This window comes from Lacticaseibacillus huelsenbergensis (assembly GCF_029726355.1).
Classification (GTDB): Bacteria; Bacillota; Bacilli; order Lactobacillales; family Lactobacillaceae; genus Lacticaseibacillus; species Lacticaseibacillus casei.
Genome location: NZ_CP120687.1, coordinates 2,133,844 through 2,191,514 on the forward strand (window position 1 = coordinate 2,133,844; position 57,671 = coordinate 2,191,514).

Annotated in this window: 51 protein-coding genes and 1 tRNA gene (2 of these 52 only partly in view); 49 read left to right on the forward strand and 3 right to left on the reverse strand. The window is 48.6% G+C overall.

What is annotated here, in order from left to right; all coding sequences use genetic code 11:
- The 11 genes from trmL to rny form a co-directional block, all read left to right on the forward strand.
- Positions 1 to 142: the 3' end of a tRNA (uridine(34)/cytosine(34)/5-carboxymethylaminomethyluridine(34)-2'-O)-methyltransferase TrmL gene (gene trmL, locus LHUE1_RS09855; protein ID WP_049169083.1), read on the forward strand. It extends 368 nt beyond the left edge of the window; only the last 142 of its 510 coding nucleotides appear in the window; its start codon lies beyond the left edge, outside the window; its stop codon occupies positions 140 to 142.
- A gap of 22 nt (positions 143 to 164) precedes the next feature.
- A complete protein-coding gene (locus LHUE1_RS09860; RefSeq protein WP_010489470.1) occupies positions 165 to 572 on the forward strand; it encodes a DUF1149 family protein in 408 nt (135 codons plus the stop codon).
- A 104-nt stretch (positions 573 to 676) separates the two neighbouring features.
- Complete coding sequence (locus LHUE1_RS09865; protein ID WP_049169082.1) at positions 677 to 2,989, forward strand: FtsK/SpoIIIE family DNA translocase; 2,313 nt, start codon at positions 677 to 679, stop codon at positions 2,987 to 2,989.
- A gap of 8 nt (positions 2,990 to 2,997) precedes the next feature.
- Positions 2,998 to 4,260, forward strand: coding sequence for an EF-P 5-aminopentanol modification-associated protein YfmF (gene yfmF / locus LHUE1_RS09870; RefSeq protein WP_049169081.1), 1,263 nt, complete (start codon positions 2,998 to 3,000; stop codon positions 4,258 to 4,260).
- A complete protein-coding gene (gene yfmH / locus LHUE1_RS09875) occupies positions 4,257 to 5,552 on the forward strand; it encodes an EF-P 5-aminopentanol modification-associated protein YfmH (RefSeq protein ID WP_277848349.1) in 1,296 nt (431 codons plus the stop codon). Before yfmF ends, yfmH begins: the two co-directional genes overlap by 4 nt.
- Positions 5,549 to 6,277 carry an elongation factor P 5-aminopentanone reductase gene (ymfI, locus tag LHUE1_RS09880; RefSeq protein ID WP_049169079.1) on the forward strand — a complete coding sequence of 243 codons (729 nt, stop codon included), beginning with the start codon at positions 5,549 to 5,551 and terminating at the stop codon, positions 6,275 to 6,277. The genes yfmH and ymfI overlap by 4 nt, the downstream gene beginning before the upstream one ends.
- A gap of 86 nt (positions 6,278 to 6,363) precedes the next feature.
- Positions 6,364 to 7,302 (forward strand): helix-turn-helix domain-containing protein, encoded by a 939-nt coding sequence (locus LHUE1_RS09885; protein ID WP_049169078.1) that lies wholly within the window; start codon positions 6,364 to 6,366, stop codon positions 7,300 to 7,302.
- Positions 7,299 to 7,892, forward strand: coding sequence for a CDP-diacylglycerol--glycerol-3-phosphate 3-phosphatidyltransferase (gene pgsA / locus LHUE1_RS09890; RefSeq protein WP_025012513.1), 594 nt, complete (start codon positions 7,299 to 7,301; stop codon positions 7,890 to 7,892). The genes LHUE1_RS09885 and pgsA overlap by 4 nt, the downstream gene beginning before the upstream one ends.
- A 271-nt stretch (positions 7,893 to 8,163) precedes the next feature.
- Positions 8,164 to 9,405: a competence/damage-inducible protein A gene (locus tag LHUE1_RS09895; RefSeq protein ID WP_049169077.1), complete on the forward strand. Its 1,242-nt coding sequence runs from the start codon at positions 8,164 to 8,166 to the stop codon at positions 9,403 to 9,405.
- Between the two features lie 54 nt (positions 9,406 to 9,459).
- On the forward strand, positions 9,460 to 10,503 hold the full coding sequence (recA, locus tag LHUE1_RS09900) for a recombinase RecA (RefSeq protein WP_049169076.1): 1,044 nt from the start codon (positions 9,460 to 9,462) through the stop codon (positions 10,501 to 10,503).
- 601 nt (positions 10,504 to 11,104) lie between these two features.
- Positions 11,105 to 12,676, forward strand: a complete 1,572-nt coding sequence (gene rny, locus LHUE1_RS09905; protein ID WP_010489446.1) for a ribonuclease Y — start codon at positions 11,105 to 11,107, stop codon at positions 12,674 to 12,676.
- Between the two features lie 145 nt (positions 12,677 to 12,821).
- Here the strand turns inward: rny and LHUE1_RS09910 are convergent, their stop codons facing one another.
- A complete protein-coding gene (locus LHUE1_RS09910; RefSeq protein WP_049169075.1) occupies positions 12,822 to 13,475 on the reverse strand; it encodes a YigZ family protein in 654 nt (217 codons plus the stop codon).
- Between the two features lie 27 nt (positions 13,476 to 13,502).
- Here LHUE1_RS09910 and LHUE1_RS09915 point away from each other — a divergent pair, with 27 nt between their 5' ends.
- From LHUE1_RS09915 to ftsX, 7 genes are all read left to right on the forward strand, one after another.
- A complete protein-coding gene (locus tag LHUE1_RS09915; protein WP_049169074.1) occupies positions 13,503 to 14,765 on the forward strand; it encodes a DEAD/DEAH box helicase in 1,263 nt (420 codons plus the stop codon).
- A 157-nt stretch (positions 14,766 to 14,922) separates the two neighbouring features.
- On the forward strand, positions 14,923 to 15,441 hold the full coding sequence (locus LHUE1_RS09920; protein ID WP_025012517.1) for a ComF family protein: 519 nt from the start codon (positions 14,923 to 14,925) through the stop codon (positions 15,439 to 15,441).
- Positions 15,442 to 15,565: 124 nt separating this feature from the next.
- The gene (gene hpf, locus LHUE1_RS09925; protein ID WP_277848350.1) at positions 15,566 to 16,123 is read left to right on the forward strand and encodes a ribosome hibernation-promoting factor, HPF/YfiA family; all 558 of its coding nucleotides are present in this window, start codon (positions 15,566 to 15,568) and stop codon (positions 16,121 to 16,123) included.
- Between the two features lie 268 nt (positions 16,124 to 16,391).
- The gene (gene secA, locus LHUE1_RS09930) at positions 16,392 to 18,755 is read left to right on the forward strand and encodes a preprotein translocase subunit SecA (RefSeq protein ID WP_039638826.1); all 2,364 of its coding nucleotides are present in this window, start codon (positions 16,392 to 16,394) and stop codon (positions 18,753 to 18,755) included.
- A gap of 258 nt (positions 18,756 to 19,013) precedes the next feature.
- Positions 19,014 to 20,130 (forward strand): peptide chain release factor 2 gene (gene prfB, locus LHUE1_RS09935; RefSeq protein ID WP_107750272.1). Its coding sequence is split into 2 segments (ribosomal slippage): positions 19,014 to 19,085 and positions 19,087 to 20,130, totalling 1,116 coding nucleotides; the frame shifts between segments, so codons are not numbered across the junction.
- 77 nt (positions 20,131 to 20,207) lie between these two features.
- The gene (ftsE, locus tag LHUE1_RS09940) at positions 20,208 to 20,894 is read left to right on the forward strand and encodes a cell division ATP-binding protein FtsE (protein ID WP_025012520.1); all 687 of its coding nucleotides are present in this window, start codon (positions 20,208 to 20,210) and stop codon (positions 20,892 to 20,894) included.
- Positions 20,884 to 21,771, forward strand: a complete 888-nt coding sequence (gene ftsX / locus LHUE1_RS09945; RefSeq protein WP_049169073.1) for a permease-like cell division protein FtsX — start codon at positions 20,884 to 20,886, stop codon at positions 21,769 to 21,771. Before ftsE ends, ftsX begins: the two co-directional genes overlap by 11 nt.
- A gap of 145 nt (positions 21,772 to 21,916) precedes the next feature.
- Here ftsX and LHUE1_RS09950 read toward each other — a convergent pair whose 3' ends face one another.
- Together LHUE1_RS09950 and LHUE1_RS09955 are read right to left on the reverse strand one after the other, a co-directional pair.
- A complete protein-coding gene (locus LHUE1_RS09950) occupies positions 21,917 to 22,810 on the reverse strand; it encodes an IS3 family transposase (protein WP_049171184.1) in 894 nt (297 codons plus the stop codon).
- A complete protein-coding gene (locus tag LHUE1_RS09955) occupies positions 22,807 to 23,484 on the reverse strand; it encodes a helix-turn-helix domain-containing protein (RefSeq protein ID WP_213291479.1) in 678 nt (225 codons plus the stop codon). The genes LHUE1_RS09950 and LHUE1_RS09955 overlap by 4 nt, the downstream gene beginning before the upstream one ends.
- Positions 23,485 to 23,945: 461 nt before the next feature.
- Between LHUE1_RS09955 and LHUE1_RS09960 the strand changes: the two genes are divergently transcribed.
- The 31 genes from LHUE1_RS09960 to tpiA form a co-directional block, all read left to right on the forward strand.
- Positions 23,946 to 25,055, forward strand: a complete 1,110-nt coding sequence (locus LHUE1_RS09960) for a PDZ domain-containing protein (RefSeq protein WP_049171503.1) — start codon at positions 23,946 to 23,948, stop codon at positions 25,053 to 25,055.
- Positions 25,052 to 25,759, forward strand: a complete 708-nt coding sequence (locus tag LHUE1_RS09965; RefSeq protein ID WP_010489426.1) for a response regulator transcription factor — start codon at positions 25,052 to 25,054, stop codon at positions 25,757 to 25,759. Before LHUE1_RS09960 ends, LHUE1_RS09965 begins: the two co-directional genes overlap by 4 nt.
- Positions 25,752 to 27,419: a two-component system histidine kinase PnpS gene (pnpS, locus tag LHUE1_RS09970; RefSeq protein ID WP_049171497.1), complete on the forward strand. Its 1,668-nt coding sequence runs from the start codon at positions 25,752 to 25,754 to the stop codon at positions 27,417 to 27,419. The genes LHUE1_RS09965 and pnpS overlap by 8 nt, the downstream gene beginning before the upstream one ends.
- Before the next feature lie 90 nt (positions 27,420 to 27,509).
- Positions 27,510 to 28,376, forward strand: coding sequence for a phosphate ABC transporter substrate-binding protein PstS family protein (locus LHUE1_RS09975; protein WP_049171494.1), 867 nt, complete (start codon positions 27,510 to 27,512; stop codon positions 28,374 to 28,376).
- A gap of 147 nt (positions 28,377 to 28,523) precedes the next feature.
- The gene (gene pstC / locus LHUE1_RS09980) at positions 28,524 to 29,447 is read left to right on the forward strand and encodes a phosphate ABC transporter permease subunit PstC (protein ID WP_025012523.1); all 924 of its coding nucleotides are present in this window, start codon (positions 28,524 to 28,526) and stop codon (positions 29,445 to 29,447) included.
- On the forward strand, positions 29,444 to 30,328 hold the full coding sequence (gene pstA, locus LHUE1_RS09985; RefSeq protein ID WP_010489412.1) for a phosphate ABC transporter permease PstA: 885 nt from the start codon (positions 29,444 to 29,446) through the stop codon (positions 30,326 to 30,328). Before pstC ends, pstA begins: the two co-directional genes overlap by 4 nt.
- Positions 30,329 to 30,412: 84 nt before the next feature.
- A complete protein-coding gene (gene pstB, locus LHUE1_RS09990; protein WP_025012524.1) occupies positions 30,413 to 31,231 on the forward strand; it encodes a phosphate ABC transporter ATP-binding protein PstB in 819 nt (272 codons plus the stop codon).
- Between the two features lie 9 nt (positions 31,232 to 31,240).
- Positions 31,241 to 32,005 (forward strand): phosphate ABC transporter ATP-binding protein PstB, encoded by a 765-nt coding sequence (gene pstB, locus LHUE1_RS09995; protein WP_010489407.1) that lies wholly within the window; start codon positions 31,241 to 31,243, stop codon positions 32,003 to 32,005.
- 10 nt (positions 32,006 to 32,015) lie between these two features.
- The gene (gene phoU / locus LHUE1_RS10000; protein WP_010489405.1) at positions 32,016 to 32,693 is read left to right on the forward strand and encodes a phosphate signaling complex protein PhoU; all 678 of its coding nucleotides are present in this window, start codon (positions 32,016 to 32,018) and stop codon (positions 32,691 to 32,693) included.
- 569 nt (positions 32,694 to 33,262) lie between these two features.
- Positions 33,263 to 34,753 (forward strand): daptomycin-sensing surface protein LiaX, encoded by a 1,491-nt coding sequence (gene liaX / locus LHUE1_RS10005; RefSeq protein ID WP_049171491.1) that lies wholly within the window; start codon positions 33,263 to 33,265, stop codon positions 34,751 to 34,753.
- Between the two features lie 12 nt (positions 34,754 to 34,765).
- Positions 34,766 to 35,026, forward strand: a complete 261-nt coding sequence (locus LHUE1_RS10010; RefSeq protein WP_010489401.1) for a hypothetical protein — start codon at positions 34,766 to 34,768, stop codon at positions 35,024 to 35,026.
- A 2-nt stretch (positions 35,027 to 35,028) separates the two neighbouring features.
- The gene (locus LHUE1_RS10015; RefSeq protein ID WP_025012526.1) at positions 35,029 to 35,364 is read left to right on the forward strand and encodes a phage holin family protein; all 336 of its coding nucleotides are present in this window, start codon (positions 35,029 to 35,031) and stop codon (positions 35,362 to 35,364) included.
- A 203-nt stretch (positions 35,365 to 35,567) separates the two neighbouring features.
- Positions 35,568 to 36,527, forward strand: a complete 960-nt coding sequence (gene hprK / locus LHUE1_RS10020; RefSeq protein WP_049171488.1) for an HPr(Ser) kinase/phosphatase — start codon at positions 35,568 to 35,570, stop codon at positions 36,525 to 36,527.
- A 1-nt stretch (position 36,528) separates the two neighbouring features.
- Positions 36,529 to 37,356, forward strand: a complete 828-nt coding sequence (gene lgt / locus LHUE1_RS10025) for a prolipoprotein diacylglyceryl transferase (RefSeq protein ID WP_049171486.1) — start codon at positions 36,529 to 36,531, stop codon at positions 37,354 to 37,356.
- Positions 37,357 to 37,366: 10 nt separating this feature from the next.
- A complete protein-coding gene (locus LHUE1_RS10030) occupies positions 37,367 to 38,422 on the forward strand; it encodes an NAD(P)H-dependent glycerol-3-phosphate dehydrogenase (RefSeq protein WP_277848354.1) in 1,056 nt (351 codons plus the stop codon).
- A gap of 65 nt (positions 38,423 to 38,487) precedes the next feature.
- Positions 38,488 to 39,435 carry a thioredoxin-disulfide reductase gene (gene trxB, locus LHUE1_RS10035; protein ID WP_010489391.1) on the forward strand — a complete coding sequence of 316 codons (948 nt, stop codon included), beginning with the start codon at positions 38,488 to 38,490 and terminating at the stop codon, positions 39,433 to 39,435.
- 496 nt (positions 39,436 to 39,931) lie between these two features.
- The gene (locus LHUE1_RS10045) at positions 39,932 to 41,659 is read left to right on the forward strand and encodes a phospho-sugar mutase (RefSeq protein WP_049171479.1); all 1,728 of its coding nucleotides are present in this window, start codon (positions 39,932 to 39,934) and stop codon (positions 41,657 to 41,659) included.
- Positions 41,660 to 41,864: 205 nt separating this feature from the next.
- Complete coding sequence (locus LHUE1_RS10050) at positions 41,865 to 42,512, forward strand: YfbR-like 5'-deoxynucleotidase (RefSeq protein WP_010489378.1); 648 nt, start codon at positions 41,865 to 41,867, stop codon at positions 42,510 to 42,512.
- 172 nt (positions 42,513 to 42,684) lie between these two features.
- Positions 42,685 to 44,700 carry an excinuclease ABC subunit UvrB gene (gene uvrB, locus LHUE1_RS10055; RefSeq protein ID WP_049171476.1) on the forward strand — a complete coding sequence of 672 codons (2,016 nt, stop codon included), beginning with the start codon at positions 42,685 to 42,687 and terminating at the stop codon, positions 44,698 to 44,700.
- A 193-nt stretch (positions 44,701 to 44,893) separates the two neighbouring features.
- Complete coding sequence (uvrA, locus tag LHUE1_RS10060; protein ID WP_049171475.1) at positions 44,894 to 47,782, forward strand: excinuclease ABC subunit UvrA; 2,889 nt, start codon at positions 44,894 to 44,896, stop codon at positions 47,780 to 47,782.
- A 205-nt stretch (positions 47,783 to 47,987) separates the two neighbouring features.
- Positions 47,988 to 48,527, forward strand: a complete 540-nt coding sequence (locus tag LHUE1_RS10065; RefSeq protein WP_010489372.1) for an HdeD family acid-resistance protein — start codon at positions 47,988 to 47,990, stop codon at positions 48,525 to 48,527.
- A gap of 137 nt (positions 48,528 to 48,664) precedes the next feature.
- Entirely contained in the window at positions 48,665 to 49,552 is an 888-nt protein-coding gene (gene rapZ, locus LHUE1_RS10070) for an RNase adapter RapZ (protein ID WP_010489370.1), read from the forward strand.
- Positions 49,549 to 50,577, forward strand: a complete 1,029-nt coding sequence (locus LHUE1_RS10075) for a gluconeogenesis factor YvcK family protein (RefSeq protein ID WP_049171473.1) — start codon at positions 49,549 to 49,551, stop codon at positions 50,575 to 50,577. The genes rapZ and LHUE1_RS10075 overlap by 4 nt, the downstream gene beginning before the upstream one ends.
- A gap of 4 nt (positions 50,578 to 50,581) precedes the next feature.
- A complete protein-coding gene (whiA, locus tag LHUE1_RS10080) occupies positions 50,582 to 51,529 on the forward strand; it encodes a DNA-binding protein WhiA (protein ID WP_047105807.1) in 948 nt (315 codons plus the stop codon).
- 300 nt (positions 51,530 to 51,829) lie between these two features.
- Positions 51,830 to 52,285, forward strand: a complete 456-nt coding sequence (locus LHUE1_RS10085; RefSeq protein ID WP_010489365.1) for a MarR family winged helix-turn-helix transcriptional regulator — start codon at positions 51,830 to 51,832, stop codon at positions 52,283 to 52,285.
- Positions 52,286 to 52,402: 117 nt separating this feature from the next.
- Positions 52,403 to 52,993, forward strand: coding sequence for an ATP-dependent Clp endopeptidase proteolytic subunit ClpP (gene clpP, locus LHUE1_RS10090; RefSeq protein WP_005684526.1), 591 nt, complete (start codon positions 52,403 to 52,405; stop codon positions 52,991 to 52,993).
- A gap of 406 nt (positions 52,994 to 53,399) precedes the next feature.
- A tRNA-Arg gene (locus tag LHUE1_RS10095) sits at positions 53,400 to 53,471 on the forward strand.
- Between the two features lie 558 nt (positions 53,472 to 54,029).
- Complete coding sequence (locus tag LHUE1_RS10100; RefSeq protein ID WP_213291555.1) at positions 54,030 to 55,067, forward strand: sugar-binding transcriptional regulator; 1,038 nt, start codon at positions 54,030 to 54,032, stop codon at positions 55,065 to 55,067.
- 36 nt (positions 55,068 to 55,103) lie between these two features.
- Entirely contained in the window at positions 55,104 to 56,126 is a 1,023-nt protein-coding gene (gene gap / locus LHUE1_RS10105) for a type I glyceraldehyde-3-phosphate dehydrogenase (protein ID WP_025013036.1), read from the forward strand.
- Between the two features lie 180 nt (positions 56,127 to 56,306).
- On the forward strand, positions 56,307 to 57,497 hold the full coding sequence (locus tag LHUE1_RS10110; RefSeq protein WP_010489340.1) for a phosphoglycerate kinase: 1,191 nt from the start codon (positions 56,307 to 56,309) through the stop codon (positions 57,495 to 57,497).
- A 78-nt stretch (positions 57,498 to 57,575) separates the two neighbouring features.
- On the forward strand, positions 57,576 to 57,671 hold the 5' portion of the coding sequence (gene tpiA / locus LHUE1_RS10115; RefSeq protein ID WP_010489338.1) for a triose-phosphate isomerase. Its footprint extends 660 nt past the window's final position; only the first 96 of its 756 coding nucleotides appear in the window; the start codon lies at positions 57,576 to 57,578; the stop codon falls past the right edge of the window.

Below are 57,671 nucleotides of genomic sequence, written 5' to 3' on the forward strand. Positions count from 1 at the left end.
CTTGCGTATTCCAATGACGGAAAATGTCCGGGCACTTAACCTGTCGAACTGCGCGGCGCTGGTGGTTTATGAAGCGCTGCGTCAGCAACAGTTTGCCGGACTGGAAACCGTTCATACTTACCAACATGATAAACTGAAGTAACTTACCTTTAGGAGGCGCGAAGATGGAAGCAAAACGTTACCCAATTACCGTCGAATCATTTCATTATGATCTCGTTAAATCAGACACCCCGGCTAAGAATGATTTACAGGTTGCGATGCGGCAGATTCAGTGGTCTGATCCCAAAAGACAGGAAGAACTGAAAAAAGGCAATCTTTTTGAAATGATGATCCCGTTTGACGTTGTTCCTGATAATAGCGGTTTTGAAATCTCAGGGAAGATTACCCAGATCGTTCAGGTGATGGACTACTTTGGTGAAGCCAATGAATTGCCGCAAGAAGAACTGGGTAAGCTTAGCCGACCGTTAGTCGAAACAATTGAAACGTTAACTTATCAAGTGACAGCGGTCGCTTTGGATCAAGGAGTTAATCTGCAGTTCGGGGCCAGCGATGAACAACCCGGCCAGCATTAATGGCGGTTGATACTTAAAGAAGCAAAAAAGGCGGCTGCGTGGCTGCCTTTTTTAATTGCGGCTTCAGCTCGTGTATAATAGGCAGGAATGGAAGGAGTATCAACATGGCACAAAAACGCGGCGGGCGCAGAAGTCCGCGCAAAAAGCGACCGACTAAACAACAGCAGCACACCCTGAGTTGGGTTGGGGCGCTATTTGTGGTGTTCTCAAGCCTAGCGTTTTTCCGTTTGGGAATGGTTGGGACGGTGCTGGCGAATGTTTTTCGGTTAGTTGTCGGCGACAGTTTCCTTGTTGTGAGTGCCGCAACGATTGTGACCGGCATTTGGTTTCTTTTAGCTGACCGCCTACCTAAACTAGCCCGCCATGTGTGGGTAGGATTGGCGATTGTCCTCATTGCCGCGCTGGTTTTGTTGACGTCGATCACGATGGCGACCTTAAATGTTCACAGCCATTATCTTTTGACCACTTGGCGGCTGCTGCAAAATGATTTCGGCCTGATGACGACCGCTTCGCAAGTTGGTGGCGGTTTACTCGGAGCTAGCCTTTTCTCACTACTAGCGCCATTGTTGAGCAGTCTTGGTGCAACGATTCTGGCATGGTTTGGTGTTGTCGCTGGTGTGCTTGTATTTCTGGGAGTAGGTGCCAACCAGGTTTTTAACTGGTTGCAAGCATTGGGACAGGCTTGCAAGCGAGGGGTACTTCAAATTCATAGCAGCTTCGTTGATTTAAAGAAGGAACACGCCAAGAAAGCGGCAGCACGACCGACAACATCGGCGGTAAAGCCTAAACCAGCGGCAGTATCGACTGATACTCAAGCAGATCCGGCTTCGGAACGAGCGGATGACTTTACAATTAACGGGCCTGCGCCGGTACCGCCAGCACCACAGAGCGAGACACCGGCAAGGGTTACCCCGCCAAGTTCAACGGCTGCGCATGTTTCGGCGACAAGCCCAAAGCCCGCCGCTGTTCACGATCCAGAAATGCCGGCCGCGGATTATCAACTGCCGAGTTTAAACATGCTAACCGCGACGCCGCCAGTTGATCAAAGTGCTGAATACCAAGCGATCAAGACCAATCGAACCAAATTAAAAGACACATTTGAAAGCTTCGGTGTCAAGGTGGCTGTCAAAAGTGCCACGTTAGGTCCATCAATTACCCAATACGAGATTCAACCGGCTGTTGGCGTGAAGGTTTCCAAGATTGTGAATTTATCCGATGATCTGGCCTTGGCGCTTGCTGCTAAAGACATTCGGATTGAAGCACCGATTCCGGGAAAATCTCTGATTGGGATTGAAGTGCCGAATCAGCACATTGCGACCGTTGGCTTTAAAGAAGTCATGGCCGAAACACCAAAAGCACCGAACCATCCGTTGGTTTTGCCGCTTGGCCGCGATGTCAACGGTAAAGTCGTGACGTTTGATTTGACTAAAATGCCGCATTTATTGATTGCCGGGGCAACCGGTTCGGGTAAGTCGGTAATGATCAACGTCATTTTAACCAGCATTCTGATGCGCGCGAAGCCGACCGATGTCCGCTTAATGTTGATTGATCCTAAGCGGGTTGAACTGTCGGTTTATAATGGCGTACCGCATCTGTTGACGCCGGTGGTCACTGAAGCTAAAAAAGCGCCAAGTGCATTGAATAAAATTTTAACGGCCATGGACGAGCGATATCAACGATTTGCAGCGGCTGGTGTCCGTAATATGAAGGAATTTAATCAAAAAGTTGCCGCCGATCCGGCCAGCGGGCAGACAAAAATGCCCTACATCGTTGTCATTATCGATGAATTGAGTGATTTAATGATGGTCGCCGGTCATGAGATTGAAACGGCGATTGTCCGACTGGCCCAAATGGCGCGCGCCGCCGGGATTCATGTCATCATTGCGACCCAGCGTCCGTCGGTAGACGTGATCACCGGGCTGATGAAGGCCAACATTCCATCCCGGATTGCGTTTGCAACATCTAGCGGGATTGATTCGCGCACAATTTTGGATAGTAACGGCGCAGAGAAGCTGCTTGGCCGCGGTGACATGCTATTTTCGCCAATCGGGGCGTCAAAACCGTTGCGAATTCAAGGTGCCTTTATTCCATCGATTGATGTGGAGCGGGTCGTTAAGGCGATTACGGATCAGGTCTCACCGGCGTATGTTGAAAGCATGACACCCACGGAAAGTGTTGAAACCGAGCAGCAAGGTGATTCCGAAGACGAGTTATACGATGATGCCAAGGCGTTTGTCATTGCTCAGCAGAGTGCGTCGACATCTATGTTGCAACGGCGTTTTCGTATCGGCTATAATCGCGCGGCGCGACTCATTGATGATCTTGAGGCTAATCAAATCGTTGGCCCAAGCGAAGGCAGCAAGCCCCGAAAAGTTTTTGCGACACCAGAATCGGCAACCAATGCTAATCAGTCATGAGGGAGACTATGCAAAAAGAAATCAAGCCGGGCGTTTGGCTCATTGTTTTGCCAACGACCCAATTCAAAACAACACGCATTAATGTTCAGTTTTTGACGCCATTGCGGCGCGCGACGATCACCAAGCGCACTTTATTGACCAGTTTATTGGAAACAAATAGCAAGCAATATCCGACACAGGCGGCAATGGCGGCCCATCTAGAAGCACTGTATGGCGCTAACTTTAGTATTGGTGTTGCGCGGGAAGGCCGATTGCACCGGATCGGGGTCACAATGAGCACGGTCGATGATCGGTTTACGGATCAGCCATTGTTACCGCAAGCGGTCGCCTTTTTGCGGTCGGTTCTTTTTGCGCCAAATTTTCACAACGATCAATTCGATCAGGTGACCTTTGATCGGGAAAAAGAGAATCTGGATCATTATCTGGCTAGTTTGGATGATGATCGGCAGACGCAGGCCGTGTTGGGCGTCCAGCGCTTGTATTTTGGGGTTGATCCCGATCAGGCCATTCCGAGTTTTGGTACGCGGGAGGATTTAGCACCGCTGACGGCGGCAGATTTGACGGATTACTATCATCAGTTGATGAGTCAGGATCAGGTGATTATTACGGTTCTGGGGGATGTGCAGGAGCAGCAGGTGGAGAAGCTGTTTGCTGATTGGCCGCTGGCAGCGCGTGCCCGGACGATGCCGGCAATCGCCTTTGATCTGCCTCCGCACCCTGAAGTGCTGACCCAGACGAAAACTGTGGTGGCACAACAGGCCAAATTTGACTTGGCTTACCATATCACAACGGATTTGATGGGCCCCAAGTATACTGCTGCGCTAGTGGCTGAGGAATTATTTGGCGGGTCCAGCCTGTCGCTTTTATTCACCAATGTGCGTGAAAAAGCCAGCTTGGCTTATTACGCAAGCTCGATGTTAGACGCGTTTCGTGGCCTGATGTTGGTTCAAACCGGGATTGAAGGTAAAGCCCATGATCAGGTTGCCGACTTGATTCAGCAGCAACTGGCAGCGGTCGTTAATGGTGACTTTTCCGATAAGCTTTTGCAGTCGGTTAAAGACGGAATTTTGGATCATCAACGGGCAGCGTACGACAGCCCACGGTTTTTGACCAATCAGGCACTGTATCAGCTATTGGTGCCATATGCGCCTCAAGATTTTGAAAGCTTTGCGCGCCGTATTCAAGCGGTGGATCGCCAAGCGGTTCAGGAAGCAGCAGCCGGCATGCAACTTCAAGCCACATATTTTCTGACTGGGGAGGACAGCGAATGAAGACGCAATATTTTAGCGATGTTGACGAAACCTTGGTCACGACAACGCTGCCCAACGGTTTGCGACTGCAGGTCGTGCCGCGGCCGGCGTATCATAAAAGTTATGCAATTATGACCACGGACTATGGCGCGATCGATACACGATTTGCCCCAGATGGTAAGAAAATGGTCACTTACCCGGCCGGTATTGCGCATTTTCTAGAGCACAAACTTTTTGAAAAAGAAGACCATGATGCATTTGATCTTTTTGGTGAGACTGGGGCCTCGGCCAATGCATTTACCAGCGCAACCAAAACCAGTTTCCTGTTCTCGGCGACGACGCAGTTAACCAAGAATCTGCAGATTTTGCTGGATTTTGTTCAGGAACCGTTCTTCTCCGAAAGTTCGGTTGCCAAAGAACAGGGAATTATCGGCTCGGAAATTCAGATGTACCAAGACGATCCCGGCTGGCGTGTTTATGCTGGGCTGTTGGAAAATCTTTTTCCAAATCATCCGGCACACGTTGATGTGGCAGGAACTGCAGACAGCATCGCGCAGATCACACCGGAAATGCTTTATACGATTCACCGGATTTTTTATCAACCTAGCAATATGACGTTGGTGATTGTCGGCAATATTGATGCCACCGAAATCATTGACTTTGTTGCCGATAATCAGGCTAAGAAGCATTTCCCGGCACCACAGCCTATTGTGCGCGGCGTCGAGGCGGATTTACAAACAGCTGACATTATCCCTTATCGCGAGTTGAAAATGCCGGTTAGTCGGCCGAAAACGCTAGTGGGCTTCAAAGGCCAGGTAGCGATCCCACAGACAACGGAAGGGTGGCGGTATCAGCTGACCATCAGGCTGTTACTGGAAGTTTTATTTGGCGACTCATCCCAGCTATACCAGGAATGGTATGATCAGGGGCTAATTGATGATTCATTTGATTTTGACTTTACCAATCAGCGCAGTTTCAGTTACGGGCTTGTCGGCGGTGATACCGATGATCCTCAAGCGTTGAGTGCCGCCATTAAACAGGTTTTGCTGCATGCAACGGCGCAGTCTGATTTGACGAGCGAGCGAGTGGAACTGATAAAGCGGGCTTCGTTAGGCAAGTATTATGCGGGGTTGAATGGCCTGAATGGGGTCGCCAATCAATTGAGCGCCTTGAGTTTTGGCCAGGCACGGCTGTTTGATTTTCCGCAGATTTTGAACAGTATCAGCTTTGATGACGTCAAGGACCTGATTCCCCAAATTTTCCAATCTGACGCCTTAACGGTTTTGACCATGCTTCCGGAGGGTCAATCATGAGATCTGCACTGATTATTGGCGCTTCTGGTGATATTGGCCAGGCGGTCGCTGCAAAAATGGCGGCAGATGGCTGGTCGCTATATCTTCACTATTATCGTCACGAGAAAATCGTAACGGATCAGGTCAAAACCTTTCAGGCGGCCTATCCGCAGCAGGACTTTATTCCGCTCCAGTATGATCTGACCGATGATCAGCATTTAGACAAATTAACCGCGCAACTATTCAGCCTTGATGCGGTTGTTTTTGCTGCCGGGATGACTTATTATCATCTTTTCAAAGAAACGACCGTACCTGAAATGACGGCGTTGATGCGGGTGCATTTGTTGACGCCGATGGTGCTGTTAACCAAGGTGGAACATAAGCTGGCACAATCCGGACATGGCCGGGTGATTTTCATTGGTTCGGTTTACGGTGGAACCGGTTCGGCGATGGAAGTGGCTTATAGCACGGTAAAAGGAGCGCAAAGTGCGTTTGTCAAGGCTTATGCGCAAGAGGTAGCGAGCCTTGGCATCACCGTCAATGTCGTGGCTCCCGGCGCAGTGTCGACTAAAATGAATACGCAGATGTTTGATCAGTCATCGTTAGCCAAGGTCCGGGCCGAAATTCCGGCGGCTAGGTTTGCGACCCCGCAGGATATTAGTTACTATGTCACTATGTTAACTGCCGAAGATGCCGCTTACCTGACAGGCCAGACCCTTTACGTCACAGGTGGCTGGCGCATCTAGCAAACAAAGGATTTCTTAAGGCTTACAGATGGTTTTTCATGCTATACTAAAAATGGTTAATAAAAAATAGCGGGTGAAGAAAACATATGGATGAAATTGGGCAAAAATTACGGGACGCCCGGATTGAAAAGGGTTATACCATTGATGATCTGCAACAGATCACCAAAATCCAAAAACGCTATCTGATTGCTATCGAAGAAGGACATTTCGATGCGCTGCCAGGTGATTTTTATGTGCGTGCTTTCATCAAACAATATGCCGATACGGTCGGTCTTGATGGCGATGAGCTTCTAACGCAGTTCCAGCAGGATATTCCGGAACCACAGCCAAAAGAATATGCTGCTCAATCAGTTGAAAATAAGACGCGCGCAACCCGTGCTGAAGAAGCCAGTCCAGTCAACCGGTTGCGGCGTTATTTACCGCAAATTGCAGTGGCAGGGATTGTAGTTGTAGCGGTTATTGTCATTTATGCTGTGATGTTGATGTCACAATCAGGACCGAAGCAGACGATACCGGCAGATTCTGAAAGCGTTGCGGTTTCGTCTAAACGCAGTAGCGCAAAGTCATCAAAATCATCGAAGTCGTCAAAAGCGTCCTCAAAGTCCAGCAAGGCATCCGCTTCAAGCAGCTCCAAGCCATCTGAAAAAGCGTCCAAGCAGAAGAAAGAAAAGAGCGGTAAACTCGATATTTCTGTCGCAGCTGCTAATGGCGCAACACAGGCGGTTACGCTCAAAAATCTGCCGACTACCGGCAACAAGCTTACTTTAGGTGCTAAGGGAGCAACGGCATGGGTTTCAGTGATTGTCAATGGTACGACCACTTGGCAAGGATCCTTAACATCCGGCAATACGCAAGAAGTCTCACTACCGGATAACGCATCAACCTTCCAAGTCCGTTCTGGTAATGCAACGGCAACAACCATCAAACTGAATGGCAAAGACGTTGATATTTCAAACGGAACCAGCATCGTGCGGACAATCACCTTCACAAACAGTACCAGTGAAAGCGAGGGGTCCCAAGAATGAATCTTCCAAACAAGTTGACGTTGATCCGGATTTTCCTAATTCCGGTTTTTACGTTGTTGCTTGCGTTTAATTGGCCAGCGGGTTATCTGACCATTGCAGGAACCAAAGTGGCGGTCAGCTGGTTCATTGCACTGATTATTTTCATCATTGCGTCACTCACCGACTTTGCGGACGGCCATATTGCCCGCAGTCAACACTTGATAACCAACTTTGGCAAGTTTGCCGATCCATTGGCGGACAAGTTGTTAGTCATGACGGCCTTTATCTTTTTAACCGCTGCCGGCCAGATTCCGGCATGGGGAACGGCGATTATTCTTTGGCGGGAATTGGCCGTGACCGGCTTGCGGCTTCTGCTTTCCAATAAAGGCGAAGTTCTCGCGGCAGCGTGGCCCGGCAAGATTAAAACCAACACCCAGATGTTTGCGATCATTTTTCTGATGTTAAACAACGCGTGGTTTAACAACATCAATGTGCCATTCGCGTTGATTCTCTTCTACGTCGCCGTATTCTTCACCATCTATTCAGGCGTGGAATACTTCTACAAAAATCGCGCTGTCTTCGCCGATTCGTTTGGATCGAGTCATGAATAAGTTTGGTAAAAACCCAGGTCAGGTGATCTGGGTTTTTTAGTACGCAGATTTTTGCGCCAGTGTGGGCTATGTAAGCCGGTAGTAGGGGACCACACAGTCTTGTTGGCAAAGGCTGTTTTGTGCAATCGCAGGTAGTAAAATGGATTGTAAGCAAATAGCAGCGTTTTTAATGTGAGATGCGTCACGTTGCAATGGCCTTTATCCAGAAAATTTTGATTTGAAAAAGGGAAAAAAGAATTAAAGTCGAACTCTATTGTTAGGTGGGAAAGATATGCAGGCAGAAATTATTGCTGTCGGAACTGAAATTCTGATGGGACAGATTACTAATACTAATGGCGCCTATATGGCTAAACAGTTGGCCGCTTTAGGCATTGCCAGCTATCATCAACAGGTTGTCGGTGACAATGCGCAACGCCTGGCTGATGCGATCAGCTTAGCCGAAAAACGCAGTGACATTGTGATTTTGATCGGTGGTTTAGGACCCACACCAGATGACCTGACGAAACAAACGTTGGCGGCTCATCTGAATTTGCCGTTGGTTGAAGATGCGGACGCCATGGCAAAACTGGCGGCGCGGGTTAAACAACAGCAACGGCCGATGACGCCAAATAATAAGTTACAGGCGATGTATCCGCAAGGTGCTGATATATTGGTTAATCGCATCGGGCTGGCAGTCGGTGCCTGGGTCGAACAACACCAACATGCCTATGTACTACTGCCTGGGCCGCCTAAGGAATTTATCCCAATGGTTGATCATGAGCTATTGCCTCATTTGGCCAAGTATAGCGGCCATCATGAAGCTTTTGTCAGCCGCGTCATGCGCTTCTTTGGTGTTGGTGAATCACAATTGGTGACGGATTTGGGTGATTTAATTGCCAAGCAGACGAATCCGACACTGGCAACGTATATCAAGGATCATGAAGTGACCATTCGAGTGACGGCTAGTGGTGAGACCCAGACAGACGCTGAAGCAAAATTGGAACCGGTGATTCGCGCCATTATGGATCGCGAGGGACGTTACTTTTATGGTTATGGTGATGATAATAGCCTCGCTAAAGAGTTGGTCAAGGCATTAGCGGCGACCGACAAGCAAATAACGGCAGCGGAGAGCTTGACAGCCGGTGCGTTTCAGGCAGCTTTGGGGGATGTTCCCGGCGTCTCGAATTATTTCAAAGGCGGTTTTGTGACGTACGCCTTAGCCACTAAAGCAGCATTTTTGAATATTGATGCGCGTGAGTTAGCGGCTCATGGGGTAGTGAGTGAATTTACTGCCAAAGCAATGGCCGAGCATGCCCGTCAGCGGGCTGCGGCCGATATTGCAGTCAGTTTTACCGGCGTGGCAGGGCCCGACACACTGGAAGGCCAGCCAGCGGGGACAGTTTGGATCGGCTTGGCGCGGATGGGCCAGGCGCCGGTTGCACAGGTTTATCATTTTCCCGGTGGCCGCAATGATGTGCGCAAACGCGCGGTTATGACTGGCATGATGATCGCATTGAAGAGCTTGCGGGATTAATTTTCGGAACGATTGAAAAGTTGGAGAGGTAGCAATGACAGGGGGCGGCAGGAAGTGGCAGACACAGAACGACAAGAAGCGTTAGCAACAGCACTAAAAAAGATTGAAAAGAATTTTGGCAAAGGTGCCATCATGAAAATGGGGGACAAGGCTGATACGCGGGTTTCGGCCATTTCCAGTGGCTCACTTGCGATTGACGAAGTGCTTGGCGTTGGTGGGTTGCCACGCGGGCGGATTGTTGAGATGTACGGTCCTGAAAGCTCGGGGAAAACCACCGTTGCCTTGCATGCGGTGGCAATGGTGCAGCAGCATGGCGGAACCGCCGCGTATATTGATGCGGAAAATGCTATGGATCCTAAGTATGCGACCGCGCTGGGCGTCAATATTGATGAACTGTTGCTCTCTCAACCGGATACTGGAGAACAAGGGCTGGAAATTGCTGACGAATTGGTTGCTTCCGGAGCAATTGATATTCTGGTGATTGATTCGGTGGCCGCGCTGGTTCCGCAAGCCGAGATTGACGGCGATATGGGCGATGCACACGTTGGCCTACAGGCGCGACTGATGTCACAAGCGCTGCGGAAGCTGTCTGGCAACATCAGTAAGACGAAAACTATTGCCGTCTTTATTAACCAAATTCGTGAGAAAGTCGGCATCGTTTTTGGCAACCCAGAAATAACCCCGGGTGGTCGGGCATTAAAGTTTTATGCAACAGTGCGGCTGGAAATCCGCCGTTCCGAACAGATTAAAAACGGTGCTGAGATTATTGGCAATCGCACTAAAATCAAGGTCGTTAAAAATAAGGTGGCGCCGCCTTTTAAAGTAGCGATTGTGGATATTATGTATGGCCGCGGTATTTCGCAAAGCGGTGAACTCGTCGATATGGCGGTTGAAAAAGACATCGTTGAAAAGTCCGGGTCGTGGTATGCCTACCAAGGTGAGCGAATCGGCCAAGGACGCGAGCATGCCAAGGCTTATCTTGAAACTCATGAGGAAATGCGTAAAAAGATTGAGGGGCAGGTGCGTGAGGCATACGGAATGCCGTTAAACCAGGTGATTGAAGTGGAAGATCCGGATGTATCGGCGCGAGCTTCCTAAATAGCGGTGACTTGGTAAGTGATTCGGAAGTTGAATAGTGAGATCTAAATTGTACAGACACTAGCTGGCGGGGTTCAGGTTAGTGTCTTTTTGTTTTGTGCTTGGAGGTGAGGGCATAAGGAGTGTGGGGCAATCCGGTTCCAAAACGCGCTCGCAGTCGCAGAAATCTACGTGTAAGGACATCAAGCCTAAATGGCTAAAGACCGATTCATGATTTGTTATAGAGGACGATGATTGGCCGATACTGCTCGGAAACGCGTTCACAGGCCCAGAAACCTGCGTGTAAGGACTTCAGCCCTAAATGGCTAAAGACCGATCCGTGACTTGTTATAGAAGATAACTACTGGCCGATGCTGCATGGAAACGCGTTCGCTGGCGCAGGAGCCTGCGTGTAAGGACCTTGGTCGCAATGGCCAAAGACCGGCCATCACGCCCAAGGCCGCTTACACTCCAGCTCCTAAACGCGCCAGCTCACGCTCTTGCCCTGTTGACACCTTCATTGCCAGCACGTAAACTGATAGAGGTGTAATAATTTAAAAAAGCATCAAAGATTTTGATCAACAAGATGATTGAATCGCTTAGATGATGCGGAGGTGAAATGATGAGTTCAGTAACACTGGTCTCAATAACCCTCGCAGCAGTCATCGCTTTAGCGGTCGGTTTATTGATCGGATTTGCACTTCAAAAGAAGCTCCACCAGAACAGTTTGGATCGAGCGACGCAGACAGCAGAAGGTATCATTGAGGCCGCTAAAAAAGAAGCAGCGACTTTAAAAAAAGAGAAACTGCTAGAAGCAAAAGATGAGAATCATCGCTATCGAACCCAACTTGAAGATGAATTGAAAGATCGGCGGGCGGAAGTCCAGAAGTCGGAACATCGACTGAATCAGCGGGAAGATACTCTGGATCGGCGTGATGATACGCTCGATCGTAAAGAGCAGAGTCTTGCTGACCGAGAAGCAAATTTGAACAAGCGGCAGCAACAGTTAGATGAACGTGAACAAGATATCTCTTCAGAAATCAGCAAACAACAGACGGAGCTTGAACGAATTGCCGAGTTAACGCATGAACAGGCTCGGACTCAGATCCTTGATGAAACGCAATCGGAATTGACGCATGAACGCGCTGTTATGATCAAAGAAAGTGAAGATGAAGCTAAGGAAGCTGCGGATAAGAAAGCCAAGGTACTGATCGCGGATGCTATCCAGCGCAGTGCTTCGGATATCGTTGCAGAAACAACGGTTACCGTAGTGAACTTGCCTAATGACGACATGAAAGGCCGAATTATTGGTCGTGAAGGTCGCAATATTCGGACGCTTGAGACTTTGACGGGTATCGACTTGATTATTGACGATACCCCACAAGCCGTCGTTTTGAGCGGTTTTGATCCGATCCGGCGAGAGATCGCCCGGATCGCTTTGGAGAAGCTCATTCAAGATGGTCGGATTCATCCGGCACGCATTGAAGAAATGGTTGATAAAGCACGCAAAGAAATGGATGACCGTATCCGAGAAATTGGTGAACAAGCCATTTTTGACGTGGGCATTCATAACATGCATCCTGATCTGATTAAGATTTTGGGTCGGTTGCATTTTCGGACAAGTTATGGCCAGAATGTCCTGGATCATTCGATTCAGGTTGCAAAGCTGGCCGGTGTCATGGCTGCTGAATTAGGAGAAGATGTTACCTTAGCAAAACGTGCGGGGTTATTACATGATATTGGTAAGGCACTCGATCACGAGGTAGACGGATCTCACGTTGAAATCGGGGTTGAGCTGGCAACAAAGTACAAGGAACCAAAGACGGTCATTAACGCCATTGCATCCCATCATGGTGACGTTGAGCCGACCAGTGTCATTTCGGTGCTGGTCGCCGCCGCTGATGCTATTTCCGCCGCTCGCCCAGGCGCACGGTCGGAATCGCTTGAAAATTACCTGCATCGCTTAGAAAAACTGGAAGCCATTGCCAACAGTCATGCTGGCGTTGATCACAGTTTTGCGATTCAGGCTGGTCGCGAAGTACGCGTGATTGTTCAACCGGAAAAGCTCTCTGATGACCAGAGTGTGATTTTGGCACGGGACATTCGCAATGAAATCGAAAAAGAATTAGAGTATCCGGGTCACATCAAAGTTACCGTGATTCGTGAAACCCGAACCGTTGAATATGCTAAATAAACACGCGGTGAGCCAACGCTAGTGATTGGATGCTGGGTGTCGCGTCAAAAAGATCCGCAAGATGAGCTTGTCTTGCGGATCTTTTTGTCCCCGATTAACGGCTGGTTTGCTGACGATTTTTTGAGTCACGATCTGTCCGCGACCGTCATTCCCTATTTTGGGCAAATGGATATGGTGCTTCGCGATACTCACTCTGACCGATTGTCGGTGAAAACTGACCATTCAAAAAATCATTAATCAACGCTAATGAAGCCTCTAGTTGGTCTTCATCCAAGTACAGCGTCATGGTGACCTTCACGCCGTAATCAATTTTGGCAATGGTGAGGTGATGGGTGGTCAAAAAGTGTTGTAGCGGTTCAAGATCGGCGTAAGGGATCTGGAATGTAACCGTTTTTTGCTTGATGCGCGCCACAATGCCAATGGTTTCAATGGCGTTGTTGACGTTGCCGGCATAGGCGCGAATCAGTCCGCCGGCACCAAGTTTGATGCCGCCAAAATAGCGGGTCGTGACGGCTACCACGTCGCGGATGTCGTGGTTCAGCAAACCCTCCAGCGTAGGACTTCCGGCGGTTCCGGAAGGCTCGCCGTTGTCACTTGCCCGCTGAATCTGACTTTCATTGCCGAGTACATACGCATAGACATTGTGATTGGCTTTGGCATTTTCGTGGCTGATTTGGTCAATGATGGTTTTGGCTTCATCCTCGCTTTGGATGCGGGCTAAGTGGGTGATGAAGCGCGATTTTTTGATGATCCGGGTGTAATTTCCCGTTTCTTTAATAGTGAGATATGGCTTGGTCATGCGTAATCTCCTTTTGAGGTGATAAAAATGGATCTTGCTGGGGCACAACTCACCCAAGCTGAACTGGCGCGGTTGGCTGTCTCTAATATAGCACAGGCCACCGTGGTACCGGCATTGGTTAAAGATAAGGGTCATTGGTGCTGTCAGCGGTGTCGCAGCCAGTTGCCCGTGGCATTGCCGGATGGCCGCTTCTATTGTCCGGAATGCGTGACGCTGGGACGATTGACTGACCGGGATAGCCTTTATCGATTTGACCAACCACATCAGCCAGTTGGAGACGGTCGACTGACTTGGCATGGTACACTCACGCCTGACCAGCAAGCGGCTTCGGATGCGTTAATGGCGAGTGTGACGGCTGGCCGCGATCATCTCATCTGGGCAGTCACCGGTGCAGGGAAAACCGAGATGCTATTTCCAACTGTGGCCCGTCTGATCCAGCAACAACAACGCGTTGCGATCGTTTCGCCGCGAATTGATGTTATCCGAGAACTGGCGCCACGATTTCGGGCAGCATTTGCAACGACACCGATCACCGTACGCTATGGCGGGCATTTTGATCAGACCGATAGTGACTTGCTATTGGCGACGGTGCACCAGTTGTTGCGATTTTATCAGGCGTTTGACCTGATTGTTGTTGATGAGGTCGATGCGTTCCCCATGAACGGCACGCCAATGTTGCATCAGGCCGTTCAGCAGGCACGCCGCGGATCAGTGGCATATTTAACCGCAACGCCGGATCGGGTGTTGAAAAAAGCGTTGCACAACGGTCTGGGTGTTAGCAGGCTGTTTCGCCGATTTCATGGGCATCCCTTACCTGTTCCGACTATTCGATTGATGAATCTGCAAAAAGTGCCACGCCAACTTCCGACTGCCATGATCACATGGATTCGCCAAGTGCTTGCAACGGACCGGATTTGTCTGTTATTCGTACCAAAAATCAGCTGGGCAGAACAAGTCGCCGACGTGCTTCGCCAACTGGGTTTAAAAACTGCTGGGGTAGCCAGTACCGATCCACAGCGGGCGGAAAAAGTCATGGCATTTCGGCAACGGCAACTCGATGTTTTGGTCACGACCACCATTTTAGAACGAGGGGTGACGGTCACCCAGTGTGCAGTGGGGGTGATTGCAGCCGCAGATCGGGAATTTTCGGCCGCGGCGTTGATTCAGATTGCGGGCCGTGCCGGACGGGCGGCGGACAGCCCAGATGATCCGGTCGTATTCTTTACGGATCGCTATACGCTGGCGTTATTGGCCGCTAAACGCCAGATTGTGATGATGAACGGAAGGTGATTGTATGCGTTGCATCGGATGTGATCGACCCACCGACCGCGGTTTGCAACTGACGACTTTATTTGCGCATGGACCACTGCTGGCACCGAGATTATGCCACAGTTGTTTAAGTCGCTTTTGCCCGATTACCGGGGAGACCTGTGCCGGATGCGGGCGAATGCAGCCTACCGAGCAACTCTGTTCGGATTGCCGCAAGTGGGAACGCCAAGGAACGCTCTTACATAATCGGGCGTTATTTGCATATGATGCTAGCATGAAAGCGTGGATTTACCAGTATAAAGGGCTTGGCGATTACCGACTGCACGTGGCGTTTCAGGATCTGATCGCGGCGCGTTTGCGGCATGCTACTGCGCTCGTGCCGATTCCAAGTGAGCCGAAGCACTTTGAGCTGCGTGGCTTTGATCCGATTCTCGGTTTATTTGGCTGCTTACGATTGCGGCCGTGGTTGCGTAAAACGGCCACCGAGCGACCACAAGCCCAAAAGACCCGACAGGAACGCCTGAAGACACCGCAAAGTTTTCATGTTCTGGTGCCGGAACAGACGTTGAACCGGGTTCGGCAAATCACACTGCTCGATGATTTGTATACGACTGGACGGACTTTATACCATGCACGCGATGCATTGGTGGCAGCCGGTTTTAAAGGAACAATTGACGCGTTGACATTAATTCGCTGAATTGCGGCTTTTGTTGTGTCTGACTGCAACATTCGGGTATAATGAAATTGAAGATTGGAAGGGTTTTATCCCAGCCAATCAGCGTGTAAGCATTTGGTTACACGCAGGAAAGGGGAGAAGTTTTATGCTCACATACAATGTTCGTGGCGAAAACATCGAAGTCACCGAAGCCATCAGAAATTACGTGGAGAAGCGAATTAGCAAACTGAACAAGTTCTTCGGAGGTTCAGTCACTGCGACGGCGCACGTCAATTTGAAGGTTTATCCGGATAAGACAGCTAAAGTCGAAGTGACGATCCCACTCTCGTTTTTGACCCTGCGTGCGGAAGAAACCAGTCCTGATTTATACGCCAGCATTGATCTTGTAACTGATAAGCTGGAGCGGCAGGTTCGCAAGTTCAAGACGAAGATCAATCGTAAATCCCGTGAAAAAGGCTTTGGGCAAATTGATGTTGATACCAGTGCACCAGCTGAGCCAAAGCCAGCCGAAGATGATGATAATCTGACGGTGGTACGGACAAAGCGAGTTTCATTAAAGCCAATGGATTCGCAGGAAGCCATTTTGCAAATGGATATGCTGGGCCACAACTTCTTCGTTTTCGAAGATGCCGATACAAATGGTACGAGCATTGTTTACAAGCGTCGTGATGGACGTTACGGCCTGATCGAAACCAACGAATAAATAAATACCCTTTAAACAAAAACAAGGCTGCTGATTTGCCGGCAGTCTTGTTTTTGTTTGGTAAGCGCGGCAACCATTTGCTTTCATTGGCTGGCATTAAGTTTGGTGGCATTCATGTTCTGGGCATCACGACTGAGTTAAATAACCGAAAATGTCATCATGGTATTTTCAATCTCCCCGTGAAAATGTTAAGATGTTACAATGTATCAATGTTAGAATGATTAAAGTGTGTTAGATTCACGAGGTTTCGACAGAGAGGAATCCATTTATGGCCAATATTCTTAGAAAATGGGTCGAAAGCGATAAGCGAGAGATCGGTCGCCTCGGCAAAATCGCTGATCAGGTTCAGCGCTATGAAGATGAATATGCAGCATTATCTGATGAACAATTAAAAGCAAATACCCAGAAATTTAAAGATCGGCTTGCAGCAGGCGAAACTCTGGACGATATTTTACCAGAAGCTTTTGCAACTGCTCGTGAAGGTGCCAAGCGGGTTTTGGGACTGTTCCCGTTTCGGGTTCAGATTATCGGTGGCATCGTGTTACACGAAGGTAATATTGCGGAGATGAAAACCGGTGAAGGTAAAACTTTGACCGCTACCATGCCCGTTTATTTGAATGCCTTAACTGGTAAAGGCGTGCACGTTGTTACGGTTAACGAGTACCTATCCACCCGTGATGCCACGGAAATGGGCGAGTTGTACAACTGGCTTGGCTTGAGTGTTGGGCTGAATCTCAACTCCAAGAACAGCGATGAAAAGCGCGAAGCTTACAATTGCGACATTACCTATTCAACCAACAGTGAACTTGGGTTTGATTACCTGCGGGATAACATGGTTGTTTACAAGGAACAAATGGTTCAGCGTCCGTTGAATTTTGCCATTGTCGATGAGGTGGATTCCATCTTGATCGATGAAGCGCGGACACCGTTGATTATTTCCGGTGGTGCTGAAAAGACAACCGGGCTCTATATTCGGGCTGATCGGTTTGTGAAGACGCTGAAAGCCGATACCGATTACAAGATCGACTGGCCGACCAAGACCATTTCCCTGACAGAAAGCGGCATCCGCAAAGCCGAAAAGAACTTTGGCTTGGACAACTTGTATGACACGGAAAATACTGCGTTGACCCATCATATCGATCAAGCCTTGCGCGCTAATTATATTATGCTCAAGGATATCGATTATATGGTTTCCAACGGCGAAGTTCTGATTGTCGACCAGTTTACCGGTCGTGCGATGGAAGGCCGGCGTTATTCGGATGGCCTACATCAGGCGATTGAAGCTAAAGAAGGCGTTCAGATTCAAGATGAAAATAAGACGATGGCCAACATCACTTATCAGAATTTCTTCCGGATGTATAACAAACTGGCCGGGATGACAGGGACGGCGAAGACCGAACAAGAAGAATTCCGTGAAATTTACAACATGGAAGTTATTTCGGTGCCGACCAATAAGCCGGTCATTCGGGTTGATTCGCCTGATGTTCTTTACCCGACATTGGATGCCAAGTTCAATGCCGTTGTTGAAGACATTAAAGAACGCCACAAGAAGGGCCAGCCAATTCTGGTCGGGACCGTTGCGATTGAATCGAGCGAACGGTTGAGCAAGCAGCTTGATGAAGCCAAAATTCCGCACACTGTTTTGAATGCGAAAAACCATTTTAAAGAAGCAGAGATTATCATGAATGCCGGCCAGCGGGGCGCGGTTACGATCGCGACCAACATGGCTGGACGTGGTACCGATATTAAATTAGGACCCGGCGTGACCAAATTAGGCGGGCTTGCTGTCATCGGGACTGAGCGCCACGAAAGCCGCCGGATTGACAACCAGTTGCGTGGCCGTTCCGGTCGACAAGGTGATCCGGGTTCAACGCAGTTTTATTTGAGTCTTGAAGATGATTTGATGAAGCGTTTTGGTTCTGAACGCATCAAAGCCATGCTGGATCGATTCAAAGTGGCTGATGATGATCAGGTCATCCAAAGCCGCATGATTTCCCGGCAAGTCGAATCTGCCCAGAAGCGGGTTGAAGGGAACAACTACGATACCCGCAAGAATACCTTGCAATACGATGACGTGATGCGTGAACAGCGCGAAGTCATCTACAAGCAGCGGCAGCAGATCATTGATGAAAACGAGACGCTGAAGCCAGTCTTGATGGCGATGATCAATCGTACGATTACCAGGATTGTTCAGACCCACACGCAAGGCGAGCAGAAAGACTGGAATCTGGATGCGCTGTATGCGTGGATCACCGCGAACATGGTTGATCCGGAGAAATTCAAGCGCAGCGAACTGGATGGCAAGTCACAGGATGAGCTGATTGGTTTGCTGGCAGATCTTGCGGAAACAAACTTCAAACAAAAGAATAAGCAACTCGGCGATGACGCCCAGATGCTTGAATTTGAAAAGGTTGTTATCTTGCGGGTTGTTGACTCGGCTTGGACCGATCACATTGATGCCATGGATCAGCTACGTCAGTCCATTGGCTTGCGTGGTTACGGTCAAATGAATCCGTTAGTTGAATATCAAGAAGAAGGCTATCGGATGTTTGAAGAAATGATTGCCTCAATTGACGATGACGTTACCCGGCTGTTCATGAAAGCCGAAATCCGGCAAAATATTCGCCGTTAACAATGAACAGACGCCCCGGCACTGCAATTTTGACTTGCGGTACTGGGGTGTTTTGGGGATAGCGGTAGAAAAACGATAGTCAAGCAGTTGGTTTTTAACCGTGCTGGCTCACCATAACGCGTTCGGTGGCGCAGAAGCCTGCGTGTAAGGACCTTGAGCGTAATGGCCAAAGACCGGGCCATTACGCTCAAGGCCACTTACACTCCGGCTTCTAACCGCGCCACCTCACGCTCACTTATTTGGGAAAGGATTTAGACGATGGAACTTAATGTTATGCGCAACACCTTGGCCGCCATGCGGACCAAAATAAATCAATTTAGGGGGTCACTTTGACCTCGATGCCTTGAACGAACGGATCACTGAAAACGAAGGCAAAATGGCTGAGCCGGGCTTTTGGGATGACTCTGAGGCCGCGCAAAAAGTGATTGATGCCAACAATGCGTTGAAGGAAAAGCATGATCGTTTTTATGCACTTGAAAACGAGTTAGAGGATCTTGAAGCTGGTCTCGAGCTGTTGCAGGACGAACCTGATCCGGATCTGCAGCATGAAGAAGAGACCAAGATTAAGGATCTTCAAGACAAGCTCGATCAGTACGAAATGCAGCTCCTTTTGAACGGCCCGTACGATCACAATAATGCTATTTTGGAAATTCATCCTGGCGCTGGTGGCACGGAATCACAAGACTGGGGTTCCATGTTAATGCGCATGTATCAACGCTGGGCCGACCAGAATGGTTTCAAAGTGGAAGTGGCCGATTATCAACCGGGTGACGAGGCCGGAATCAAAAGCGTGACGCTGCTTATTAACGGTGAAAATGCCTATGGATTGCTTAAAAGCGAAAAAGGTGTGCATCGGCTAGTCCGGATATCACCGTTTGATTCCGCTGGCCGTCGTCATACCAGTTTTGCCTCCGTGGATGTGATGCCAGAGCTCGATAATTCAATTCAGGTCGACATTCGCCCGGAAGACGTCAAAATGGAAGTGTTCCGGTCTAGCGGTGCCGGTGGTCAGCATATTAACAAAACCTCCAGTGCGGTTCGACTGATTCATATTCCAACTGGTATTGTCACCTCAAGTCAGGCACAGCGGTCACAATTCCAAAACAAAGCGACCGCGATGGCGATGTTAAAAGCCAAGTTGTATCAGCGTGAAGAAGAGGCCAAACGCGCCAAAGCCAAGGCAATTCAAGGCGAACAAAAAGATGTCGCGTTTGGCTCCCAGATTCGGTCTTACGTTTTCCATCCCTATACGATGGTCAAGGATCATCGAACCAATTACGAAACCGGCAACGGTAACGCCGTCATGGATGGCGACCTCAATCCTTTTATCAACGCTTATTTACAGTGGGAACTTTCACAGAAAAATCCGGATTAAAACTGTAATCTGCCTGAAACCTTGCTGACTTAATCGCCTGTTATACTGTCTCTAGCTTAGAAAAAGGAGCAAAATGCATGATTCAAATGGAAAACGTGACGAAGCAATACGCAAACGGCGTCACCGCCATCAAGGATGTGAACCTTAAGATCCAAGATGGTGAGTTTGTTTACGTCATCGGGCCTAGTGGTGCCGGAAAATCGACGCTTGTTAAAATGCTGTACCATGAATTGATGCCGACCAGCGGCACCATTAAAATTGATAACTTTGACTTTTCGACCATGAAGCCTTCAGAGGTACCATTCTTGCGTCGCCACATCGGCATTGTCTTTCAGGACTTCAAACTCTTGCCGCGATTGACCGTGTACGAAAATGTCGCCTATGCGATGCAGGTTATCGAAGCGCCGGATGATGAAATCAAAGATCGGGTGCTCGAAGTACTGGGGCTCGTTGGCTTGGAGCAGAAGTTGCGCCGTTTTCCTGATGAATTATCTGGTGGTGAACAACAGCGGGTGTCAGTTGCCCGTGCAATTGTGAACAAGCCAAAGGTACTGATTGCCGATGAGCCAACCGGTAACCTAGACCCACAAACCTCCGATGAAATTGTCGATATCCTTGAACGCATCAACGCCAACGGGACGACCGTTATTATGGCGACGCATAACAAGGATATTGTCAATGAACGGCAACACCGGCTGCTTGAAATTGCCGGTGGTCGTTTAGTTCGTGACGAAGAAGGAGGCACATACGGCAATGAAGAGTAAAGTCTTTTTCCGCCATGTCAAAGATTCTCTGCGCAGCTTACGGCGTAACGGCTGGATGTCAGTTGCCGCCGTCAGTGCCGTGACGGTAACCTTGTTACTTGTCGGTATTTTTATGGCATTAATCTTCAACTTGCACCATATTTCGCAACAGGTTGAAAATGATGTTCAGGTGCGGGTTTATATTGATAAAAAAACAACAGTCAAGCAGCGGGATGAGTTAAAAAACAAGCTGAAGAAACTTGATCACGTCAATAAAGTGACTTACCGTTCCCGTCAGCAGGAATTGGATACGATTATTGGCGGTTACGGATCTCAGTGGCGGATGTTCTCCGGCGATCAGAATCCGTTAAGCGACGTCTATATGGTTAAGACGACCAGCCCCAAGGCAACGATAATTGTGTCTAAAGAGGCGCAGAAGCTGGATCATGTTGTTGATGCCAGTTACGGCGGCCGGACAGCGAAGAAACTCTTTAATTCTGTCGATCTTGCCCAAAAGTGGGGACTCGGCTTTACAATCCTGCTGCTATTTGTTGCCGTATTCCTGATCAACAACACCATCCGAATTACGATTCTATCGCGTTCCGACGAAATCAGAATTATGCGGTTAGTCGGTGCAACCAATTCCTATATTCGGTGGCCGTTCTTACTTGAAGGGGCATGGACCGGCTTGTTCGGGGCAATCCTGCCGATCGTCGTTGTCGATGTCGGCTATGCCGTTGTCTACCACAGTTTCAGCATGGCTAACGGCGCCAGTGGCTATTCACTTTATGCCAATATGCCATTCCTATTCTGGCTGGACTTGATGTTAGCCGGCATCGGGATCGTCATTGGCGCGCTCGGATCGGTCATCTCAATGCGGCGGTTCCTTAAGTTCTAGAGCATTAATTAGTCTATGAAAGTTAATCTAATCAAATTTACAAAATAGACTGGTCATCATTCACGACCACAGTATATAAACGGACGTATTCTGCGGTCGGCCCTGTCAAGTTGACAGATGAAATAATATAAAATTTTGGTAGCTTTTAGATGGCCTTATTCCAGTATTCTTCTGGGGTAAGGCCGTCTCTTTGTCCTGAACGGTTGTCGTGATTGAAATAGTGGATCCCATCTTCAACGAGCTGGACGAACTCCTTATAAGTTTTTGCCATTGGGTGACGATCCATCCACCGCAGTTTAAACTCATTCCACCAGCGCTCCATCGGTGCGTTGTCATAGGGCGTTCCCGGTCGCGACATACTTCGTGTCACTTCAAACTGGCTAAGGTAGCGGTTGAATGCCTTAGATGTATAGGCGGAGCCACGATCAGTATGAATGAGCGGATGGACGTTGCTGGCGCGAGTGAAAGCGCGCTGGAAGACCTGAATCTCAGCGGCGGTTGTTTCGGTTGCGCTTAGATTGTAAGCCAACAGATTGCGACCATAGAGGTCAAGAACGCCACTGAGGCGCATCTTGTACTCGCCGTTGATACCGTATTTCAACTCGGTTGAGTCGGCTAGCCAGACTTGATTAGGGCGTTCCACGTAGAAACATTGATTGAGCACATTGTCTTGCAGGTACTGTTCAGATTGCTTGACGCGACTATGCCGTTTTTGGCGAATCTGACATCGAATGCCAAGCTCGCGCATGACGCGACGAACTTGTTTGATCGTGACCGGGAAGTCAATTAGCTCATCCTGTTGTAAGTTGATCAGGAGATTCCCGGCGCCAATGCCTTGGTGATGAAAGTCAAACCAATATTGGGTCCGCTCCTTGAGCTGCCGATCGTGGACCTCCCACAATGTTTTCTCCCGCCTTAAGCCTTTGTAATAAGCTTGACGGCTGACGCCAATAACGTCCAATAACTTTGTGACAGCGCCGTGGTGGCCTTGACTAACTTCTTCGATGGCACGGTAAGCTTGTCGGCGTTGTTTGATCACTCCTTGTGCTGGATTTCCAGTAATTTTTTTACAAAGGCCTCCACTAGCTCTTTGTCCTTGAGTTCAGCTTCTAGTTGACGAATGCGCAGTTTGGCCTTGTCTAATTCGGTTAGATCACGCTTGTCTTTGTGGTGACCACGGTTATCTACCAGCGCCTCATAACCGCCTTCGCGAGCCTTGATCACCCAAGACCGTGCCTGTTGATAAGACACATCAAAATGGGCTGCCGCTTCAGTATAGGAGTGCTTACCCTTAGTGACATATTCAACGACTTTAATGCGTTCTTCGAAGGTGGTTGTACGACTCATGGTGGGGACCTGCTTTCTAGACGGTGAAGCCGTCAAAGATTGATGATCCCTATTATACATGGCTATCCAACGTTGCAGTTGTGTTGATGAACGCAGACCAAATTGCATCGTAACTTCGGCTAATGACCCTTCACCACTAAGATAAGCAAGCACTGCTTCAAGCTTTAGCTCTTTGGTATAATGTTGATTCTTTCGAGCTTCCTCTAATCCCTTAATCCCATCACGTTCATAGAGTGTCTGCCAACGTTGTAATGTACGATCACCAAGACCGTGTTGACGAGAGAAACTACTGATACTTGTCTTCGAATGTCTGAACTCCTCCAATATGTGTAACTTTTCTTGAGCTGTGTACTTAGATCTGGGCATAGAAAATCCCTCCATGATCATCAGATGAATTATGATATTTCATCTGACAACCATAAAGGGATTATCGCATTCTTCAGTAAAGGGGATATGTTCGTTTTTTTGTTTCCCAAGTATAATTCGTTAAAGGCATTAGGGTAACAGTGCCAAAGCGGAGCAATCGTAGGCCAGATGGGGCTCAGCAGTGAAGTCATTGTTGGCGGTTTACCGCCTACAATGAGGCCGAGCTTCGAGACCGCGTACTTTGCGGGCTCGAAGTCGTGCCCACTGCTCTAGCTTCGCGTCGCCACCCTAGCTGGCCGGAGATTGCGGAGTTTGGCACGGCTTGGAACTTATTACCTAAACTTTTTTGTAGACTTCAATACCGCCTCCGCATCACTGAGCCATCCCCGATTGCCCAAACCTTATAGGAGCGGCAGTTGATTTCTGCTATACTGTTTACAGTGAATAGTGGAGGGTTACGAATGGCAGTGATCATTGCCTTACTTATCAGCCCGGTTGGTTTGGCGTTTTGGCTAGCCTTAGGGTTGACGATTTTGTTTGCGGTTCGGCGCACGAGCCGTGAACGCCACCAGTACTTGCGGGCGATTCACCCCAAACATATTGAGATTGCCCGGTTTTTTTGGGTAGGTATCCTGATCGGTATTGTGGTATCCGCCATCTCGGTTTTGGCACGACTTCAGGTCAGTTTAGCTGCGTTATTGGCATTAAGCGGCTTGACCGTGATTGGTTTGATATTGTCTGCATGGTCGTTTAGTCCATGGTGGCTAGGTCTTGCAAGTTTGGCCACATTTATTCAACCAGATTATTCTGATACAGATGGGCAGCTAGCAGCTAATTTGGCGCTTTTGATCGGCCTGCTTTGGCTTACCCAGGCTGTGTTGGCGCGGCTGAATCGTGGCGACCAACTTGAATCGCCGGTTATTTTGGTAGATCGGCGGCAGCGAAAAAGTGCGACGTTTCGTTTGCGGCAATTTTACTGGGTACCGTTGCTGGTACCGGTGGATCCCGCTCAGGTTGCCGGTTCACCGGTGTTGACTGTGATCATTCAAGCATTTGCAATCGTCGGCCTGCCTTTGATCTTAGGTGCCTCATTTACGGCACAGCATGATCGGGCGAAGATGCATTGGCAACGCAGCTGGCCGTGGTTTGCCGGAGCTGGAGGCGCATTAGTTGTATACGGCGTCGCTGCACGATTACTGTTCCTTCCAGCACTTGTGAGCGCCATCGTGCCTGCATGTATCAGTGTTATTCTTGGAATCGGGTTACTCTGGCAAGGCCATAAGGTGTACCTGACAGTGACGCGCACTGATCGTGGGGTTGTTTTAATCGGGGTTGTCCCTGATACCCCAGCAGCACAAATGAATTTACAACCAGGAGATCGGGTGCTTTCCTGTAACCACATCGCGGTGAATAGCGCCAGCGAATTGTACGATGCCATTCAAAAGGAACCCACTTATTGTCGCTTGCGGCTTCAACAGGCAGATGGCGAGTTACGTCTTGCCGAAACCGCTATTTTTTCAGGTGCGCCGCATGAACTTGGTATGATTTTATTCCCGGAGGAGACAGCATGAAGAAGATCTTGATTGTTGATGACGAGCCAGCCATCTTGACGTTGCTGCAATATAATTTAGAAACCGAACACTATCAGGTGGAGACAGCAACCGATGGGCAAGAAGCCTTAGACAAGGTACGTAGCGAACCGTTTGATTTTATTATTCTCGACCTCATGTTACCAAGCCTGAGCGGACTGGATGTCACCCGCAAGATTCGTGAAGATAAGATTCAGACACCCATCATGATCCTGACAGCGAAGGATAATGAAACCGACAAAATTGTCGGACTTGAACTGGGTGCCGACGATTATGTCACAAAACCGTTTTCGCCGCGCGAGATTATTGCACGGATCAAGGCCATCGAGCGGCGTAGTCAGAGTCAACCGCAAACCACGGCGCGCTCCGGTAACGACAATCAGATTACCGTTGGCCAAATCACCATCGATCCGGAAAACTATAAGGCTAGCAAAGCCGGTCACCGGCTGCAACTGACCCCTAAGGAATTTGAGTTGCTGGTTTATTTTGCCCAGCGAGTAGGTAAGACCCTGTCTCGTGACGCTTTGTTAAATGGCGTCTGGGGGTTTGATTATCCAGCCGAAACCCGCATGGTCGATATTCAGGTCAGTCATTTACGGGATAAGATTGAAACAGATCCCAAACATCCGGATTATTTAAAGACAGTTCGGGGATTTGGTTATCAAATGGAGGCACCACATGAATAAACGGGTTTTTCGCCGTGCACTTGTTATTAGTCTGCTATCATTGGCAGGCTTTTTTGTGCTTGTGACAACAGTGAATCAACAAATCGTTCACCAACAGGCGCGTGATCTTCGCCGAGTGGCCAGAACTTACGTGACGTCTGATCATGATGGCGTTGATCGCCAGGCGCTAGCTGAATCAGAAGCTGCTTTTATCACGATCATTCCGGATAATCCTCAGACCACCAGACAGAAGGTAATGGCTGATGCGTTGCGTGGCCGCCGCGCCAAGGCTTTTGTCACATCAGTCAACGTTTATGGACGGACGGAGCAGGCTTATCTGTTTCGGGATCACGGGCAATGGGTTGCTGTTAGCCGCTATAAGTCAAGTGTATGGACCACGGCGCCAGAGCAATTTTGGATTCTGACACTGATCTTCGCGGCCTTAATTGCGTTGATCTTACTCTGGCTTTTCCGATCTGAACATCAGTATCAGGAAGCCATCCGGGGCATGAGCCACAATCTGGATCGCATCCGCGAAAAAAAGGAACCCGATCCGGTGATTTTGCCGCCGAAGTCACCATTTGTACCTGTGGCACAGCGAATCAATGCGCTCGCCGCTGAACAGGCGCATCTCCGCGAAAAAGTAGCTGTGCGCCAGTCGAGCTTTGATCGCTTAATCGACAACCTACCTTTAGGCGTCATGTTGATTGACACAAACAAAGACGTCATTCTGCATAACCATGCCATGTCGCAGCTTTTAGGGCATCAGATTCCCCAACCGCGTCACAGTTATCTCGACGATGTCAAAACTTACGCGCTTGCTCGGATGATCGAGCATACATTCCGCCATGAAAAGACCCATCATCAGGAACTGACCGTCTTGGCGACCCAAAAGTCGGTGGACGCCTCCGTTATTCCGTTGAATCAAGGCATTAGCCGGCTGCAAGTATTGGTGATTTTATATGATGTGACGTATCTTCGCCAGGTGGAAAAAATGCAGCTGGATTTTGTCGGCAATGTCAGCCACGAATTAAAGACGCCGGTCACCGCGATTGCCGGGTTTGCGGAAACTTTGTTGAACGGGGCTAAAAATGATCCGGCGACTCTGGATAAATTTTTAGGCATCATTTTCGATGAAAGTAAGCGACTCACCCAGCTAATCAATGATATTCTGACACTGAGCCGACCGGAAACCAATCAGGCGGTGCAGGCGACAGTCGCCCTCAAGAAACTGGTCGATGACGCCTTGCACAATTTGGATAAAGTGATTAAAGATAAACAGATTCGGGTTGAAGTCGCGATTGCACCCGACTTGCAGATTGTTACCGACGAACGTAAGCTGACCCAGATCGTGCGGAATCTTTTGAATAATGCTGTCTTTTACAATCGTCTGGCCGGTCACGTGACGATTACCGCGCAAGTCGTGGGCGACCACTTATCATTAGCGGTGGCGGATACGGGAATCGGGATTCCGGAAGAAGAACAGGCCCGTATTTTCGAACGCTTCTACCGGGTCGATAAGGCGCGCAGCCGGCACAACGGTGGCACGGGCTTGGGCTTGGCCATTGTAGCCGAGCTGGTGAAAAGTATGGATGGCCGGGTCGCGGTCAATAGTCAGGTTGGGGTTGGTTCAACCTTTACCGTAACATTGCCGGTCGGCCAAAATAATCGTCCGACTTAACGTCGATGTTTACACAACCTTTACATTCAACAGCATGAACATTTACACACAGCTGATAAGATGGTTGGAGCTTGAAATGGAGGATTTCGTGTGAAAAAAATTGTGACCCTGTTTACGATCATGCTTCTGGCGTTTACAGCAAGTGCATGCGGCAGCAGCAGTAATAGCAAACAGTCAGGTGAATCCATCACCGCAGTTGGATCAAGTGCGTTGCAGCCATTGGTTGAAGCAGCAGGTGAACAATATCAGACGGAACATCTCGGCGTCTTTATCAACGTCCAAGGCGGCGGGAGCGGCACCGGATTGAGCCAGATCCAGCAAGGGGCTGTTGATATTGGCAATTCGGATCTTTTCGCTGAAGAAAAACCGGGTATTAACGCTAAAAAGCTTGTGGACCATAAAGTTGCCGTTGTTGGCATTGCGCCGATTGTTAACCCGGACGTCGGGGTCAAGAATGTCACGATGGCCCAATTGCAACAGATCTTTCTAGGCCAGATCACCAATTGGAAGCAGTTGGGCGGCAAGAATGTGCCAATCGTCTTGGTTAACCGGGCGCAAGGATCCGGAACCCGGGCAACGTTTGAAAAGTGGGTGCTTCAAGGCAAGCAGCCGGTTGCCGCGCAAGAACAGGATTCGACCGGGATGGTTCGGCAGATTGTCGGCAGTACGCCTGGGGCTATTTCGTACGTTGCCTTTTCCTATATCGATAAAACGGTTCAGAGTCTGTCGGTAGATGGCGTTGCGCCGACTGATACCAATGTGACAACCAACCGGTGGCGGATCTGGTCGTATGAACACATGTACACGAAGGGCCAACCGCGCGGGCTAACCAAGCAATTCTTGGCTTATATTATGTCATCACCGATTCAAAAAAAGCTGGTGCAGAAAATGGGCTATATCCCGATGACCCAGATGAAGGTCGTCCGTGATGCCAGTGGCCATGTTAGCAAGCAATAACTGCACAATGGCAGCTTTTTGACGGGCACTTTGCAGCCGAGTGCGATGTGAATGTGACGTTTGGCAACCGAAGTACACGGATCGTTGTCAAAAGGGGCCATTTATTGACATGCACGGTCACGGTGATGAGATTTTAGGAGGATTATGATGGATCCAATTCGAGAAGCGATGTTAAAAAAATCGCGTTCAGCCAAGTTAGAGCGGCGCGGCAAAATGATTAGCCTATTTTGTATCACCTTGATTGTGATTGTGGTGGTGGCCATCTTTTTCTTTGTTGCATCTAAAGGACTGGCAACCTTTTTCCAAAACAAAATCAATCCTTGGTCGTTCTTGACTAAGAGTGTTTGGAACCCTTCGATTAAGGATGCTCATGGGAATCCCGAAGTCGGGGCTTTGCCGATGATTGTCGGCTCGTTTGGCGTCACGTTCCTTTCGGCAATTATCGCGACGCCTTTTGCGGTTGGTGCCGGCATTTTTATGACTGAAATTTCCCGTAAATGGGGGCAAAAGATTCTGCAACCGGTCATTGAGCTTCTGGTTGGGATTCCGTCAGTGGTTTATGGCTTTATCGGATTGTCCGTCATCGTGCCGTTCATTCGTCACATTTTTGGCGGCACCGGCTTTGGGATTCTGGCTGGGACGTTTGTTTTGTTCGTCATGATCTTACCAACCGTGACGTCCATGACGGTTGATGCCTTAAAAGCGGTGCCGCGCCATTATCGTGAGGCATCGTTGGCGTTGGGTGCGACTCGCTGGCAGACGACTTATCGGGTTGTTCTGCGAGCAGCCATTCCCGGCATTTTGACCGGGATCGTTTTCGGCATGGCGCGGGCGTTTGGTGAAGCCTTGGCGGTGCAGATGGTCATCGGGAATGCGGCCTTGTTGCCAAAGAATCTGGTGTCTCCGGCCTCGACACTGACATCGGTTTTAACCAGCGGCATCGGTAATACCGTCATGGGATCGCTTGACAATAACGCGTTGTGGTCCTTGGCGTTGCTATTGCTGCTGATGTCATTGGCCTTTAACCTGTTGATTCGGTGGATCGGGAAGAAAGGGGAGCTGAACAAATGAATCCGAAAATTGCGGATAAAGTAGCTACCACAGTGCTTTACATTATCTCAGGCATCATCATTATTATTTTGGCAAGCCTGCTTGGTTATATTCTGTTTCAAGGGGTTCCCCATATTTCCTGGCACTTTCTGACAAGTCCGGCGCAAAGCTTTGAGGCTGGCGGTGGGATTGGCATTCAACTGTTCAACTCGTTTTATTTGTTACTGCTGGCCATGTTGATTTCAACGCCGATTTCCTTGGGGGCCGGCATTTACTTGAGTGAATACGCAAAGAAAAACTGGTTGACGGATGTGATCCGGACTTCCATTGAAATCCTGAGTTCGTTGCCATCAGTTGTTGTCGGTTTGTTTGGTTTCCTGATTTTTGTTTTGCAGTTTAAGTTTGGATTTTCGATTTTGTCGGGTGCGCTGGCATTGACGGTTTTCAACTTGCCACTGTTAACGCGAAATGTTGAAGATTCATTGCGCGGCGTTGGCAATGAGCAGCGCGAAGCAGGCTTGGCCCTTGGACTTTCACGCTGGGAAACGGTGTTACATGTCGTGATGCCTGAAGCGTTGCCGGGGATCATTACCGGGATGATTCTTGGCGCCGGCCGTGTGTTCGGTGAAGCTGCGGCATTGATTTATACGGCTGGACAAAGTGCGCCGGCGCTTGATTTTACCAATTGGAATCCAGCGAACATTGCTAGCCCGTTGAACCCGTTCCGCCCAGCCGAGACGCTGGCGGTGCATATCTGGAAAATCAACTCTGAAGGGATTCAGCCGGATGCGGTTGCGGTTTCCGCCGGTGCCAGTGCGGTGCTGGTTATCGCCGTTCTAATCTTCAATGTGGGTGCGCGGTATTTTGGTAATCGTTTATTCAAAAAGATGACCGCCGCTTAATGCGTGGTTCACGATGATGATTTGCGCGGATGACGTGATGAAGATAGTCATGGCGCCTATCATGAAAAGGCATGGAGGGTCAAGATGCAAGAACTTGAAAAGTATTCTTTAGATGATACGTATATCCGCCCGTTTGATCGGGACAAGCAGGAGATTGCCATTGAAACGAAGGACCTGCATGTTTTTTATGGCGACAGTGAGGCCATTCACGGCGTATCGCTGCCTTTTGAACGGTATAAAATCACCGCATTGATCGGCTCGAGTGGCTCCGGGAAGTCGACCTACTTGCGTTCGCTGAATCGAATGAACGATAATATTGAAAGTGCCCGTGTCACTGGCAAGATCATGTATCGCAACATCGATATTAACAGCGATGCCGTTGATGTCTATGAAATGCGCAAACACATCGGAATGGTTTTCCAACGGCCTAATCCGTTTGCGAAGTCTATTTATGACAATATTGCCTTTGCATTGCGCCGCTTTGGTCTTAAGGACAAAAAGAAGCTGGATGAGATTGTTGAAACCAGTTTGAAGCAAGCCGCCTTATGGGATCAGGTTAAAGATGATCTGAATCAAAGCGGCATGTCGCTGTCAGGTGGTCAGGCACAACGGTTGTGTATCGCCCGGGCCATTGCAATGAAGCCGGATATTCTGTTGCTTGATGAGCCGGCCAGTGCGTTGGATCCGATTTCGACTTCAGCGGTCGAAGATACCTTGCTAGCGTTGAAGGATAAGTATACGATTATCATCGTTACACATAACATGCAGCAGGCAGCTCGGATTAGCGACTATACCGCGTTCTTTTATAGCGGCGCCGCACTTGAATATGATGAAACCCGTAAGATCTTCACGCGTCCCAAGATTAAAGCAACCAACGATTATGTTTCCGGACATTTCGGCTAGGAGGTCCCCATGGCTGAAGCACAAAAAATCATTACCAGTTCAGATGTTCATCTTTTTTACGGCAAGTTTGAAGCACTAAAAGGGATCAGTCTGGATTTCAACCAGCACGAAATCACGGCTTTAATCGGGCCTTCAGGTTGTGGTAAGTCGACCTATTTACGCACGCTTAATCGGATGAACGATCTGATCCCAGGCGTCACGATTACCGGCACGATCAGCTTGCGTGGCCAAAACATCTATGCGCCAAGCGAAGATGTGGTTCAGTTACGCAAGCAAGTTGGCATGGTGTTTCAACAACCGAATCCTTTTCCTTTTTCGATTTATGAAAATGTGATTTATGGATTACGTTTGGCCGGTGTTAAAGATAAAAGTAAGCTGGATGAAGCCGTTGAAACAAGCTTAAAGCAAGCGGCCATTTGGGATGAAGTCAAAGACCATTTGCATGACAGTGCGTTATCGTTGTCAGGTGGCCAACAGCAGCGGGTGTGCATCGCGCGGGTGCTGGCGGTTAAGCCGGATGTTATTTTGTTGGATGAACCGACCAGTGCCTTGGATCCGATATCCAGCACTCAGATCGAAAATATGTTGCTGGGCTTACGCGATCAGTACACGATTATTTTGGTAACGCACAGTATGCATCAAGCATCCCGAATCTCGGACAAAACGGCCTTTTTCTTAACCGGTAATTTGATCGAATTCGCTGACACGAAACAAATGTTTTTAAATCCAAAAGAAAAGGAAACCGAAGACTACATCACTGGACGCTTCGGGTAGGAGGGGTAGTATGCGACGACTTTTTGTTGACGAATTGAACGATCTTCATGTACGTTTTTCGGAAATGGGGATGATGGTCAATGAGGCCATCTATAAGTCCGTGAAAGCCTTCATTAATCATGACAAGAGTTTGGCCCGCGAAGTGATCCAGGAAGACAAACATATCAATGAACGCGAAGTCGATTTGGAAAAACGCAGCTTTGAACTGATTGCTCTGCAGCAACCGGTTACGACGGATCTGCGGGTGATTGTGACGGTGATGAAGGCCAGTTCTGATCTCGAACGAATGGGCGATCATGCGGTTTCCATTGCCAAATCAACGATTCGCGTCAAGGGCAAAACCCGGGTGCCGCAAATCGAAACCGAAATTGCCGGCATGGCCGAAGCGGTCAAGGAAATGGTTGAGCAGGTTTTGGACGCGTATGTTAAGGAAGACTCCGCGCGAGCCCGAAAAATTGCGCTTGAAGACCACGGGATTAACGACTTCTCATCCCGAATTTATAAAGAATGTATCCGCCAGATGCAGGACAACCCGGAAACCGTGGTTGGCTCGATGGACTACATGCTCGTCTCCTCTTATCTGGAACGGATCGGCGATTATGTCACCAACATCTGCGAGTGGATTGTTTACTTAAAGACCGGGAAAATCACTGAACTTAACTCCAATGCGATTGAAGACAAGTTCTGATGAAGGGACACTTCAACAACGGGGATTGTTAAAAGTGCTCAGTTAGTATTTATGCTCAATCAACAGGCAGGACCATAAATTCACAGCTACAGCAAAAAGCAAACATGCTCTGCGATAACGAGGGAGTATGTTTGCCTTTTTGTTTCCCTGAAGTAATCTGGTGGGTTTATTTAAGATATGAGTGCCAAAGCGGAGCAATCGTAGGCCAGATGGGGCTCAGGAGTGAAATTGGCATTAAACGGGCGGTTTTCCCGTTTTAGGCCAAGGCCGAGCTTTGAGACTCAGCCGGGCTTGCTGAGGCTCAAAGTCGTGCCCACCCCTCTAGCTTCGCGGTCGCCAGCCCCATCTGGCCGGAGATTGCGGAGTTTGGCACGGCTTGGAACTTATTGCCTAAGCTTTTTCGACCGTTCAGAATCAAACTATGAGCGCACCTACTAAATTATGATTTAACCTCGTTATAAATGAACCGTCCGCCTTCCGTCCCGTTTAAAAATCAACCTTTGGACCTATGCGCCGTGGTCAAATTCCGTGCATACTAATCATGTAATCAAATCCTGGAGGGATAACCCATGAATGAACGCGAAAGAATTTTAGACCTCGTCAAAAAAGGCGTTATTTCAAGCGAAGAGGCACTGGTACTTTTGGAGAACCTCGCCAAACAGCAAGGCTCCCAAGCCGACAGCCCGGCCGATCATACTGCTCCCGAAGATGACTCGGAGTCAGATACGCATGATCAAGCCAAGCACGATGATCACGAAGAAACCGATACTGACACCGATGCTGCGTTGACCGAACTCAACACCGAGATTGCCGAAGCAGCCGGTGCATTGGACGCGGCAACAACGCAAGTAACCAGCATCAACAAGCAAATTGAAGCCAATAACGAACAGATTATCGTCTTAGACACGATGGAAGATCTTGAAGCTTTGTCCCCAGAGAAATACCAAAAGCGCGGGGAATTAAAGCAGGAGAATCAGAAACTCACCGATCAACTAGCCGAGTTAAATGGCCAGGTTGAGTCACTTAAAGCCAACCTTGCCACCCTTCGTCATCAGAAACATGATCTGGAACGTCAAAAGATCGGCGACAAGATTTTCAATGACGAGTGGCAAAAAGATGCCCGTGACGTCTTTTCCGAACTTGGTAAAAATATCGGGGATGCGACCTCGCAAATCGGCGGTTTTGTCAAAGATACTGTCAACAATGTCTTGGATAATGTCGATTGGAAGAATGTCACCGTTACCGTTCCTGGCTTAGCCACAGAGAAGTTCGAGCATGTATTTAAATTTCCTGACAGTAAGGCAACCATTTTGGATGTGAAGGTTGCTAATGGTGACGTGCATTTTAAGCCTTGGGATCAACCGGGTATTCAAGTCGAAGCAGCCATCAAGCTGTACGGCAAAATGGATGCACCGACACCGCTGGACGCGTTTAACGACCGCAGCCGGATTGATGTCACCGATGATCATTTCAGTTTCCAGGTGCCTAATAAGCGCGTTCAGGCCGACCTAGTCATTTCACTGCCAAAACGCAGCTATGATCATGTGGCTGTGCGCTTACTCAACGGTAGTGCGGATCTGACCGGCATGACCGGAAAAGATTTCTATGTTAAGAGCACCAACGGTCAAATGACCTTCACCAATATTGATGGTGTCATGATCGAGAGTGAAGGCGTCAATGGTTCTATCAAGGTTCAGGGCGGGCACACACATGATTTATTGCTGACCACTGTCAACGGCGACGTTTCGGTTGATGCCGACCCAGCAACGGCCGCACTGAAAACCGTTAATGGAACGGTTCGTGCCACCTATCAGACCGACTTTACCAAACTCGAAGGGACTTCGATGAATGGCAATGTGAAAGTTGCCGTACCGGCTTCGATTGCCTTGAATGGCGAAGCCCGGACCCATTTTGGCAGTATTAAGAGTCGGCTGAGCAATGTCACCGAACCGGCAAAAGGTATCAAACGCTTCGAATTGGAGCGGCCGGGCACTGGCAGTAGCGAGCTGAAACTCAATACCACCAGTGGTAATATTCAACTGAAAGATTCAAATGACTAAGGGGGATCGCTTATGCCTTTTCTATTAATTCCATTAATGTTTTTCATCGTTGGCTTGGTTTTGGTGGCGGTATTTGCGATCGGGATCATCTTGTTGAAAATGTTAATCGTACCGGCACTTCTGGTGGTTTTGGCTGTATGGCTATTCTCGCGCCATGACCGTGATGGCCGCCGTGGTCCACGGCATCCATATCGCGATCAAGGTACGTCGCGACCGCGTAAAAACGCCACCCACGTTACCGAGTCACATGATGATGATTGGAGCGATTTCTAGTCATGAATTTCATCAAACGTACCATCATCACAACCGCCGTTTTCTTAATCTATGCGCAACTGTTTCCTAGTCAACTCTATGTTGCGGGCTTTGGTGTGGCCGTTGTCGGTGCGCTTGTTTTAGGAGTTCTTAATGGCTTGCTACGACCAATCCTGGTGATTCTGTCGATTCCAATTACAATTCTCACGTTAGGGTTGTTTTTAATCGTCCTCAACGGCTTGATGCTCAGCATGATGACATGGTTCGTGTCCGGCATTGTTTTCAGCAGTTTTGGCTCAACCATGATGCTGGCGATCATCATCTCGGTGATGAATATGATTTTTGTAGGTAAAAAATAGCGCAGCTTGATCAGCAGTTGCGCCAGAAGTTGGTCCTCGAGACATAAATTGTCCGGGGGTCTTTTTTTGGGCTAATGCAACCTTTCTTGACCATATTCTGACGGAACCAAACAACTTTGGCGTCGGTTTTTACCTGTCGCTCCCGTGTGGTTCACTGAGTTATGGTAAAATGAAGCAAACATGGCGAAAGAAAGGTGGACTTCATGGCAGACAGCGTGACGGTACGGCAACTCGTCAAGGCGACTAAGCTTGAGGTATATAGTGGTGAGGAGTATCTTGATTCTCGGCAGGTCGTTTTGAGCGATATTTCGCGTCCCGGACTCGAGTTGACAGGTTACTTTAATTATTATCCGCATGAACGTATTCAACTTTTTGGTCGGACGGAAATTTCATTTGCGCGGAATATGTCCTCGGAAGAACGTTTACTGATTTTGAAACGGATGGCCACCGAGGACACTCCAGCTTTTCTGGTGTCGCGCGGGTTGCAACCACCGGCAGAAATGATTACGGCGGCCACCGCGGCGCATATTCCAGTATTGGGTTCACGGTTACCGACAACGCGGCTGTCAAGCTTGATCACCGAATACTTAGACGGACAGCTGGCGGAGCGGCGCAGTATGCATGGTGTTTTGGTAGACATTTATGGCCTCGGCGTGCTGATTACCGGTGATTCCGGCGTCGGCAAGTCAGAAACGGCTTTGGAATTGGTTCAACGTGGGCACCGGCTGATCGCAGATGACCGGGTGGATGTTTATCAACAGGATGAACAAACCATCGTGGGTGCTGCGCCGCCGATTCTCTCACATTTGCTGGAAATTCGCGGCTTGGGTATTATTGATGTCATGAATCTTTTTGGTGCTGGCGCTGTTCGTGAAGACACGACCATTTCACTCATTGTTCATCTTGAAAATTGGACACCGGATAAGACGTTTGACCGGTTGGGTTCCGGTGAGCAGACCCAGCTTATTTTTGACGTACCGGTACCGAAGATAACTGTGCCAGTCAAAGTCGGCCGTAACTTGGCTATTATCATCGAAGTGGCGGCCATGAATTTCCGCGCCAAGTCAATGGGTTATGATGCGACCAAGACATTCGAAAAAAATCTTAATCATCTGATCGAACATAACGAAGCAAGCGACCAGAGCAGTTCGGAGGAAAAATAACTTGTTATTAGTACTCAATCCAATCGCGTTTCAGTTGGGTGGTCTGGAAGTTCATTGGTACGGGATTATTATTGCCAGTGCTGTTTTACTGGCAGTCTATCTGGCGATGAAGGAAGCACCAAAACGCGGTATTAAAGAAGATCACATTCTGAATTTGATTTTATGGGCGTTGCCATTTGCACTCATCGGGGCACGCCTTTATTATGTGGCATTTGAATGGCCATATTATGCTGCCCATCCCGGCGAGATTATTGCCATTTGGCATGGCGGCATTGCGATTTATGGGGCTTTGATTGCCAGCGTGATTGTTTTTGCCATTTATTGCCGAATTGAGTGGCTACCTGCCTGGCTCGTGTTGGACATTGCGGCGCCTACAGTGATGCTGGCGCAAGCGATTGGCCGCTGGGGCAATTTCATGAATCAGGAAGCCCATGGTGCGATCACAAGTCTGGCTTACTTACGTGGCTTGCATCTGCCAGAGTTTATCATTCAGCAAATGAATATTGGCGGCGCATATCGCCAGCCGACATTTTTGTATGAAAGTATGTGGAATCTGGTTGGCTTTGCCTTAATTATGACGGTGCGGCATCATCAGCATTGGTTCAAGCAAGGCGAGATTGTCTTGAGTTACGTGATGTGGTACAGCTTCGGCCGTTTCTTTGTTGAAGGCATGCGGACCGATTCACTGTATGTGGTGCCAGGTCTGCGGGTTTCCCAGATTCTGTCGATTATTTTGTTCATCGTGGCTGGTGCGTTAATCTGGTATCGGCGGCGCCGGGGAGACGTTGCGTGGTATTTAGACGGCAATCCGCTGAAAGCAGTTGAATAGGAGTGATTTTGTGCCGACAAAAATAGCAGTGTTAGGTGCTGGTTCATGGGGAACGGTGTTAGCAAACTTGCTAACGGAAAATGGTCATGACGTTTATTTATGGAGTCATAGTCCGGAACAAGTTGCGACCATGAAGCAGACTCACAAAAATGAGCACTACCTGGGTGCTGAATTTACATTACACGATGCGCTTCACGTGACCGCAGATTTAGGCCAGGCGTTGGACCAGGCGACCGTGATTTTATTTGTGGTGCCGACCAATGCCATTCGCAGTGTGGCCGAACAAGTCAAGCCGATTTTGCAGGCGCACCGTGGCCGCGGCGAACGGCCGATTATTGTCCATGCGGCAAAAGGCTTGGAACGCGGCAGTGAGTTGCGAATTTCGCAGGTTTTGGCTGAGGTCTTGCCACCGGATCTCATTCAGGGTATTGTTGTGATTTCCGGGCCGAGTCATGCCGAAGATGTTGCTACGCATGACATTACCACCTTAACCGCCGCATCTGAAGATTTACCGCTGGCGAAAAAAGTGCAACAATTATTCATGAACGACTATTTTCGGCTTTACACGAATACCGATGTGATCGGCGTCGAAATCGGCGCAGCGTTAAAAAATGTGATTGCCATCGGCGCCGGTGCGTTGCATGGCCTCGGCTATGGCGATAACACCAAAGCTGCCTTGATGACCCGCGGGCTGGCAGAAATCAGCCGAGTGGGCGTAAAACTAGGTGCCGAGCCGCTCACGTTTATCGGCCTATCCGGTGTCGGCGACTTAATTGTGACTTGCACTTCCGTTCATAGCCGCAATTGGCGCGCTGGTAATGCGTTGGGTCAAGGCGAGAAGCTTTCAGACGTGTTGAAGAATATGGGGATGGTGGTCGAAGGCGTTTCAACGACCAAGGTCGCCCATCACATGGCGCGTGAGCTGGGTGTCGATATGCCGATTACCGATGCGATCTACCAGGTCCTGTATGAAAATGCCCCGATTCGCGCGGTGATTACCGATCTCATGCAGCGATCCGGCAAGCCGGAATTTGATTTTGATAATGCCAGTTTACAAAAGCACTAAAACCCTGTATATTAGACTACGTAGCTTACTATTTGTAAGCAATACGGCAAAAGGAGAGACTGCCCATGGCAAAAAAATATGATGTAATCGTGATCGGTGCCGGTCCCGGCGGCATGACGGCGGCGCTTTATGCTTCGCGTGCCAATTTGTCAGTGTTAATGCTTGATCGCGGTGTCTACGGCGGCCAAATGAATAACACCGCTGAAGTGGAAAACTATCCGGGTTACAAGTCAATCCTTGGGCCTGATCTTGGCCAAAAAATGTACGATGGTGCCACTCAATTTGGTGCAGAATACGCCTATGGTAATGTGATCAGTGTTCAGAATCATGGCGCAACCAAGTTGGTCAAGACTGATGAAGACGAATTTGAAGCCAAGGCGATTGTGATTGCGACAGGCGCAGAACACAAAAAGCTGGGTGTGCCCGGCGAAGAAGCTTACAGTGGCCGTGGTGTTTCGTACTGCGCAGTCTGCGACGGTGCCTTCTTTAAGGATCGTGAACTTGCCGTTATTGGCGGTGGCGATTCCGCGATCGAGGAAGGCCTTTACCTGACGCAAATGGCCAAAAAGGTAACGGTTATTCACCGGCGCGATCAATTACGTGCGCAACAGATTATCCAGAAACGCGCATTTGCCAATGACAAGATGCATTTTGTCTGGAATGCCCAGGTTCAGGAAATCCAAGGCGATGACATGAAAGTCACCGGCGTCAAGTATCGCGACAAGGAAACCGGAGAAGAGCATGTTCTGCCAGTTGCCGGTGTCTTCATTTATGTCGGCATCATGCCGATGACCGAACCATTCCAGGATCTTGGCATTCTGGACGATCATGGCTGGATTCCAACTGATGACCATATGCGGACAAAGGTTCCGGGCATCTTTGCCATTGGTGATGTCCGCGCCAAAGACTTGCGGCAGATCACCACAGCGGTAGGCGAAGGCGGTACCGCTGGCCAAGGCGTTTTCAACTATATCCAAAGTTTGAACGACACCAACATTGAAGTTAAAGCTTAGTTATCTTTGGTGTGCCAGAAGTGATTTGAAGCTAAGAGATAGGAAATGGCGGGGACACAGTTTACGGTCGAACTGCAAAAGCAAACTTACTTTCCGTTGATAAGACGGTGGTAAGTTTGTTTTTGTTTACTCATGAATAATTTGTCAGGTCTCTTGAGATCTAAGTGCCAAAGCGGAGCAATCGTAGGCCAGATGGGGCTCAGCTGTGACATTGTACTAGCCGGGTGAACTTCCCGGCGTAGTACAAGGCCGAGCTTAGAGACTCTGCCGCTTTTGCAGAGGCTCTAAGTCGTGCCCACAGCGTTCCAGCCCCAGCTGGCCGGAGATTGCGGAGTTTGGCACGACACAGAACTTATTGCCCCAATATTTCAATGGATCGCAAAAGAATTTTCTTATTTGAGCGCGTTTTCAACCAAGCGTTGGTTACTTATAGTATGATTGGAAAGGGAAGGGCTGTACCCGAAATTATTAATTTAGACAGATAGGAGCTGATCACGTGAGTTACCGTGATACGTACCAACAATGGGTTGATGAACCAACACTTGATCCGGAGCTAAAAGCTGATCTTAAGAAAATGGCTGACGACGAAACAACTAAGGAAGAGGCGTTTGCTGCCCCCATGGCATTTGGGACTGCTGGCATGCGCGGCGTTCTTGGTGCCGGCATTGGCCGGATGAACATTTATACGGTACGACAGGCAACTGAGGGCCTGGCGCGGTTTATGGACACCTTAACGGATGAAACGAAGGCACGCGGTGTGGCCATTAGCTATGATTCTCGCTACATGAGTCAGGAATTTGCTTATCAAAGTGCCGGTGTGCTTGGCGCTCACGGCATCAAGAGTTATGTGTTTGACCAGCTGCGGCCAACACCGGAGTTGAGTTTTGCGGTACGTCATTTGAAGACTTACGCCGGGATTATGATTACGGCTAGCCATAACCCGAAGCAATACAATGGCTACAAGATTTATGGTCCAGATGGCGGTCAAATGCCGCCGGAAGAATCCGACAAAATTACCAAGTACGCTCGGTCGGCATCTGATCTTTTTGCGATTAAAGCATTGAATGTTCACGAATTGCGGGCCAAGAATTTAATGCAGCCGATTGGTGAAGACGTTGATGAAGCCTATTATGCTGAAGTGGCCACAGTGACAATCAATCCTGACTTGGTCCACACCGTCGGGAAGAATATGTCATTGGTTTATAGCCCGTTACATGGTACTGGCCGCATTCCGGCACAAATGGTTTTACGCAATGCCGGGTTTGAAAACTTCCGCTTGGTTCCGGAACAAAGCATTGCCGATCCGGAATTTGCGACAACCCCGTTCCCGAACCCTGAATTTGCCCAAGTCTTTGACTTACCAATTGCATTGGGCAAGAAAATCGGTGCGGATGTGTTGATTGCCACTGATCCGGATGCCGATCGTTTGGGCACTGCGGTTAAAGTCGGCGACCACTATCAGTTATTGACTGGTAACCAGATTGCTTCCGTATTGCTGCACTATATTCTCGAAGCCCGCAAACAAGCTGGCACGTTGCCGAAAAATGGGGCGGTTGTGAAGTCCATCGTTTCAACCGAATTGGCGACGGCGATTGCAAAAGATTACGGCGTGGACATGATCAATGTTTTGACCGGCTTCAAGTTTATCGGGGATCAGATCAAGCACTTCCAGGCCACAGGCGAGCACGAGTTCCTCTTTGGCTTTGAAGAAAGCTATGGCTACCTGATCAAACCATTCGTTCGGGATAAAGACGCGATCCAGTCCACGGTCTTGCTGGCTGAAGTAGCCGCTTACTACCAGTCACAAGGCAAGACACTTTGGGATGGCGTTCAGGAACTGTACAAGAAATACGGTTATTATGCTGAAAAGACGGTTGGCGTTGATTTTGAAGGCGTTGACGGTCCAAAGCAGATGGCCAATCTCATGACGAAGTTCCGCGAAGAGCAGCCGGATGATTTTGCCGGTGTCAAGATTGCTAAAGTGGAAGACTTCCTGAGTCAAGAAGCGAAGTTGGCAGACGGCACGGTTGAAAAATTGACGATGCCTTCTAGCAACGTACTGAAATACATTTTGGAAGACGGCACTTGGATTGCAATTCGCCCATCCGGCACGGAGCCAAAAGTCAAATTCTATGTTGGCACCAAGGCTGAGACCGACGCAAAAGCACAGGAGAAACTTGAGGCCTTCGAAAAAGCCTTGAATGATTTTCGTGAAGAAGCCTAAACCAATCAGCGTGGTAAAGGTGTTTTCTGCGTAAGCTTAAATAGATCCTGACGAAACATTCAGGGTCTATTTGTTTGCATTCACTTCAGGACAACCAAGTCCCAAAATGTGAAACACCTTGCAATGGTCTGGCTATGGTGGTAGTCTTTTAGCAATTTAAGTAATTTTTTGATCGTCACACCAAATAACAGGAGGTCATTTTGACATGGGCATGCACCAATTTATCCAAGGACTGAGTAATCTGGAGACACTGCGGCGGGCACCGGGCTTTTTCAAGTATCAGGAGCACTCGGTGGCGGCCCACAGCTTCAAGGTTGCGGAAATCGCGCAGATGCTGGGCGATGTCGAGGAATTGGCGGGGAACAAGGTTAATTGGCAGATGCTCTACGAAAAGTCGCTGAACCATGATTACACGGAACGTTTCATCGGCGATATCAAAACGCCGGTCAAATATGCCACGCCGACATTGCGACAGATGCTTGCTGACGTTGAGGCCACGATGACGGAGAACTTCATCAAAAATGAAATTCCGCGCGATTTTCAGGATCGTTATCGCCGTCGTTTGTCTGAAGGCAAAGACGACACGCTTGAGGGCCAAATCTTGAGTGTGGCCGACAAAATCGACTTGCTTTACGAAGGATTTGGCGAAATTGAAAAAGGCAATCCTGAACAGGTCTTTCTTGACATCTACACGGAAAGCCTGAGTACTATTCTGGAATTTAAGAATCGACCAAGCGTCCGGTACTTCCTCGATCAGGTTTTGCCGGATATGCTGGAAGAAAAGTTTGCCAGTCGTGATCAATTGGCCAAATTGACCAAAGCAACCATGGCCGAACACGAGCCAAGTAAGTAGCGAAAGTATGTTCGCTATGTTATAATATGCGAGATGAAAGTTGGAATGCGTTTCAAATCGGTTCCAACTTTTTTGATGAAAAATTTTGGTACAACGGCGGGACACCGCATACAAATGGATGTTAATGCGCGTGGGAATAGCCACGCGTCACATGTTGATTGGAGGCATGTCGATGATCGAACGAATCGCTGATCGTAAATTTGATCTGGTTTCACCTTATCAGCCGGCTGGGGATCAGCCTCAAGCGATTGCCAAGCTGACAAAGGGATTTGAAGAAGGCAAGAAAGAACAAATCCTGTTAGGTGCGACCGGAACGGGGAAGACGTTTACGATGAGCAACATCATCGCCAACCTGAATAAGCCGACTTTGATTTTATCGCACAATAAAACCTTGGCGGGACAGCTCTATGGCGAGTTTAAGGAATTCTTCCCGCATAATGCGGTTGAATATTTTGTCTCTTACTATGATTATTATCAACCTGAAGCCTATGTGCCCAGCACGGACACGTATATTGAAAAAGACAGTGCTATTAATGACGAAATCGACAAGTTGCGGCATAGTGCAACCAGTGCGTTACTTGAACGAAACGACGTGATTGTGGTGGCGTCGGTATCATCTATCTTTGGCTTAGGTGATCCGCATGAATATAAAAATCACGTGTTATCGCTTCGGACCGGGATGACGATTGACCGGAATACATTGTTGCGGCAACTGGTTGATATCCAGTTTGATCGGAATGACATTGATTTTCAGCGTGGCCGTTTTCGGGTTCGCGGGGATGTTGTTGAAATTTTCCCGGCTAGCCGTGACGATCATGCCATTCGGGTCGAATTTTTCGGTGACGAGATTGATCGAATTACTGAAGTGGACGCATTGACTGGCGAAGTCATCGGCACGCGGGATCATGTTGCCATTTTCCCGGCCACCCACTTTATGACCAGTGACGAACAGATGCAACGCGCGATCAAGAGTATTTCGGCGGAATTGGAAGACCGACTGAAGGTGTTGCGCGGCGAAAACAAGTTGCTTGAAGCGCAACGCTTGGAACAGCGGACCAACTATGACATTGAAATGATGCGCGAAATGGGCTTCACCAGTGGCATCGAAAATTATTCTCGCCACATGGATGGCCGCAAACCGGGTGAGCCGCCGTACACATTGTTAGACTTTTTCCCGAAAGACTTTACGATCATGGTTGATGAAAGCCATGTCACAATGCCGCAGGTTAAAGGGATGTACAACGGTGATCGGGCGCGGAAACAGATGCTGATTGATTATGGCTTTCGTTTGCCAAGCGCGTTGGACAATCGGCCGCTGAAGATCGACGAGTTTGAAAAGCACGTCAAGCGCATTTTGTATGTCAGTGCCACCCCAGGGCCTTACGAATTGAGTCGCGTACCCAAAGAAGATATTGCTGAGCAGATTATTCGGCCAACCGGTTTGCTGGATCCGAAGATTGAAGTGCGTCCGGTGATGGGACAAATCGATGATCTGGTTGGTGAAATCAACAAACGCATTGATGCTCATGAACGGGTCTTCATTACCACTTTGACTAAAAAAATGGCGGAAGATCTGACCGATTATTTGAAAGATATGGGAATTAAAGTCCGCTACCTGCACAGTGATATCAAGACGCTGGAGCGGACAAAGATTATTCGCGATCTGCGACTTGGTAAATTTGATGTGCTCATTGGCATTAACCTTTTACGTGAAGGCATTGATGTGCCGGAAGTTTCGCTGATTGCGATTCTTGATGCTGACAAGGAAGGATTCTTGCGGGCAGAACGATCCTTAATTCAGACGATCGGACGGGCGTCTCGTAATGAGCACGGTAAAGTGATTATGTATGCGGACAAGGTCACTGATTCAATGAAGGCCGCAATTGATGAAACCAAGCGGCGGCGTGCGATTCAGGAGAAGTTTAACGAAGAGCATCATATTCAGCCTAAGACCATTATCAAACCGATTCGGGCAGCGATTTCGACTTACGAGCAATCTGACGATGAGAAAGCCGAGGCCAAGAAGACCTTTGCCGAGGTTGATTATGAAGACATGACCAAAGCCGATAAGAAAGAATTGGTGGCCAACCTGCGTTCACAGATGCAGGCGGCGGCCAAGAAACTGGATTTCGAACAGGCGGCATCGTTACGCGATACCATTCTGGAATTGCAAGCGGATATGTCTTGAGATTTTTGTAACGAACTTGCATGATGAAACAAAGTCAGCCATGATTACCTTGATTAGATCCGGCGATCGTGGCTGTTTTGTTGTCGTGATCCTGGCGTTGGATGAGACGCAGGAACTGATCCGCTTTGTCGTGCCAGATGGGGTGACGTTCTGGCCACGGGCGGCTTGTTTTAAATGAGGAGATTTTTTGTGAATGGCAAATGATAAAATTGTGATCCATGGGGCGCGTGCCCATAACTTAAAAAATATTGACGTGACCATTCCCCGTAACAAACTCGTGGTCATGACGGGGCTGTCAGGTTCTGGCAAGTCCAGCCTGGCGTTTGATACATTATATGCAGAAGGCCAGCGCCGGTATGTTGAAAGTCTGTCTGCCTATGCCCGCCAATTCTTAGGCCAGATGGAGAAACCAGATGTCGACTCGATTGATGGGCTCAGTCCGGCGATTTCGATTGATCAAAAGACGACTTCCAAGAATCCCCGTTCAACGGTCGGCACCGTCACGGAAATCAACGATTATCTGCGGTTGTTGTGGGCGCGGGTCGGTCATCCGATTTGTCCGAACGATGGGACACCGATTACGAGCCAGAGTGTCGAACAAATGGTGGATCGCGTCTTAGCACTACCGGAGAAGAGTCGGATTCAAATTTTGTCGCCGATTGTGCGGCGCAAAAAAGGCAGTCATAAGAAAGTCTTCGCCAAGATTATGCGTGAAGGTTATGTGCGCATGCGTGTTGACGGTGAAGTCATGGACGCGACGGCCGACTATGAGCTGGATAAAAACAAGGCCCATGATATTGATATCGTGATTGACCGGATTGTGGTGAAGCCTGAAGCGCGCAGCCGGTTGTTTGATTCATTCGAAGCGGCGTTACGTCTGTCGGAAGGTTACGCCAATGTCGATGTGATTGGCGGCGAGACGTTACGTTTTTCCGAACATTTTGCCTGCCCGATTTGTGGCTTTACCATTAGTGAAATGGAGCCGCGCCTCTTTTCGTTCAATGCGCCATTTGGTGCCTGCCCGGAATGTGATGGCTTAGGGGTTAAGCTCACGGTCGATATGGATCTGGTCGTCCCGGATCCAAGCATGACCTTGGCACAAGGCGCGATTGCTCCGTGGAATCCCATCAGTTCCCAGTACTATCCGGAATTGTTGGAACAAGCCGCAACGGCCTTCAAAGTGCGCATGGATGTGCCATTTGAGAAGTTGACCAAACGGGAGCGAACCGTTGTCCTTGATGGCAGTAACGGTAAGCCGTTCCATTTTCATTATGAAAATGATTTTGGCGGCGTTCGGGATGTCGATGTCCCGTTTGAAGGGGTACTGACCAACATTTCCCGGCGCTATGCCGAGACCAACAGCGATTTTACGCGCCAACAGATGAGGAGTTACATGACTGCATTGCCTTGCCCGGTTTGCCATGGCAAGCGGCTGAATCGGCAAGCACTTGCCGTGAAAATTTCCGGGCGTGATATCGCCGAAGTTTCCGATCTGGCCATCAAAGACGCCTTACCATTCTTCAAGCAGATTCATCTGAGCGAAGCTGAAAGTGTCATCGCTCAGCCAATCGTGAAAGAGGTTGTCGATCGCTTAACTTTTCTTGTCAATGTCGGCCTTGGCTATCTGACCTTGAGTCGTAGTGCCGGAACGCTGTCTGGTGGCGAGGCACAACGGATTCGGTTGGCAACCCAGATCGGCTCCAACTTGAGCGGAGTCATGTATGTTCTGGATGAGCCGTCAATTGGCCTGCATCAACGTGACAACGATCGCTTAATCGCGTCTTTGAAAAAGATGCGTGATTTAGGCAATACGCTCATTGTGGTTGAACATGATGAGGACACCATGCGGGCAGCCGATTACCTGATCGATGTCGGTCCGGGTGCCGGTGACCATGGCGGCCGGATCATGGCGGCCGGAACGCCTAAGCAAGTGGCGCGGGTACGCAAGTCGATCACGGGGCAATACCTATCTGGCCGTAAGTTTATTCCGGTACCGTTGAAGCGTCGGACAGGCAATGGCAAAGTGATCCGTTTGGAAGGGGCTGCCGACCATAATCTCAAGCACATCAATGTTGATTTTCCATTAGGCAAGTTCATTGTGGTTACCGGGGTTTCCGGATCGGGCAAGTCAACGCTCGTTAATTCGATTTTGCGGCGAGCCTTGGCCCAAAAGCTGAATCACAACTCTGAAAAACCCGGACCATATGATAAGATTCTGGGTTATAAAAACATCGAGAAGCTAATCAATATCGATCAGAGCCCCATCGGCCGGACGCCACGGAGCAATCCAGCTACCTACACCAGCGTTTTTGATGATATTCGCGGATTATTTGCAGAAACCAATGAAGCTAAACTGCGTGGCTACAAAAAAGGGCGGTTCAGCTTTAACATCAAAGGTGGTCGCTGTGAAAACTGTAAAGGCGACGGGATCATCAAGATCGAAATGAACTTTTTACCGGACGTTTATGTACCTTGCGAAGTTTGTCATGGCAAACGGTATAATTCCGAAACGCTTGAAGTGACGTACAAAGGCAAGAATATTGCGGAAGTCCTCGACATGACCGTTGAAGAAGCCACCAACTTTTTCAAAAATATTCCAAAGATTCGCCGCAAGCTGCAGACGATTGTGGATGTCGGTTTGGGTTATGTGAAGCTGGGTCAAAGTGCCACAACTCTCTCCGGTGGTGAAGCACAGCGGATGAAGCTGGCCAGCGAGTTACAAAAACTTTCGACCGGTAAGAACTTTTATATTCTGGATGAACCGACAACCGGTTTGCATACCGATGATATTAAGCGATTGCTGGAAGTGCTGGAACGCTTAGTCGATGAAGGCAACACGGTTTTGGTCATTGAACACAATCTGGATGTGGTTAAATCTGCCGACTGGGTCATTGATCTGGGTCCTGAAGGCGGGGATGGCGGTGGCCGTGTCATTGCCACAGGCACGCCGGAACAGGTCGCCGAGGTGGCCGACAGTTACACCGGCCAGTACCTCAAACCGGTTCTGATCCGTGACACCAAACGGACCAAAGAAGCGGCTGCCGGCAAGAATGGCCAGGCCAAAAGCAGCACCAAGAAATAATGCGTTTGATAGTCGCGTTTAAAACCGCGACTATTTATGTACATAAATGAGCAGCGGGGAACCGATTTTTGATAACTTTTTAAAGGTTGCGGATCATGCGTGGCTAGTGGCATTTGCCAGCATCTTCAAAAATTCCGGCAATTCAATTTATTGAATTGCTTTTTGAAATGGTATGATATAAGTGATCAAGAAAGTAGGGAATAATATGTTGAATCGAAAGAGTTTTGGCTTTGACTGGGGGCAGTTCATCACCGGTATTCTGTTTCTGGTTGCTGCTTTTGTGGTCTTACGGTACCCGTTAGCAACATTAAGGACGGTTACCTTTATCTTTGCCGTCGTTGCCATTATTCGAGGGATTGCGGTTCTTGCGGGCTTTTCCACATTGCGCCAGTTTACCGGTAGATTGGCATGGATTTCCTTGATTATGGGGATTTTTGACCTTGTCATTGGCCTGATTTTCTTATTGAATTCTGGCTTAGGCGTGGCGACGATCACCATGATGTTTGCTATCTGGTTCCTGGTCGATTCTGTCGGCTCATTGTTCAATGTCGGCCATCTGCGCGTTGCCGGCACGGGCTGGTTTGTTGTTTATCTGATTCTGGATATTCTGGCGGTCATTGTTTCGCTGATGCTGTTCATGCAGCCTGTGATTGCAGCAGTGACGCTGGTGACCTTGTTGGCGATGTTCTTCGTCCTGTTCGGCATCGAGTGTATTGTCATCGCTTTTGCTCGACGCAACATTTAAATTGTCCACCAAAAGTCCGAAGAACCGGTGTTTCTAAGCCGGTTCTTCGGCTTTTTTTATTTCGGGAGTCTGTGATGGTAGGAATGACACGCCCGGAATGTTATACTTGATTGAATATGAGCACAAAGGAGCCTTTTATGACTGAAAGTTTGGATCTTGTTATTATCACTGGGATGTCGGGTGCCGGCAAAACCGTTGCAATGCAGGCGTTTGAAGATTTGGGGTATTTTTGCGTTGATAACATGCCGCCAGCGCTGCTTCCTAAGTTTTGGGAACTCGTTAAGGAATCTGGGAAGATCTCAAAGGTTGCGCTAGTCGTGGATCTGCGTAGTCGGGCCTTTTATGACCAGATTATCGACATGTTGGCTAATCTGGACAACAACGCTTACGTTCATTCGCGCATTTTGTTCTTAGACGCGACGGATGAAGAACTGGTTTCGCGTTACAAGGAAACCCGCCGCTCACATCCCTTGGCAATGGAAGGCCGGTTGATGGACGGCATTAAAAAAGAACGTGTGCTACTAACCGAGTTACGGAATCGGGCGCAAGTCGTGATCGATACCACCACGTTGAGCCCGCGACAGTTACGCGAAAAGATCTTCTTAAACTTCAAAGAAAATAGCGGTCAGCCAGCCTTTCATATTGAAGTCATGTCATTTGGGTTTAAATATGGGCTGCCGATTGATGCGGACATTGTCATGGACGTCCGGTTCCTGCCTAATCCGTTTTACGTCAAGGCTTACCGGCCAAAAACCGGTTTGGATCAGGAAGTTTATGACTATGTAATGGACAATGAAGATGCCGAAAGCTTCTACAACAAATTTTACGATTTGCTGGCTGAGATCATGCCCAAGTATAAAGCCGAAGGGAAGACCAGTGTGACGATCGCGATCGGTTGCACAGGCGGTCAACACCGAAGCGTTGCGTTTGCGGAGCGCATCGGTAAGGCATTTTCGGATGCGTATGCGGTTGATATTACCCATCGGGACATTAAGAAACATAAGGAGACGGTGAATCGTTCATGAGTCGGGAAACTAAATTTATCCGCGTCATTCGCGGGCGGCGTCCTAAAGTCGTCGTGATTGGCGGCGGAACCGGATTGCCGGTTATCTTGCATAGTCTGCATGAACAGGATGCTGACGTAACGGCGATTGTGACGGTTGCCGATGATGGCGGGTCGTCAGGTACCATCCGCAATTATATTAACGTAGTGCCGCCTGGTGATATTCGCAATGTGCTTGTTGCCTTGTCGGAGTTGCCAAGTCTGTATCTGGATATTTTCCAGTACAGATTTAACACGACCGATGCGTTTTTCGCCGGCCATGCGATTGGCAACTTAATCATTGCGGCTTTGTCAGAGATGAAAGGCGGCATTTTCCCGGCGGTTCAGCAACTGAGCGAAATGATGCAGGTGGATGGTCACGTTTATCCTGCCAGCAACACGCCGCTCACACTTAATGCCGAGTTCACAGATGGGACGAGCCTATCCGGTGAATCCGAAATTACCGCTGCCGGTAAGAATATCAAGCATATTTCCATCTCCGAAACCGATCCGGCTAATGGTGAACCTAAAGCTGTCCATGAAGTCATTGATGCCATTATGGATGCCGATGTGGTCGTGCTGGGGCCCGGCAGTCTGTTTACCAGCATCCTGCCGAACCTGATGATTGGCAATCTGGGTGACGCTGTGAAGAAAACGCAGGCCGAAGTCATCTATATCGTCAACATCATGACGCAGAAAGGCGAAACACAAAACTTCACCGATGCCGACCATGTTCGGGTGTTGAATGAACAGATGGGGGAGGATTTTGTCGATACCGTGCTCGTCAATATCGAACCGGTCCCCGAGAATTATCTCGATCACCAAAAGTACAACGAAATTCTGACGCCGGTTAAGCATAATTATCAAGGTTTGCGGGATATGGGTTGTCGCGTGATTTCGGAAGACTTTTTGAAGTTGCGTGATCGCGGCGTTTTCCATGATGGCGACAAGGTGGCCAAGGAAATTTTGAATTTGGCTTTTCAAGTGAGCGCAAAAATCCGGAGGTGAGGGCATGGCAAGCTTTGCCAGTATGGTGAAAAAAGAACTGACCCAACTCGAGGTTCATCCTGAACATGCGAAGGCAGAGCTGTCGGCATTGATCCGGATGAACGGCAGCCTGACGTTAATGGCCCATCGGTTTGTGTTAAACATTCAGACTGAAAACCCGGCCATTGCCCGGCGAATTTATAGTTTGATTCGCCAGGTTTACCGGCATGAAGCCAACTTGGTCGTTCATCGCAAAATGAAACTCAAGAAAAATTATCAGTACATTGTCCGCCTGACGGAAGGTGTCAATGATATTCTGTCGGATTTGTCAATTTTGGATCCGACAACGATGGCGATTTCGACGACGGTCCCAGCAACGGTTTTGGAAGAACCACAACGGATGCGTTCGTACTTGCGCGGCGCTTTTTTAGCCGGCGGATCGGTGAATAATCCGGAAACATCGCGCTATCACCTGGAAATTTATTCATTATATGCCGATCACAATGCCGGCATTTTGAAAATGATGAATCATTTCAACCTGAATGCGCGTACCGTCGAACGCCGAAGCGGCTATATTGTTTATTTAAAAGAAGCCGAAAAAATCGCGGATTTCCTGCAGGTGATCGGGGCAACGAATGCGATGCTTAAGTTCGAAGATGTCCGGATTGTGCGCGATATGCGTAACTCGGTGAACCGCCTCGTTAATTGCGAAACGGCGAATATGAACAAAACCATTGATGCGGCCCAGAAACAAATTGAGAATATCAACTATCTTAAAGATCATGTGGGGTTGGATAATCTGCCAACCAAACTGCGCGAAATTGCCGTTTTGCGCTTAGCCCATCCGGATGTCTCGTTGCAGGAGTTGGGTGCCATGGTTCCGGGTGGGACAATTTCGAAGTCAGGCGTCAATCATCGGTTGCGCAAACTCAATCAGATTGCTGAGGGTTACCAGCAACCGGAAGATGCCTAGCAGCTATGATAATTGCAAGATAAGCAAAAAGTCATATTTATAAGATAATGCCTTTGTTTCCTCAAGATAATCGTGTACAATGTAACCGACATCAAGTTATTTGATGTAGGCGTTTGAACGACCCGGCTGCCACTTTTAGGACGCTAAAAACTGTCCGGCAGTGCGCTGGTTGACGAGTGCCACGACAAGAAACATGAGTCAGTTTACATTCGGATTTGCAGTGATGTTATTACCAGATGAAGTGGTAATTGTCACGTTCAGCGGGATACAATTGTTGCTTAGGTTTTAGGAGGAAGCACTATGGTCAAACCGATCACATTAAATGAACAACTTTGTTTTGCAATTTACAAGGCACAGAAACAATATAATCATTTCTATGCTCAGGCATTGGCGCCATTTAAGTTGACTTATCCGCAGTACATTACGTTGCTGTCGCTGTATGAACACGGCACGATGTCGGTTAAGCAGGTGGGCCAAACACTTGAGTTGGACAGCGGTACTTTGACACCATTAATGAAGCGTCTGGAAAAAGATGGCTGGATCAGCCGCAAACGATCAACCGAAGATGAACGTCGCGTTGATGTTAGCTTGACGCAAAAGGCTTTGGACGCTCGCGACGAGATTTTTGAACATGTTGGCTCCTGCATGGAATTGATGAATTTGCCGCAAACTGAATATGATCGTATCAAGACTGAGGTAACGCGTGTCGATGAGCATCTGAGTGCTATCGCTGACGACGCCTACCCACAAGTCTGAACGATTTTTATAAGGTCAAAGATTGTGATTAAAATCTTTGACCTTATTTGACTTTAGCAGTATACTTAGCACTGTACTTTAAAGAGTGCTAAAAAACGATTTTCAGGAGGTTAGGACATGCTAGTACCTACCGTCGTTGAACAAACCAGTCGTGGCGAACGTGCTTACGACATTTACTCACGTCTATTAAAAGACCGGATCATCATGTTGTCCGGTGAAGTAAACGATCAAATGGCAAACTCGGTCATCGCCCAGTTACTTTTTCTTGATGCACAGGATTCTGAAAAGGACATTTACCTTTACATCAACAGTCCCGGTGGTGTGATCACCAGCGGCTTGGCGATGCTTGATACCATGAACTTCATCAAGTCCGATGTTCAGACCATTGCTATTGGGATGGCTGCATCCATGGCATCTGTCCTGTTAGCCGGTGGCACGAAAGGCAAACGCTTTGCTTTGCCGAATTCGACCATTTTAATCCATCAGCCTTCAGGTGGTGCCCAAGGTCAGCAAACCGAAATCGAAATTGCGGCCGAAGAAATTTTGAAGACACGTAAAAAGATGAACCAGATCCTGGCCGATGCAACAGGTCAGACAGTTGAGCAAATCAAGAAGGATACTGAACGTGATCACTATATGAGCGCTCAGGAAGCCAAGGATTACGGCTTGATTGATGATATTCTGGTTAATAAGAATAATCAAAAATAAAGGTTTAAACGAATTGGCACACCGCTTTGGTTAGCGGTGTGTTTTTTTCGTGGGAGTGGAAGGACGGGTAGAAGGAATTTGAGGATAACCGCCGAGAATGAATCAGTATAGGCAGTGAAAAAATAAGGTTTGGGGGCAATCCGGTTCCGAAACGCGCTCACTGGGCCAGAAACCTGCGTGTAAGGACCTTGGTCGCAATGGTGCAGACCGTGACTGAAGTTCTCCGACGCAAAAACGCGCTCACAGTCGCAGAAATCTACGTGTAAGGACCTCAAGCCTAAATGGCCAAAGACCAGCCATTTAGGCTTGAGGCCACTTACACTCCGATTTCTAAGCGCTCCTGCTCACGCTCTACATAAAAAGACTTGCAAATTGCCCCCTGATTGAGTAATATAATTAGGTACTTGCGCGGTTAGTGTAATGGATCGCACGTGAGATTCCGGTTCTCGAAATCCGGGTTCGACTCCCGGGCTGCGCAGAATTCCAGTCATATGGAAAATACCGAAAATAGAAAAGTCCGCTATGGCGGGCTTTTTGTTTGCCATAATGTGTTTGTAGGACGCAAATGTCGCTGATCAGCATAGCCCTTTTTAAGCTAAGAAAACGCCAAATGAAATCGCTCCCTCACCAAATAGCAGTTTCGCTTGAAAAATGCTCAAAACAGAACAAGCAGTGATGAAAGAACCCATGACTGGCTGTGTGTAGGCTGTTGAAATAGACCGAAATACAGTGCATGAAAATTTCATTAGAAGCAAGCCGAAACCCCTGATATCAAAAAGCCGCAGCGAGGTTGCCGAAACTGGTAAATGCCGAACGTTTGAATCATTCTTGAAGTAGATGTTCAAACTTAGCCGGTTTTGTGATTACTTTGAGACGATTTAGGCAACAGACTTGCGATAAAGCGGAACCCCTGCTACAATTGGTTTTGTTGGTAAGGGAAAACAGCAAACGTTGGGTTCCTAATTTTTTTCAGCTTGCTGGGTCGGCAAACGACTCGGAGGGACGTGAAATGACCCATTAAAGAAGGACGTGCCTTATGCATACTGAACTTGCGTGGCTCAAAGCGATCGCGCCTGATCTGATGGGCGTCGTCACTAAACGCTATCAGGTCCTTCAATTTATTAACTGGATGGCACCGGTTGGTCGGCGAACGTTAGCCGAACAGATGAAGATTTCAGAACGCGCGTTACGTACAGAAACAGATTTTTTGCGCGGACAGGGACTTTTAGAAAGTTCGAAATCTGGCATGGTGTTGACAGCAAAAGGGCTAGAAACTTTTCACGGTCTTGATCATTTGATGAATCAGTTGCTGGGAATCAAAGATGACGAAAAGCGGCTGGCAACGCATCTTGGCATTGACCATTGTCTGGTTGTTTCCGGGGATGCGGATCAGAGTAGCCGGGTTCTTGATGAACTTGGCAAAACGTTAAATTCAACCTTACAGTTACTGTTACCACCCGGGCATTTAACGGTTGCCGTTATGGGTGGCACAACGATGGCACATTTAGCCACGCAGTTAACTTTTCAGCTATCTGCGGGCCGTGAACTGTCGTTTGTCCCTGCACGGGGTGGTCTCGGTGAAGCCGTGACCATTCAGGCCAACTCGATTGCGGCTGCAATGGCAGAAGCAACCGATAGCAAGTACCGGGCTTTATATGTTCCTGAGAATCTAAGCTCGGAGTCCTATGAATCCTTAATCAAAGAGCCATCGGTAAGAGATGTGTTAAACCTTATCGATAAAGCTCAGGTCGTAATTCATAGTGTGGGCGATGCGCTGGTCATGGCTAAGCGCCGTGGCATGTCGCCTGATACGATCAGCATGTTGAAAGCCAAGCATGCCGTTGCCGAGGCATTCGGTGTTTTCTACGATGCCAAGGGCAAGGTCGTTTACAAGATACCGCAAATCGGATTACAGCTTGCGGATCTTGATCATATACCGTATGTCTTCGCAGTTGCGGCGGGTAAAAGTAAAGCCAAAGCAATTGCGGCGTACATGCAACACGCACCGAGTCGAACGTGGCTGTTAACTGACATCGGTGCAACAAACTCGATTTTAACTGGGGCAACCCGTTAGAATAAAACCTTATTTCCTAAAGGAGGAAATTTTAGCATGACTGTTAAGATTGGTATTAATGGTTTTGGCCGTATCGGTCGTTTGGCATTCCGTCGTATTTACGAATTGGGTGCAAAGAGCAATGACATCCAGGTTGTTGCGATCAACGATCTGACCAGCCCAACCATGCTGGCTCACTTGCTTAAGTATGATTCAACTCACGGTACTTTCCCTGGTGAAGTTAGTGCAACCGATAACGGTATTGTCGTTGACGGTAAAGAATACCGCGTCTACGCAGAACCGCAAGCCCAGAACATTCCTTGGGTTAAGAACGATGGCGTTGACTATGTTCTTGAATGCACAGGCTTCTATACCTCTGCTGAAAAGTCACAAGCTCATTTGGATGCAGGTGCAAAGCGTGTTCTGATTTCTGCCCCAGCTGGCAAGATGAAGACCATCGTTTACAACGTTAATGATGACACTTTGAATGCAGACGACAAGATTGTTTCTGCTGGTTCTTGCACGACCAACTGCTTGGCACCAATGGCTTACTTCCTGAACAAGGAATTCGGCATTGAAGTTGGTACCATGACCACCGTTCATGCTTACACCTCAACTCAGATGTTGCTTGACGGCCCGGTTCGTGGTGGCAACCTGCGTGCTGCACGTTCTGCTGCTGCTAACACGATTCCTCACAGCACTGGTGCTGCTAAGGCTATCGGTTTGGTTATCCCAGAATTGAACGGCAAGTTGCAGGGTCACGCACAGCGTGTTTCTGTTGTTGACGGTTCCTTGACCGAATTGGTTTCCATCTTGAAGACCAAGAACGTTACAGCTGACCAAGTCAACGAAGCTATCAAGAAGCACACCGAAAACAACCCTAGCTTCGGCTGGAACGAAGACGAAATCGTATCTTCCGATGTAATCGGTACGACTTATGGTTCAATCTTCGATCCTACTCAGACTGAAGTTACAACTGCCGGTGACTATCAATTAGTTAAGACGGTTGCTTGGTACGATAACGAATATGGCTTTACTTGCCAGATGATCCGTACCTTGCTGAAATTTGCTACTCTCTAATCCGGAGTAACGCTTTTCTAACCGCAACATCCGAAGCGGAGGGAGCTTTACTCCCTCCGCTTTTTTTGGAAAGGCGACAGAAATCATCGGTTTTATGCTGATTTTTGCCCTTTGCGAACACCATGGTGGAGGACGCGTGTTCATCCACCATCTTTGGGAAAATGAAGGAGGTCAAATCTTTTGGCTAAATTAATCGTTTCAGATTTAGATGTTAAAGATAAAAAAGTTCTGATCCGCGTTGACTTCAACGTGCCGATCAAAGATGGCGTTATCGGTGATGATAACCGGATCGTGGCAGCATTGCCAACCATCCAATATGTCATTGATCACGGCGGCAAGGCAATCTTGCTGTCACACCTTGGTCGGGTTAAGACCGAAGAAGATAAGGCTAAGCTGACATTGAAGCCAGTTGCCCAACGCTTGAGTGAATTGCTGAAGAAGCCAGTGACCTTTGTACCGGCTACCCGCGGCAAGGAACTGGAAGATGCCATTGCCAAAATGAACGATGGCGATGTGCTTTTGATGGAAAACACCCGGTTTGAAGATCTTGACGGTAAGAAAGAATCCGGCAATGATCCTGAATTAGGCAAGTACTGGGCAAGCCTTGGCGACCTGTTCGTCAACGATGCCTTTGGTACGGCACATCGTAAGCATGCGTCCAACGTCGGCATTGCTTCCAACATGAAGCAAACAGCTGCTGGATTCTTGATGGAAAAGGAAATCAAGTTCTTAGGCGACGCTGTTGATAATCCGAAGCACCCATTCATTGCTATCTTGGGTGGTGCCAAGGTTTCCGATAAAATCGGTGTCATCGAAAACTTAGTGCCTAAAGCTGATAAGATTCTTATCGGCGGTGGCATGACTTATACCTTCTATGCAGCCAAAGGTATGAGCATCGGTAACTCATTGGTTGAAAAAGACAAGATCGACTTAGCCAAGAAGATTATGGACCAAGCCGGCGATAAGTTGCTTTTGCCCGTTGATTCTGTTGTTGCCCCAGAATTTTCAAACGATGCTCCTCATAAAGTTGTTGAAGGCGATATTCCGGATGGCTACATGGCATTGGATATTGGCCCGAAGACGATTCAAGAATTCAAAGATGCTTTGCAAGGTGCCAAGACGGTTGTTTGGAACGGCCCGATGGGTGTGTTCGAAATGAGCAACTATGCTGAAGGTACTTTGGAAGTCGGCCGTGCACTCGGTGATTTGAAGGATGCTACGACAATCATTGGTGGTGGCGATTCAACCGCTGCTGCCAAGCAATTGGGTATCGCACCTAAGATTACCCACATTTCCACTGGTGGCGGTGCTAGCCTTGAATATCTTGAAGGCAAGACGTTACCAGGTATCGCAGCCATTTCTGACAAGTAATTTGTCAGTGATGCTGATCTAACAGTCAATGCCGACACGTGCTGAGCGTGTCGGTACATAATGAAAGGAAGCTAAGTCATGCGGACACCATTCATTGCTGGTAACTGGAAAATGAACAAAAACCCCAAGGAGACGCAAGCCTTTTTGGATGCTGTGAAAGGCAAACTGCCTGAC

Coding starts and splice junctions, on each gene's coding strand:
- LHUE1_RS09860 (WP_010489470.1), top strand. CDS start 165: ATGGAAGCAAAACGTTACCCAATTACCGTCGAATCATTTCATTATGAT.
- LHUE1_RS09865 (WP_049169082.1), top strand. CDS start 677: ATGGCACAAAAACGCGGCGGGCGCAGAAGTCCGCGCAAAAAGCGACCG.
- yfmF (WP_049169081.1), top strand. CDS start 2,998: ATGCAAAAAGAAATCAAGCCGGGCGTTTGGCTCATTGTTTTGCCAACG.
- yfmH (WP_277848349.1), top strand. CDS start 4,257: ATGAAGACGCAATATTTTAGCGATGTTGACGAAACCTTGGTCACGACA.
- ymfI (WP_049169079.1), top strand. CDS start 5,549: ATGAGATCTGCACTGATTATTGGCGCTTCTGGTGATATTGGCCAGGCG.
- LHUE1_RS09885 (WP_049169078.1), top strand. CDS start 6,364: ATGGATGAAATTGGGCAAAAATTACGGGACGCCCGGATTGAAAAGGGT.
- pgsA (WP_025012513.1), top strand. CDS start 7,299: ATGAATCTTCCAAACAAGTTGACGTTGATCCGGATTTTCCTAATTCCG.
- LHUE1_RS09895 (WP_049169077.1), top strand. CDS start 8,164: ATGCAGGCAGAAATTATTGCTGTCGGAACTGAAATTCTGATGGGACAG.
- rny (WP_010489446.1), top strand. CDS start 11,105: ATGAGTTCAGTAACACTGGTCTCAATAACCCTCGCAGCAGTCATCGCT.
- LHUE1_RS09910 (WP_049169075.1), bottom strand. CDS start 13,475: ATGACCAAGCCATATCTCACTATTAAAGAAACGGGAAATTACACCCGG.
- LHUE1_RS09915 (WP_049169074.1), top strand. CDS start 13,503: ATGGATCTTGCTGGGGCACAACTCACCCAAGCTGAACTGGCGCGGTTG.
- LHUE1_RS09920 (WP_025012517.1), top strand. CDS start 14,923: ATGCAGCCTACCGAGCAACTCTGTTCGGATTGCCGCAAGTGGGAACGC.
- hpf (WP_277848350.1), top strand. CDS start 15,566: ATGCTCACATACAATGTTCGTGGCGAAAACATCGAAGTCACCGAAGCC.
- secA (WP_039638826.1), top strand. CDS start 16,392: ATGGCCAATATTCTTAGAAAATGGGTCGAAAGCGATAAGCGAGAGATC.
- ftsE (WP_025012520.1), top strand. CDS start 20,208: ATGATTCAAATGGAAAACGTGACGAAGCAATACGCAAACGGCGTCACC.
- ftsX (WP_049169073.1), top strand. CDS start 20,884: ATGAAGAGTAAAGTCTTTTTCCGCCATGTCAAAGATTCTCTGCGCAGC.
- LHUE1_RS09955 (WP_213291479.1), bottom strand. CDS start 23,484: ATGCCCAGATCTAAGTACACAGCTCAAGAAAAGTTACACATATTGGAG.
- LHUE1_RS09960 (WP_049171503.1), top strand. CDS start 23,946: ATGGCAGTGATCATTGCCTTACTTATCAGCCCGGTTGGTTTGGCGTTT.
- LHUE1_RS09965 (WP_010489426.1), top strand. CDS start 25,052: ATGAAGAAGATCTTGATTGTTGATGACGAGCCAGCCATCTTGACGTTG.
- pnpS (WP_049171497.1), top strand. CDS start 25,752: ATGAATAAACGGGTTTTTCGCCGTGCACTTGTTATTAGTCTGCTATCA.
- pstC (WP_025012523.1), top strand. CDS start 28,524: ATGGATCCAATTCGAGAAGCGATGTTAAAAAAATCGCGTTCAGCCAAG.
- pstA (WP_010489412.1), top strand. CDS start 29,444: ATGAATCCGAAAATTGCGGATAAAGTAGCTACCACAGTGCTTTACATT.
- pstB (WP_025012524.1), top strand. CDS start 30,413: ATGCAAGAACTTGAAAAGTATTCTTTAGATGATACGTATATCCGCCCG.
- pstB (WP_010489407.1), top strand. CDS start 31,241: ATGGCTGAAGCACAAAAAATCATTACCAGTTCAGATGTTCATCTTTTT.
- phoU (WP_010489405.1), top strand. CDS start 32,016: ATGCGACGACTTTTTGTTGACGAATTGAACGATCTTCATGTACGTTTT.
- liaX (WP_049171491.1), top strand. CDS start 33,263: ATGAATGAACGCGAAAGAATTTTAGACCTCGTCAAAAAAGGCGTTATT.
- LHUE1_RS10010 (WP_010489401.1), top strand. CDS start 34,766: ATGCCTTTTCTATTAATTCCATTAATGTTTTTCATCGTTGGCTTGGTT.
- LHUE1_RS10015 (WP_025012526.1), top strand. CDS start 35,029: ATGAATTTCATCAAACGTACCATCATCACAACCGCCGTTTTCTTAATC.
- hprK (WP_049171488.1), top strand. CDS start 35,568: ATGGCAGACAGCGTGACGGTACGGCAACTCGTCAAGGCGACTAAGCTT.
- trxB (WP_010489391.1), top strand. CDS start 38,488: ATGGCAAAAAAATATGATGTAATCGTGATCGGTGCCGGTCCCGGCGGC.
- LHUE1_RS10050 (WP_010489378.1), top strand. CDS start 41,865: ATGGGCATGCACCAATTTATCCAAGGACTGAGTAATCTGGAGACACTG.
- uvrB (WP_049171476.1), top strand. CDS start 42,685: ATGATCGAACGAATCGCTGATCGTAAATTTGATCTGGTTTCACCTTAT.
- uvrA (WP_049171475.1), top strand. CDS start 44,894: ATGGCAAATGATAAAATTGTGATCCATGGGGCGCGTGCCCATAACTTA.
- LHUE1_RS10065 (WP_010489372.1), top strand. CDS start 47,988: ATGTTGAATCGAAAGAGTTTTGGCTTTGACTGGGGGCAGTTCATCACC.
- rapZ (WP_010489370.1), top strand. CDS start 48,665: ATGACTGAAAGTTTGGATCTTGTTATTATCACTGGGATGTCGGGTGCC.
- LHUE1_RS10075 (WP_049171473.1), top strand. CDS start 49,549: ATGAGTCGGGAAACTAAATTTATCCGCGTCATTCGCGGGCGGCGTCCT.
- whiA (WP_047105807.1), top strand. CDS start 50,582: ATGGCAAGCTTTGCCAGTATGGTGAAAAAAGAACTGACCCAACTCGAG.
- LHUE1_RS10085 (WP_010489365.1), top strand. CDS start 51,830: ATGGTCAAACCGATCACATTAAATGAACAACTTTGTTTTGCAATTTAC.
- clpP (WP_005684526.1), top strand. CDS start 52,403: ATGCTAGTACCTACCGTCGTTGAACAAACCAGTCGTGGCGAACGTGCT.
- LHUE1_RS10100 (WP_213291555.1), top strand. CDS start 54,030: ATGCATACTGAACTTGCGTGGCTCAAAGCGATCGCGCCTGATCTGATG.
- gap (WP_025013036.1), top strand. CDS start 55,104: ATGACTGTTAAGATTGGTATTAATGGTTTTGGCCGTATCGGTCGTTTG.